This window comes from Pseudomonas sp. NPDC089395 (assembly GCF_044749525.1).
GTDB lineage: Bacteria > Pseudomonadota > Gammaproteobacteria > Pseudomonadales > Pseudomonadaceae > Aquipseudomonas.
The window spans coordinates 167,524-222,842 of record NZ_JBIVID010000005.1 but is presented as its reverse complement, the minus strand read 5'-3'; the positions used below and the strand labels follow the sequence as shown (position 1 = coordinate 222,842).

Genomic DNA, 55,319 nt, shown 5'->3' with positions numbered 1-55,319 from the left:
AGCGCCTTGGCCACACCAATGAAGTCCGGGGTATGGATATCCACCCCAACCGGCTCGATGGCACGGTTGACCATGTACTTCTTGATCTCCTCATACCCCTGGTTATTCCACAGCAGCACGATCAGCGGCACTTGTGCCTCCACCGCACTGGCCAGCTCCGGCAGCGTGAATTGCAAGCCGCCATCGCCGATCAGGCACACCGCTGGCGCACGCTCGGCGATGCGCTCGGCGCTGCCCAGCCAGGCGCCCATCGCTGCAGGCAGCGCATACCCCAAGGTGCCGTAGCCCGTCGAGGCGTTGAACCAGCGGCGCGGCTGGTCCATGTCCAGGGTCAGGTTGCCGGTGTAGACCGGCTGGGTCGAGTCCCCTACCAAGACGGCATTCGGCAAACGCTCCAGGATGCTGGTCAGCAGGCGGGTCTGGCTCAGGGTCGGCTGATCCCAGCTCGCCGCCAGCGACTGACGCAGACGCTGCGCACGCACCGCGCCCCAATTGCCGTCGCGCACCGGCGCTGGCAGATCCTGCAACGCGTCGAACAAGGCCTGCGCAGCCAGTTCGGCATCGGCCACCAGGGCCAGCTCCGGCAGGTAGTTGCGCACGGTCTGGTCCGGATCGATATCCACCCGCAGCAGGCTGCCAGGAATCTCGAAGCCACCCTTGAAGGTCACGTCATAGTCGGTTTCGGCAAGCTCGGTGCCGATCGCCAGGACTACGTCGGCTTCGGCCACCAGTGCCCGGGTGGCGACCAGCGATTGGGTCGAGCCGATTTGCAGCGGGTGACCGGCCGGCAGCAAGCCTTTGGCATTGATCGTCAATGCCACCGGGGCCTGCAAATGCTCGGCCAGGCGCGCCAAGGGCGAACCCGCGTTCAATGCGCCACCACCGGCCAGGATCAGCGGCTTGCGTGCCTTGGCCAGGCGTTCTGCCATGCGCGCCACGGCGTGCGGTGCGGCGCCTGCGCGGCTGCTGCGCACCGGACGGCCCGGCAGCAGGTGGTCGGCCGGCTCCACCAGCACATCCAGCGGGATCTCGATATGCACCGGGCGCGGCCGCGCGCCATCGAACACGGCAAAGGCGCGAGCCAGCACCTGCGGCAAGTCGTCGGCGCTCATCAGCGTCTGCGAGAAGGCCGCCACACCCGCCACCAACGCGCCCTGGTTGGGCAGCTCGTGCAACTTGCCACGGCCACCGCCCAGCTGGTCACGCGACTGCACGCTGGAAATCACCAGCATCGGGATCGAATCGGCATAGGCCTGGCCCATGGCGGTGGTGATGTTGGTCATGCCGGGGCCGGTGATGATGAAGCACACGCCCGGTTTACCGCGGGTTCGGGCGTATCCATCAGCCATGAATCCAGCACCCTGCTCGTGGCGCGGGGTGATGTGGCGAATGGACGAAGCCGCCAAGCCTCGGTACAGCTCCACAGTGTGCACGCCGGGAATGCCGAAGACATGGTCCACGCCATAGCCTTCAAGGAGTTTGACCAGTACTTCGCCGCAGGTTGCCATGGGTTTCACCTTGCATCTTGTTGAAAAACTGCGCTCATTGGACCCAAGGCACGGCTATCGCCACAATGCAAAAAAACACATACTAGCCATGTCCTGTAATCATGGCTCGTCACGATGAAACGCCTTCCCCCTCTCCCCGCCCTGCACACCTTCCTGGTCACTGCACAGCACTGCAATTTCACCCGTGCCGCGCAGCAGCTGCATATCACCCAGGGTGCGGTCAGCCGGCAGATCGCCGGGCTCGAGGAGCACCTGGGGTATGCCCTGTTCCAGCGTCAGGCCCGCGGCCTGAGCCTGACCCGCGAAGGTCAGGACTGGCTGCCGCGGGTGCAGCAGGTGTTCGCCTTGATCGAACAAGGCGTGCGCGAAGTGGGTGGGCGCAGCGCCACCTTGCAGCTCAAGGCGCCGACCTGCGTGATGCGCTGGCTGCTGCCACGGCTGATGGAATGGCAGGCACTGCGCCCGGACGTACCCGTGGAGCTCACCACCACGGTGCAGCATGGCGTGGATTTTCGTCGCGAAGGCTTCGATGCGGCGGTGGTCTATGGTGATGCGCCGAACCACGGGCTGCATGTGCGCAAGCTGTTCGATGAGCAACTCACCCCCGTGTGCGCGCCATCGCTGCTGATGGGGCCGGTGCCGTTGAAGGCGATCGACGACCTCAAGCGCCACATGTTGCTGCACCCCTCGCGTGACGAGCACGACTGGCGCCTGTGGTTGCAGGCCGCCGGGGCGATCCACGATGCGCTGGGGCCCCGGCAGCATTTCGAAACCCTGGACATGGCCATGGCGATGGCCTCGCAAGGGACCGGGGTGGCCATTGGCGACTGGGCATTGATTGGCGACGACCTGAAAAGCGGCAGGCTGTGCATGCCGTTCGGGCTCAAGGTGCTGACAGGCAAGGGCTATTACCTGGCCTGCCAGGCGAGGAATGTGCCGCCCGGGCTGGTCGAGTTGATGGATTGGTTGCAGAGCCGGGCGGAACAGTGAGGGCCTCTCAGGTGCACCTCATCTAAAAATTAACGCCCACCTTGTGGGAGCCGACTCCCACAAGGTCAGGGGCAAGGGCAAGGGCAAACTACCGGCGCTCAATACCCGACAGTAAACCGCTGCCGCGAGTGCGCCGGCTTTTCCAGCTCATCGATCATGGCGATGGCATAGTCGGCAAAGCTGATCCAGCTCTTGCCTTCAGCCCCGATCAGCAAATGATCCTTGCCCAGGGTGTAATGCCTGAATGCGGTATACACCTCGCGCAAGCACATGCCGGCGACCTTGCGCAGCATGCTGGACTTTCTAGCGCAGCGGTTCACCGAGGAGCCCGAGTGGGATCGCTAGCCTTCGAGCGCCGTCCATGGGCTGAACGGCGCCCCGCCCGTCACTCTTCGACGCTCATGTATTCCTTGGCCCAGCGGATGTAGTCTTCAGGCTGCGTGTAGGTGTGCGAGAGCTCGGTGGCACTGAGGTTTTCCGATTTGTTCTGCTGGCCACGCTGCAGGCGCAGGCAGTCGTAGGTGGCCTTGATCGCGGCAAAATACGCGGCGTGGCCATCGACCACGATACGCACGCCCAGACGTGCCAGGCGCTCGTCGTCGCGCAGGCTGGGGTTGGCGTAGGTCACCAGCATCAGCGGCACCGTCAGGTGTTCGGCGATCTGCTCCAGCTGCTCGAAGTCCTTCACCCCGACCATGCAGATGCCGTCGGCGCCGGCTTTCTGGTAGCTCTGGGTGCGCACGATGATTTCTTCGGTGGTGAGCACGCCGGCGTTGGTCCGGGCAATGATCGACAGCGAGGAATCCACCCGCGCCTCCAGGGCTGCGCGGATCTTGCCGACACCCTCTTCGACCGGGATCAGGTCGGTGGACTTGCGCCCGAACTGGGCTGGCAGCAGGGTGTCTTCGAGGGTCAGCGCAGCCACGCCGGCACGCTCAAGCTCGGTGACCGTACGCATTACATTGAGCGCATTGCCGTAGCCATGGTCGGCATCGGCCAGCACCGGCAGCTGGGCCACACGGCCAATGCGGGTGGCTTGCTCGACGAATTCGCTCAGGGTGATCAGGGCGAAGTCTGGCGCCGCCAGCACCTGCAAGGACGCGACCGAACCGCCAAGAATGCCGACTTCGAAACCCAGGTCGGCAGCAATGCGCGCCGACATCGGGTCGAACACGGACGCGGTGTGATAGCAGGAACCTGAAGCGAGCAGCTCGCGGAAGGCAATACGCAAATCTTGATGGGAAGCCCTGGGCATGATCACTCCGCAAATAGGTAAAAAATAGAACGGTTGCTACCGACCCCTGAATCGGGTCTACCTGACCTGTTCCAACCGTCGCCATCTGGGCGGTCATGCTCGACATGCAGGCAGAGGAATAAAAGGTGTGGGAGACAGCGACAGGAAAAACCGGCGGCTTTGTAGTGCACCACGCTGGTGCAAGCCCCGGATTTCAGCCTCTGCGGTAAAGCCACGATATCACGCGGCCATGCAGCACTGGATGAATGCGCCAATGCCGATCTTGCATAGGCGATGCAGATAGTACATAGGAAGCTACCTAAGTCAGGTTACAATCCTTGCCAATCGCGCCCGCCCAGCCAAGGTAAGCCTCGTGACCGCCGCCCTACCCCCCACCGTCCTGCGCAACGTCCTTACCGCCTTGATGCTGGCGATCTTCCTTGGCGCCCTCGATCAGACCATCGTCGCCGTGTCATTGCCCGCCATCTCGGCCCAGTTCAACGATGTCGGCCTGCTGGCGTGGGTGATTTCCGGCTACATGGTGGCGATGACCGTGGCCGTGCCGATCTACGGCAAGCTGGGTGACCTGTATGGTCGGCGACGCATGATCCTCACCGGCATCGGCCTGTTCACCCTGGCGTCGATCGCCTGCGCACTGGCCCAGGACATGCAGCAGCTGGTACTGGCGCGGGTGCTGCAAGGCATTGGCGCGGGTGGCATGGTGTCGGTGAGCCAGGCGATCATCGGCGAGTTCGTGCCGCCGCGCGAGCGTGGCCGCTACCAGGGCTATTTCAGCAGCATGTACGCCGTGGCCAGCGTGGCCGGGCCGGTGCTTGGCGGCTGGCTGACCGAGTACCTGTCCTGGCGCTGGGTATTCTGGATCAACCTGCCACTGGGGCTGGTCGCCTTGTGGGCCATTCGTCGGGCCCTGGCCGGGATGCCGGTGCAGCGCCGAAGCGCCAAGGTGGATTACGTGGGCGCCCTGTTGCTGATCATCGGCTTGGGCAGCCTGCTGCTGGGCATCACGCTGGTCGGCCAGGGCCAGGCGTGGAACGCGGCGCCGGTGCTGGCGCTGTTCAGCTGCGCCGGGATTGGCCTGGTGTTGTTCATCAGCCATGAACGTCGCTGCCAGGAGCCATTGCTGCCGCTCGAACTGTTCGGCAACCGGGTTGCCGTGTTGTGCTGGGGGGTGATTTTCTTCGCCAGCTTCCAGTCGATCTCATTGACCATGCTGATGCCCCTGCGCTTCCAGGGCATTACCGGCGCCGGTGCCGACAGCGCCGCGCTGCACCTGCTGCCGCTGGCCATCGGGTTGCCCATAGGCGCCTTCACCGGCGGGCGCATGACCAGTTTCACCGGACGCTACAAGCCGCAGATCGTTGCCGGCGCCGTGTTGATGCCGGTAGCCATCTTCGCCATGGCCATCACGCCACCGCAGTCCGAGCTGCTCAGCGGCGTGTTCATGCTGCTGACCGGTATCGCCTGTGGCTTGCAGTTCCCGACTTCATTGGTGGGCACGCAAAGCGCAGTGGACATCAAGGACATCGGGGTGGCCACCAGCACCACCAACCTGTTCCGCTCGCTCGGCGGGGCCATGGGTGTGGCCTGTATGTCCAGCCTGCTGCTGGCACTGCTGCATCAGGGTGGGCTTGAAGTGCTGGGTAACCCGTTGCTGGGGAGTTTGCAGGCGGGTCAGCCGGAGCCTGCGATGCAGGCCCGGCTGCTGGAAACGTTCCGTCATCTGCTGATGGGCAGCGCTGCGGTGGCCTTGGTGGGGTTGTTGGCAGCGTTGGCGTTGCCAGACCGGCAGTTGCGGGGGCGGTAAGATTCTTGGGGGCGCGTTGCGCCCCAATCGCCGGCAAGCCGGCTCCCACAGGAGCCGGCTTTAATGCCTACTTAATAAATAAGGTAAACACTTCCTCACAATCCTTAACAAAGTGTCATTTGCGCAGCGCGGGGCTCAAGCGCAGCATATCCAGCCCGGTGTCGACCCATTGTTCGGCATCGCCCTGCAGGTCGAAGCTGTCCGGTAGCAGCAACCAGCGCCCGATCAGACCATCTACATAGGCAAACAAGGTTACCGCCGCGCGCTCAACGTCAAGCTCGGCAGGCAACTGCTCACGGCGCACGGCATTGGCAAGCGCCAAGGTAATGCTTTCGTGGCAGTCCAGCACCGCCCCCTGGCGCTGCTGGCGAATTTCACACATGTCGTCGGTGAACTCGCACTTGTGATGCAGGATTTCGTTGATACGCCGGGTTCGGGCGTCGAGCACCAGCTCGTTGAACACCTGCAGCAGCAGTTTGCGCATGCAGCCAAGCGGGTCCAGTTCGTCCTCGCTTTCACTGGCGCGCGCCAGGTGGTCATGGGTTTCGTGCAGGCTGTCGAGCAAGGCCTGCACCAGCTCGGCCTTGTTGTTGAAGTGCCAGTAGATAGCCCCGCGAGTAACGCCCGCCAGTTCGGCGATTTCGGCCAGTGTGGTGCGCGCGACCCCACGGTTGTAGAAGGCCCTTTCGGCGGCCTCGATAATTTGGACGCGCGTCTCCTGGGCTTCTTCTTTGGTTCGACGGACCATGGCAGTACGACCTCATCTGGGCCCGCATGCAGCGCCTGCGGGAAATCCGCCGGTGGCACTTCTGCAGGGTGCCTGCCGGATGGGCTAATCGAAGGCTGAGGTAGTCGTTGGCTACCACCCAGCGCTATTTACAAACAACCGTGAATGTAAGTATATTCGTTAGTAAGCTACTTATCCACCGGATAGTTTCTTTCCGACAAGACTCATCCATTACTCTTGAGCGTTTCCCTGCTCTAGCGACCCGAGGATCCTCATGCAATTCAAGCCAGCCGTTACCGCTCTGGTTTCCGCCGTCGCCCTGGCAACCCTGCTAAGTGGCTGCAAGAAAGAAGAAGCCGCGCCCGCAGCGCAGGCTCCTCTGGTCGGCGTCGTCACCCTGCAACCACAATCCTTCACCCTGACCTCGGAACTGCCGGGGCGCACCAGTGCCTATCGCGTCGCCGAAGTGCGGCCACAGGTCAATGGCATCATTCTCAAGCGCCTGTTCAAGGAAGGCAGCGAGGTCAAGGAAGGCCAGCAGCTGTACCAGATCGACCCCGCGGTGTACGAGGCCAACCTGGCTAACGCCCAGGCCAACCTGCAAGCGACCCGTTCTCTGGCCGAACGCTACAAGCAGCTGATCGACGAGCAAGCTGTCTCCAAGCAGGAATACGACGACGCCAATGCCAAACGATTGCAGGCCGAGGCTTCGCTCAAGAGCGCGCAGATCGACCTGCGCTACACCAAGGTGCTGGCGCCGATCAGCGGTCGTATCGGCCGTTCCTCGTTCACCGAAGGTGCGCTGGTGAGCAACGGCCAAACCAACGCCATGGCCACCATTCAGCAGCTCGACCCGATCTACGTCGATGTCACCCAGTCCACCGCCGAGCTGCTCAAGCTGCGCCGTGACCTGGAAAGTGGTCAACTGCAGAAGGCCGGCAACAACGCAGCGTCCGTACAGCTGGTGCTGGAAGACGGCAGCCTGTTCAGGCAGGAAGGCCGCCTGGAGTTCTCGGAAGTCGCGGTCGACGAGACCACCGGTTCCGTGACCCTGCGCGCTATCTTCCCCAACCCCGAGCACACGCTTCTGCCGGGCATGTTCGTGCATGCGCGGCTCAAGGCCGGGGTCAACAGCAACGCCATCCTTGCCCCACAGCAGGGCGTGACCCGTGACCTCAAAGGTGCCCCTACCGCGATGGTGGTCAACCAGGAGAACAAGGTCGAACTGCGCCAGCTCAAGGCCAGCCGCACCCTTGGCAGCGACTGGCTGATCGAGGAAGGCCTCAACCCGGGCGACCGCCTGATCACCGAAGGCCTGCAGTACGTGCGCCCAGGTGTCGAGGTCAAGGTCAGCGATGCCACCAACGTCAAGAAGCCGGCCGGCGCTGATCAGGCCAACGCGGCCAAAGCAGACGCCAAAGCGGAGTAAACCATGTCGAAGTTCTTTATCGATCGCCCGATCTTCGCCTGGGTGATCGCCTTGGTGATCATGCTGGTCGGCGCCTTGTCGATCCTGAAGTTGCCGGTCAACCAGTATCCGAGCATCGCCCCACCGGCCATCGCCATCTCCGTGACCTACCCGGGCGCTTCGGCGCAAACCGTGCAGGACACTGTGGTGCAGGTCATCGAGCAGCAGCTCAACGGTATCGACAACCTGCGTTATGTGTCTTCGGAGAGCAACTCCGACGGCAGCATGACCATTACCGCCACCTTCGAGCAGGGCACCAACCCTGATACCGCGCAGGTCCAGGTGCAGAACAAGCTGAACCTGGCCACCCCGCTGCTGCCGCAGGAAGTGCAGCAGCAAGGTATCCGTGTCACCAAGGCAGTGAAGAACTTCCTGCTGGTGATCGGCCTGGTGTCCGAAGACGGCAGCATGACCAAGGACGACCTGGCCAACTACATCGTCTCCAACATGCAGGACCCGATCTCGCGTACTGCCGGTGTCGGTGACTTCCAGGTGTTCGGTGCGCAGTACGCCATGCGTATCTGGCTGGATCCGGCCAAGCTGAACAAGTTCCAGCTGACCCCAGTCGACGTCAAGACCGCGGTTGCCGCGCAGAACGTGCAGGTGTCCTCCGGCCAGCTCGGCGGCCTGCCTGCCTTGCCGGGTACCCAGCTCAACGCCACCATCATCGGCAAGACCCGCCTGCAGACCGCCGAGCAGTTCGAGAAGATCCTGCTCAAGGTCAACAAGGACGGCTCGCAAGTACGCCTGAGCGATGTTGCCCAGGTTGGCCTGGGTGGCGAGAACTACTCCGTCAGCGCCCAGTTCAACGGCAAGCCGGCCTCGGGCCTGGCGGTCAAGCTGGCCACCGGTGCCAACGCCCTCGACACGGCCAGAGCCCTGCGCAAGACCGTCAACGACCTGGAGCCGTTCTTCCCGCCGGGTGTGAAAGCGGTGTTCCCATATGACACCACGCCAGTGGTCACCGAATCGATCAGCGGGGTAATCCACACCCTGATCGAAGCCGTGGTTCTGGTGTTCCTGGTGATGTACCTGTTCCTGCAGAACTTCCGTGCCACCGTCATCACCACCATGACTGTTCCGGTGGTGTTGCTGGGTACGTTCGGTATCCTCGCTGCGGCCGGCTTCAGCATCAACACCCTGACCATGTTCGCCATGGTCCTGGCCATCGGCTTGCTGGTGGACGACGCCATCGTCGTGGTGGAGAACGTCGAGCGGGTGATGTCCGAGGAAGGCTTGCCGCCCAAGGAGGCGACCAAGCGTTCCATGGAGCAGATCCAGGGCGCCCTGGTGGGTATCGCCCTGGTACTGTCGGCGGTACTGCTGCCGATGGCCTTCTTCGGCGGTTCCACCGGTGTGATCTACCGGCAGTTCTCCATCACCATCGTCTCGGCCATGGGTCTGTCGGTGCTGGTGGCCCTGATCTTCACCCCAGCGCTGTGCGCGACCATGCTCAAGCCGGTGAAGAAGGGTGAGCACCATGTGGCCAAGCGCGGCTTCTTTGGCTGGTTCAACCGTAACTTCGACCGCAGCGTGGAAGGCTACGAGCGCAGCGTCGGTACCATCCTGCGCAACAAGGTGCCGTTCCTGCTCGCCTATGCCCTGATCGTGGTCGGCATGATCTGGCTGTTCGCCCGCATCCCCACGGCGTTCCTGCCCGAGGAAGACCAGGGCGTACTGTTCGCCCAGGTACAGACCCCGGCCGGCTCCAGTGCCGAGCGTACCCAGGTGGTCGTCGACCAGATGCGCGAATACCTGCTCACGGACGAAGCCGATACCGTTGCCTCGGTGTTCACCGTCAACGGCTTCAACTTCGCCGGTCGCGGCCAGAGCTCGGGCATGGCGTTCATCATGCTCAAGCCATGGGATGAGCGCTCCAAGGAGAACAGCGTGTTCGCCCTGGCCCAGCGTGCCCAGCAGCACTTCTTCACCTTCCGCGATGCGATGGTGTTCGCCTTCGCCCCGCCTGCGGTACTCGAACTGGGTAACGCCACCGGCTTCGACGTGTTCCTCCAGGACCGCGGCGGTGTCGGCCATGAAAAACTCATGGAAGCGCGCAACCAGTTCCTGGCCAAGGCCGCCCAGAGCAAGGTGCTCAGCGCCGTGCGCCCGAACGGCCTGAACGATGAGCCGCAGTACCAGTTGACCATCGATGACGAACGTGCCAGCGCCCTGGGCGTGACCATCGCCGACATCAACAACACCCTGTCGATCGCTCTCGGTGCCAGCTACGTCAACGACTTCATCGACCGCGGTCGGGTCAAGAAGGTCTACATCCAGGGCGAACCGAACGCTCGCATGAGCCCGGAAGACCTGCAGAAGTGGTACGTGCGCAACGGTGCGGGCGAAATGGTGCCGTTCTCCTCCTTCGCCAAGGGTGAGTGGAGCTACGGCTCGCCGAAGCTGTCCCGCTACAACGGCGTCGAGGCCATGGAAATCCTCGGTGCGCCAGCGCCGGGCTACAGTACCGGTGAGGCCATGGCCGAAGTGGAACGCATCGCAGGCGAGCTGCCTGACGGCATCGGCTTCTCCTGGACCGGCATGTCCTACGAGGAAAAACTCTCCGGCTCGCAGATGCCGGCACTGTTCGCCCTCTCGGTACTGTTCGTGTTCCTCTGTCTGGCAGCCCTGTACGAAAGCTGGTCGATCCCGATCGCGGTCGTGCTGGTGGTGCCCCTGGGTATCATCGGTGCACTGGCCGCCACCAGCCTGCGCGGATTGTCCAACGACGTGTACTTCCTGGTCGGCCTGTTGACCACCATCGGCCTGGCGGCGAAGAACGCGATCCTGATCGTCGAATTCGCCAAGGAACTGCACGAACAGGGCCGCAGCCTGTATGACGCGGCGATCGAGGCGTGCCGCATGCGTCTGCGCCCGATCATCATGACCTCGCTGGCGTTCATTCTCGGCGTGGTACCGTTGACCATTGCCAGCGGCGCGGGCGCCGGCAGCCAGCACGCCATCGGCACCGGTGTGATCGGCGGCATGATCAGCGCCACCGTGTTGGCGATCTTCTGGGTACCGCTATTCTTCGTCGCTGTGTCGTCGCTGTTCGGCAGCAAAGAGCCGGATGCGGACGCCACCCCTGAAACTCCACGTTATGAGGCTGGGCAATGACCAAGTCTTTGTTGTCCCTGGCGGTAACCGCTTTCATTCTGGGCGGCTGCTCGCTGATACCCGACTACCAGACCCCGGAAGCGCCGATGGCTGCGCAGTGGCCGCAAGGCCCTGCGTACTCGCCGACCCAGTCGGCCGACATGGCCGCCGCCGAGCAGGGCTGGCGCCAGTTCTTCCACGACCCGGCGCTGCAGCAACTGATCCAGACCTCGCTGGTCAACAACCGCGACCTGCGCGTCGCGGCGCTGAACCTCGACGCCTACCGCGCCCAGTACCGCATCCAGCGTGCCGACCTGTTCCCGGCCGTTTCGGCCGATGGCAGCGGCAGCCGTCAACGGGTTCCGGGCAACATGTCGCAAACCGGCGAGTCCGGCATCACCAGCCAGTATTCGGCCACGCTGGGCGTCAGTGCCTATGAGCTGGACCTGTTCGGCCGAGTGCGCAGCCTGACCGAGCAAGCCCTGGAAACCTACCTGTCCAGCGAGCAGGCACGCCGCTCCACGCAGATCGCCCTGGTGTCGAGTGTGGCCAACGCCTACTACACCTGGCAGGCCGACCAGGCGCTGTTCCGCCTGACCGAGGAAACCCTCAAGACCTACGTGGAAAGCTACAACCTGACCCGCCGCAGCAACGAAGTCGGCGTGGCCTCGGCGCTCGACGTCAGCCAGGCACGCACTGCCGTGGAAGGCGCTCGGGTCAAGTACTCGCAGTACCAGCGCCTGGTCGCCCAGGACGTCAACAGCCTGACCGTGCTGATCGGCACCAGCCTCCCCGCCAACCTGGCCACGCCGCTGGAGCTCAATGCCGACCAACTGGCCGAAGTACCGGCCGGCCTGCCGTCGGACATTCTGCAGCGGCGCCCGGACATCCAGGAAGCCGAGCACCTGCTCAAGGCCGCCAATGCCAACATCGGCGCGGCTCGCGCTGCGTTCTTCCCGAGCATCAGCCTGACGGCCAACGCCGGTAGCCTGAGCCCGGACATGGGCCACCTGTTCTCGGGCGGGCAAGGTACCTGGTTGTTCCAGCCGCAGATCAGCCTGCCGATCTTCAATGCCGGCAGTCTGAAGGCCAGCCTGGACTACTCGAAGATCCAGAAGGACATCAACGTCGCCAAGTACGAAAAGACCATCCTGACTGCCTTCCAGGAAGTCTCCGATGGCCTGGCGGCGCGCAAGACCTTCGAAGAGCAGTTGCAGGCGCAACGCGACCTGGTGCAGGCGAACCAGGATTACTACCGCCTGGCTGAACGTCGCTACCGCATCGGCATCGACAGCAACCTGACCTTCCTCGACGCCCAGCGCAACCTGTTCAGTGCCCAGCAGGCGCTGATCAGCGATCGCCTGGCGCAGCTGACCAGCGAGGTCAACCTGTACAAGGCGCTCGGCGGTGGTTGGTACGAGCAGACCGGGCAGGCTAATCAGCAGGCTTCGGTGGATACGCCGAAGAGCTGATGCTTCTGCTGCAGCATCAAGCCCACCCTCGCGGTGGGCTTTTTGTTTGTTGGGGCTGTGCTGGCCTCATCGCGGATGAATCCGCTCCTACAGGCACCGCGCGGCCTTTGTAGGAGCGGATTCATCCGCGATGAGGCCAGCACGACCAACAATTAACCAACTGGAACATTCCGTTCGATTATCGCCCCGTTCCGCTTGCGACGAATTGCCTCATCCCCGCCCCTCCCCGCACCATCCCTCACGCAACGTTGCACTGGTTCATCAAACAGCCCCGCCCCTGCAGGCCCGCACCCTGCAGCGTACCGGCTCGCCAATAAAAACAAGAGATCCACCACCGATGAGCACTCTGCAACCCGCACGCCAGCTGCTGCCCGGCCTGTTGGCCATGTCCTGCGCCCTCCCCGTGTTCGCCGCCGAAGGCGGTTTCATGGAGGACGCCAAGGCCAGCCTCAACCTGCGCAACTTCTACATCAACCGCAACTTCGTCGACCCGGCCCACCCCCAGGCCAAGGGCGAGGAATGGACCCAGAGCTTCATCCTCGATGCGCGCTCGGGCTTCACCCAGGGCACCGTCGGCTTCGGTGTCGACATGCTGGGCCTGTACTCGGTCAAGCTCGACGGTGGCAAAGGCACCACCAACACCCACCTGCTGCCGGTACACGACGACGGCCGCCCGGCCGACGACTTCGGCCGCCTTGGCGTGGCCTTGAAGGGCAAGCTGTCGGAGACCGAACTGAAGGTTGGCGAGTGGATGCCGGTGCTGCCCATCCTGCGCTCGGACGATGGCCGCTCGCTGCCACAGACCTTCCGTGGCGGCCAGCTCACCTCGAAGGAGATCGATGGCCTGACCCTGTACGCCGGCCAGTTCCGCGGCAACAGCCCGCGCAACGACGCCAGCATGGAAGACATGTCGCTCAACGGCCGCGCAGCCTTCACCTCCGACCGCTTCAACTTCGGTGGTGGTGAATACACGTTCAACGACAAGCGCACGCTGATCGGCCTGTGGGACGCCCAGCTCAAGGACATCTATCGCCAGCAGTACCTCAACCTGGTGCACAGCCAGCCACTGGGTGAATGGACCCTGGGCGCCAACCTGGGTTACTTCATCGGCAAGGAAGACGGCGCCGAGCGCGCCGGGCAACTGGACAACCGCACGGCTTCGGCGATGCTCTCTGCACGCTACAAAGGCAACACCTTCTATGTCGGCCTGCAGAAAGTCAGCGGCGACGACGCCTGGTTGCGGGTCAACGGCACCAGCGGCGGTACCCTGGCCAACGACAGTTACAACTCCAGCTTCGACAATGCCAAGGAACGCTCCTGGCAGGTGCGCCATGACTTCAACTTCGTCAGTGTCGGCATCCCTGGGCTGACCCTGATGAACCGCTACATCAAGGGCGACAATGTGACGGCCGGTGGCGTCGATGATGGCAAGGAGTGGGCGCGCGAGACCGAGCTTGCGTATGTGGTGCAGTCGGGGTCATTCAAGGACTTGTCGGTGAAATGGCGCAACTCGACCATGCGGCGGGACTTCAGCACCAATTCGTTCGATGAGAACCGGTTGATTGTGAGTTATCCGTTGAATCTGCTTTGAACTCGCGGGCCTCATCGCGGATGAATCCGCTCCTACAACAACCGCGCTGGCCTTTGTAGGAGCGGATTCATCCGCGATGAGGCCCGCAAGGACAAATAACCAAAACGAATAAACACAAAATTAAACCTTCATTGACGACATATTAGGTAACCGTTTAAATCGATCCCTGATCCCCGCCGCAGAGCTTCGACATGGACCTTCGCCAACTGCGCTATTTCATCGCTCTCAACGACTACCGCAGTTTCGTCCGCGCCGCCGAAGCCATGGGCATCACCCAGCCGGCCTTCAGCCGGGCCATTCAGGGCCTCGAACACACCTTCGGCTGCCCCTTGGTCGACCGCGCCAGCAAAGCCCTGCCCCCGACCCCCGAAGGCCTGGTGGTGCTGCAGCACGCTCGCCGCCTGGTGCAAGGCGCCGCGCAGCTAAGCAACGACGTGCTGCAAATGACCAAGCTCGACGCCGGCGAGCTGCATTTCGGCAGCGGCCCGGCACTGGCGGCGCGCCTGGTGCCAGAAGCACTGCAGCTTTTCATCGCCCGCTATCCCGGAGTCCGCACCGCACTGCTGGTCGACAATGGCGAACGCCTCGGCCAGGCATTGCGCCGTGAGCAGATCGAATTCTTCGTCGACGATATCCGCCCTTTCGAAGCCGACCCCAACTTCCACACCGAGCCCCTCACCCCACGTCCGGGCCTGTTCTTCTGCCGCCCAGGCCACCCCCTGCTGAACAAGGACAGCCTTTCGACCAACGACCTGTTCGCCTATCCCCTGGCCAGCGCACTGCTCACCCCTGGCGTGCGCAAGCGCCTGGCAAACCTGAGCGGACGCAGCGACTTCACCCCGCACCTGCAGACCGAACACCTGGCAGTGCTGCGCAGTGTGGTGCTGGCCAGTGATGCCATCGGCACCGCCAGCGAGGAGGCGGTGGCCGACGACCTGGCCGCCGGGCGTCTGGTGCGCCTGCACTGGCGCAACCTGCCGCCGGCACTGGAGGTACTGAGTGTGCGCTGCGGGGTGGTCAGCCGCAGTGGCTACCGCCTGTCACCGGCGGCGCGGGCGATGATCGAGACCCTGGTGGGGCTGGATGCGCCCATGCGCGCTGCTGCCATTCGCTGAACTGATGATGGTTCGGCTGCAGGCTATTCTCAGCAATAGTGGGTCAGTGGCTGCCCAAGGAGGAACAACAATGAAAACCCTCGTCGAACACCTGAGCCAGTACGCCGCCTACCACCGCGACCCGCGTAACATCGCCACCCACTTCGTCGGCATTCCGCTGATCGTGCTGGCAGTGACCGTGCTGCTGTCGCGCCCCGGCTGGGACGTAGCAGGCATGTGGCTCTCGCCCGCGTTGCTTGCCGCAACGGCTTCGGTGTGGTTCTACCTGCGCCTGGACCGGCGCTTCGGGCTGGTCATGGGCCTGTTGCTGGGGCTGTGCCTGTGGGTTGGCCAGGTACTGGCGATGCAGAGTACTGCGCTGTGGCTCAGTGCAGGGCTGGGGGCGTTCTTGGTGGGCTGGATCATCCAGTTCGTCGGGCACTATTACGAAGGGCGCAAGCCGGCATTCGTCGACGATGTCAGCGGGTTGATCATCGGGCCGTTGTTCGTGGTGGCCGAGGCGGGGTTCATGCTGGGGCTGTGCCCGGATTTGAAGCGTGCCGTGGAGGCCAATGCCGGGCCCGTGGCACTGCGCTCTTTGTAGGCGCGGCCTTGTGTCGCGAAAGGGCTGCGCAGCAGCCCCAGTTCTTCAGCTTCGCCGCAAAGATTGTTGGGGCTGCTGCGCAGCCCTTTCGCGACACAAGGCCGCTCCTACAGGGTTGCGTGAAACTCAGGGCTGCTGGCGCGACTCCACCCCCAACTCATCCCACACCGACTCCGCCAGGTGGAAGGTGGCATTGGCCGCCGGAATCCCGCAATAGATCGCGCTCTGCATCAGCACTTCCTTGATCTCGTCACGGGTCACACCGTTGTTGGCTGCCGCGCGCAAATGCAGCTTGAGCTCATCATTGCGGTTCATGCCGATCAGCATCGCGATGGTGATCAGGCTGCGGGTGTGCCTTGGCAAGCCGGGGCGGGTCCAGATATCACCCCAGGCATGGCGGGTGATCATCTCCTGGAACTCGCCATTGAAGTCGTTGAGCTTTTCCAGGCTGCGGTCCACATGGGCATCACCGAGCACCGCGCGGCGTACCTGCATGCCGGCGTCGTAACGTTGTTTCTCGTCCATGGCAGACTCCTCAGCGGGCCAGCAGGAAGTCGAGCACGCGATGGCTGAACGCCTCGCCGATTTCGACGTTGGACAGGTGCGCTGCCGGGAACTCGGCATAGGTGGCACCGACGATGTTGGCTTGCATGAAGCGGCCATGCTCCGGCGTGGTCACCACGTCTTCGGTACCGGCGACGATCAGTGTGGGCACCTGGATACGGCTCAGCTGCTCACGGTAGTCGGCATCGCGCACCGCCGCACAATTGGCGGCGTAGCCCTGCGGGGAAGTCTGCGCGAGCATTTGGCAGATGCGCTGCGCCTGCTCCGGTTGGGCCTGGGCAAAACCGGGGGTGAACCAGCGGGCGATGGAGGCGTCGCGCAAATCGGCCATGGCCTGCTGGCCGCCCTTGAGCACGGTGTCGATGCGGGTATTCCAGACCTCGTCGTTGGCGATCTTCGCCGCCGTGTTGCACAGGGTCAGGCTGTGCAGGCGATCACCGGCATGAATGCCCAGCCACTGACCGATCAGGCCACCCATCGACAGGCCGACGAAGTGCGCGTGGCGGATATCCAGCGCGTCGAGCAGGGCCAGCACATCGCGGCCCAGTTGCTCGATGCTGTAGGGCCCATCGGTCACCAGCGAAGCGCCATGGCCACGAGTGTCGTAGCGCAGCACACGCAAGTGCTCGCTCCACAGCGGGATCTGGCTGTCCCACATCCCCAGGTCAGTACCGAGCGAGTTGGACAGCACCAGCACCGGGGCATCATCCGGGCCGTCGATTCGATAGTTCAGTACGCCATCGGCCAGTTGCAATTGCGCCACAGCGGTCTCCTTCAGGCAGTGAAACGTTGATGTTCGGCCACCGCCTGCGCCACCCAGACGCGGGCCTGGCCGAGGTAATGGGCAGGGTCGAGCAGGCGGTCGAGTTCTTGTGCCGACAGTTCGGCGCTGACGTGCGGCTCGTCACCCAGCACGGCACGCAGGTGGCGCTGCTCGGCGACGGCGCGCTGGCAGCATTGCTCCAGCAGATGGTGGGCGCGGTCACGGCCCAGACGTTGAGCCAGGACGATGCTCACCGCCTCGGCCAGGACCAGGCCCTGGGTCAGGTCGAGGTTGCGGCGCATGCGTTCAGCGTCCACTTCCATGCCCTCGGCGATCACCTGGGCCTGGCGCAAGGCACCGGACACCAGACAGCAGATGTCTGGCAGCGTCTCCCACTCGGCGTGCCACAACCCCAGGCTGCGCTCGTGTTCCTGGGGCATGGCGGCGAACAGCGTCGAGAGCAGGCCCGGCACGCGGGTGGCGGCGCCGATCAGTACCGCCGCCCCTACCGGGTTGCGCTTGTGCGGCATGGTCGACGATCCCCCCTTGCCCGGCGCCGACGGTTCGAACACCTCGCCCGCCTCGGTCTGCATCAGCAGGCTGATGTCGCGGCCGAACTTGCCCAGGCTGCCGGCGATCAGGCCCAGCACCGAGGCGAACTCCACCAGGCGGTCACGCTGGGTGTGCCACGGCTGCTCGGGCAGGCTCAACTTGAGCTGTTCGGCCAAGGTTTCGGCAACTGGCATGGCTTTGCTGCCCAAGGCGGCCAGGCTGCCGGAAGCGCCGCCGAACTGCAGCACCAGCAAACGCGGGCGCAGTTCCTGCAGCCGTTGGCGGTGGCGCGTGAGGGCGCCAAGCGCACCCGCCAGCTTCATGCCCAGGGTCACCGGCGTGGCGTGCTGCAGCCAGGTACGGCCCACCAGGGGCGTGTCGGCATGCAGCAGGGCCTGCTGCGCCAGGGTATCGCTCAGCTTGGCGAGGTCGGCTTCGATCAGCTCCAGTGCCGCACGCAACTGCAGGACCAGGCCAGTGTCCATGGCATCCTGGCTGGTGGCGCCGAGGTGCACGTAGCGCTCGGCTTCGGGCACGCCACTGGCGATCACCTTGCCCAGCGCCTTGACCAGCGGGATCGCCGAGTTGCCCGCCGTGGCGATGGCATCGGCCAGTGCGCGCACGTCATAGCGCTCGGCCTGGCAGGCAGCCTCGATGGCCACCACCGCAGTGTGTGGCACCAGCCCGGCGCCAGCCTCGGCGCGGGCCAGCGCCGCTTCGAAGTCGAGCATGCCCTGCAAGCGACCGCGGTCGGAGAACACCTCGCGCATGGCCGGGGCAGTGAAGTAGGCGTCGAACAGTTGGTTGCTCATGCAGCATCCTTAGTCGTCATGGTGCAAGTACGCCGCTTGTTTCGGCAGCCGCAGGCTGAACAGGAAGGCGATCGCCATCATGGCCGTCACGTACCAGTAGAAGGTGTTCTCCATGCCCAGGGTTTTCAAGCCCAGGGCCACATACTCGGCCGAGCCGCCGAACATCGCGTTGGCCACTGCATAGGCCAGCCCAACGCCCAGCGCGCGCACCTGCGGCGGGAACATCTCGGCCTTCACCAGGCCGCTGATCGAGGTGTAGAAACTGACGATGCACAGTGCCAGGCTCACCAGCACGAAGGCCATGAACGGGCTGCTCACGGTCTTCAACGCCATCAGCAAGGGCACGGTGAACAGGGTGCCCAAGGCGCCGAACAGGAGCATCGAGTTGCGCCGGCCGATGCGGTCCGACAGCATGCCGAAGAACGGCTGCAGCACCATGAACAGAAACAGCGCGCCGGTCATCACGTAGCTGGCGTTCTTCGCGGTCATGCCGGCAGTATTGACCAGGTACTTCTGCATGTAGGTGGTGAAGGTATAGAAGATCAGCGAACCGCCGGCGGTGTAGCCGAGCACGGTGATGAAGGCGGCGGTGTGATGGCGGAACAGGCCCTTGACCGAGCCGGCGTCCTTGTCCTTGCGGGTTTCGGCGCTGCTGGTCTCGTGCAGCGAACGGCGCAGCATCAGCGAGATCAGTGCGGCGATGGCACCGACCACGAACGGAATGCGCCAGCCCCAGGCACGCAGCTCGTCTTCACTGAGCAGCTGCTGCAGGATCACCACCACCAGCACCGCCAGCAACTGGCCGCCGATCAGGGTGACGTACTGGAACGAGGCGAAGAAACCGCGCTGGCCGCGCAGTGCCACTTCACTCATGTAGGTGGCGGTGGTGCCGTATTCGCCCCCGACCGACAGGCCCTGGATCAAGCGCGCCAGCAATAGCAGCGCCGGCGCCCAGGTGCCGATGCTCGCGTAGGTCGGCAGGCAGGCGATCATCAAGGAGCCTGCACACATCATCAGCACCGAGATCATCAGGGAATTCTTGCGCCCGTGGCGGTCGGCCAGGCGGCCGAAGATCCAGCCACCGATGGGGCGCATCAGGAAGCCTGCGGCGAATACCCCGGCAGTGTTGAGCAACTGCACGGTGGGGTCGTCGGAGGGGAAGAAGGCCGGGGCGAAGTAGATCGCGCAGAAGGCGTAGACGTAGAAGTCGAACCATTCCACCAGGTTGCCTGAAGAGGCACCGACGATGGCGAAGATGCGCTTACTGCGTTCTTCGCCGGTGTAATAGGCTGAGGTCATGACGGTTTTACTCCTGGAGGGTCCTGGGTAAGTCTAGACATACCTAGTAACACACTCGTTCCGCTGGCAGGCTGGCAATTGGCCTTGTGTCGTAGCTACCGGCCCTATCGCCGGCAAGCCGGCTCCCACAGGGATAGGCGTGGTTCTCCCTGTGGGAGCCGGCTTGCCGGCGATAGGGCCGGTACAGGTCACACCCGCTCGATGGCCAGCGCCAACCCTTGGCCAACCCCGACACACATGGTCGCCAGGCCTTTGCGCCCGCCGCTCTTCTCCAGCTGGTGCAGCGCCGTCAGCACCAGGCGCGCACCGCTCATGCCCAGCGGATGACCCAGGGCAATCGCGCCGCCATTGGGGTTCACCTGCGGCGCATCATCGGCCACACCCAGCTCGCGCAGCACTGCCAAGCCTTGGCTGGCAAACGCTTCGTTGAGCTCGATCACATCGAAATCACTCACCGCCACACCCAGGCGCTCGGTCAGCTTGCGCACCGCCGGTACCGGCCCGATACCCATGACCCGTGGTGCCACACCCGCGCTGGCCATGCCCAGGACCCGGGCACGCGGGGTCAGGCCGTGCTTCTTCACAGCCTCCGCCGAGGCCAGGATCAGCGCCGCGGCACCGTCGTTGACGCCCGACGCGTTGCCGGCGGTGACGGTCTTGTCCGGGCCGTTGACCGGCTTGAGCTTGTTCAGCGCTTCGAGGGTGGTCTCCGGGCGCAGATGCTCATCGCGCTCGACCACGGTCTCGCCCTTCTTGTGGGCAATGCGCACAGGCACGATCTCTTCGGCAAAGAAACCGGCAGCCTGGGCCGCTGCGGCCTTCTGCTGGCTGCGCAGGGCGAAAGCGTCCTGGTCGGCGCGGGAAACCTGGTAATCGTCGGCGACGTTGTCGGCGGTCTCGGGCATCGCGTCCACGCCGTACTGGCTTTTCATCAGCGGGTTGATGAAGCGCCAGCCGATGGTCGTGTCCTCGAGCTTCATGTTGCGCGAATAGCCACTCTCGGCCTTGCCCATGACGAACGGTGCGCGCGACATGGACTCGACGCCACCGGCAATGGCCAGTTCCATTTCGCCACTGGCAATGGCGCGGAAGGCGGTACCGATGGCATCCATGCCCGAAGCGCACAGACGGTTGAGGGTGACCCCCGGGATGCTTTCCGGCAGGCCCGCCAGCAGCAGCGCCATACGCGCCACGTTGCGGTTGTCTTCGCCGGCCTGGTTGGCGCAGCCGAAGAACACTTCGTCGAGCTGCTCCCACTGCACGGTCGGGTTGCGCTCGATCAGCGCCTTCAGCGGGACCGCCGCCAGGTCGTCGGCACGTACCCCTGCCAGGGCGCCGCCGAAACGGCCGATCGGGGTACGGATGGCGTCACAGATGAATACGTCGCGCATCAGGCTTCTCCTGCCACCTGGCCATGGGCCACGGCGGTACGGGCTTCGAGGTCGCGCAGGGCGCCGAGCTCGACTTCGGTCGGTGCGCTGGTGCTCTGCACGTCATCGGCAAAGCGGATCGCCCAACCGGTGGCGGCGACGATCTGCTCGCGGGTCACGCCCGGGTGGATCGAGGTCACGACGAATTCGTGGGTGCCGGCTTCCGGCTCCATGATGCACAGGTCGGTGATGATGCCGACCGGCCCTTCGCCTGGCAGGCCGAGGCGCTTGCGCGAATCGCCGCCTTCACCGTGGCCGACCGAGGTGATGAAGTCGAGCTTGTCGACGAAGGCTCGCGGCGACTGCTTGAGGATGATCAGCACCTGCTTGGCGGAACCGGCGATCTCCGGCGCGCCGCCAGCACCCGGCAGGCGGGTCCTCGGCGCGTGGTAGTCACCGACCACGGTGGTGTTGATGTTGCCGAAGCGGTCGACCTGGGCAGCGCCGAGGAAACCGACATCGATGCGGCCACCTTGCAGCCAGTAGCGGAAAATCTCGCCGGTCGGCACCACGGTGTCGGCGGTTTCGGCCAGCTCGCCATCACCGATCGACAGCGGCAGCACGCTCGGCTTGGCACCGATCGGGCCGGACTCGTAGATCAGCACCACATCAGGCGACGAAGTCAGGCGCGCCAGGTTGGCGGCCTTGGACGGCAGGCCGATGCCGACGAAGCAGACAGCGCCGTTGCGCAGGCGGCGGGCAGCGGCAACGGTCATCATTTCAGAGGTGGAGTAGCTCATTGTGCAGCCTCCGCGGTGCTGGCCAGCTTGGCCTTGAATGCGTTGAAGTCGGCGGTGCCACGGATGTAGGTGTCGATCCAGGCGGAGAACGATTCGCGGTTGCGCGCGATCGGGTCCCAATCCTGGTAGAAGCGATTGTCACGCTCGTAGTAGCCGTGGGCATAGGACGGGTGGGCGCCACCGGGCACCAGGCACACGGCGCTGAGGGCCCAGGTCGGCAGGACGCAGGCGTTCATCGGCGCCTGCAGGTCATCGACGATTTCCTCGACGGTGACGATGCAGCGCTTGGCCGCCAGGGCCGCTTCCTTCTGCACGCCGAGGATGCCCCAGAGCAGCACGTTGCCTTTGCGGTCGGCCTTCTGTGCGTGGATCACGGTGACGTCCGGGCGTACCGACGGCACGGCAGCGAGCACTTCGCCGGTGAACGGGCAAGTGACACTCTTGATCAGCGGGTTGACCTTCGGCAGGTCGGAGCCGGCGTAGGCACGCAGCACCGCGAACGGCAGGCCGGAGGCACCGGCGACGTAGGCGTTGGCGAGGTCCGCGTGGCTGTGTTCTTCAATCTCGATCGCGTGTGGCCATTGCTTTTCGACCGCATCGCGCAGGCGGTGCAGCGAACCGACACCGGGGTTGCCGCCCCACGAGAAGATCAGCTTGCGGGCACAGCCGGCACCGATCAGTTGGTCGTAGATCAGGTCCGGGGTCATGCGCACCAGGGTCAGGTCGCGCTTGCCCTGACGGATGATCTCGTGCCCGGCGGCGGTCGGGATCAGGTGGGTGAAGCCTTCGAGGGCGACGGTATCGCCGTCCTGGATGAACTGCTTCACGGCTTCGTGAAGCGGGAGAATTGCAGCCATTTGGAGACTCCTGGTCAGGGTGCTACGTTGCGTTCAGATTAAGGAGAGCGGTGGGGGCTTACAATCCGATAATCGACTATTCGTGCGATTATCGAACCGATTAATGCCTTCCTACCTATGTCTGATCGGGCCTCATCGCCTACGTAGCGTCGGCGTGGCTCACCATCCCCTTCACGATCACACCCACCGTCGCCAATGCCGCAGGCACCAGCAAAGCCGTCAGCACCTGTTCGAAGTTCCAGCCCAAACCGAGCAATGTCGCGCCACTCCACGCCCCCAGAATCGCGCCGAAGCGGCCGATGCCCAACATCCAGGACACCCCTGTGGCACGCCCTTGCGTGGGGTAGAAACGCGCCGCCAGCGAAGGCATGGCCGATTGCGCGCCGTTCACGCACATGCCGGCGATCAGCACCAGGGTGGCAAGCACGGTGATGTTGCCCAGGCTCTGCCCGACCGCATAGGCGAACACGCCCGCCAGCAGGTAGAACACACCAATGACTTTGTGCGGGTTGAAGCGGTCCATGGCCCAGCCCACCGCCACCGCGCTGAGCACGCCACCGAACTGGAACAGCGCACCGATGAACGCGGCCTGCTCCATGCTCGCACCACTGTCGCGCATCAGGGTCGGCAGCCAGCTGGTCAGCAGGTAGACGATCACCAGGCCCATGAAGTAGGTCAACCACAGCAGCAGCGTGCCCAGGCCGTAAGTGCCGGAGAAGATCACCGCGAAGACGTTACGCGCCGCCACGACCTTCTGTTCCGGCACGCTGAAGCCGGACGCCTGGGCCACCACTGCCGGGGCGATCGGCCCCAGGGTCTTGCGGATCTTGTCAGTGCCGCGGTTGCGCACCACCAGAAAGCGCGCCGATTCCGGCAGCCAGACCAGCAGCACCACCGCCAGCAGCAGCGGCAGCACACCGCCGACGACCAGCAAGCTGTGCCAGCCGTAAGCCGGAATCATCTTGGCTGAAATGAAGCCACCACCGGCCATCCCCAGGTTGAAGCCGCAGAACATGCTGGTGACCAGCAGCGACTTGAGGCGTTCAGGGGTGTACTCGGAAAGCAGCGTGGTGGCATTGGGCATACCGGCCCCCAAGCCCAGGCCGGTCAGGAAGCGCAATACCAGCAGCTGGTCGACGTTGCTGGCATAGGCCGAGGCCAGGCTGAAGCCACCGAACACCAGCACGGCCACCACCAGCACGCCCTTGCGGCCAAAACGGTCAGCCAGCGGACCCGAGCCCAAGGCACCGAACACCATGCCGATCAGCGCGGCGCTCATTACCGGGCCGAGGCTCGCGCGGTCGATGCCCCATTCCTGCGACAACGCCGGGGCGATGAAGCCCATTGCAGCGGTGTCGAGGCCGTCGAGAAAGACGATCAGAAAACACAGGATCACCACGCGCCATTGATAGCGCGACAGCGGTTGTTCATTGATGAAGGACTGTACGTCGAGGCATTGCCCGACAGCGTGGGGTTTGTTCATTGTTGTTATCCAGAAGTTAGGCACGGTCGGGCCGCTGCGGGCGTGCAGGGTCAAGTACGAGTAAGTGCGAGCCGATATCAGCCTGGAAACAACAGCACTGCGAGCGGGTGCGGCCGCGGCAGCGAAGGGACAGTGATCATTAATGTGCGCCTCTTATGTTGTTCTTGTTCGGTCGGCTAGGCCGACCGTTGCGAGAGACATTAATCAGCGAATGAGGGGGGTGCAATTGACCCAGCACGACACTGTGCGTTTATCGAACAGGAAACGGGGTATAGGGGGCGCAAACAGCCTGTCAGCCAAACAACTGATGGCAAAGATCGCGGCTCGCTGCCAGCAGAATCGGCAGGAACCGCTGCTCAAGCTCACTGCGGCTCACCCGCCCGACATGGGTGCTGACATTCAGCGCCGCCAGCACCTGGCCCGAGGCGTCATAGATCGGCACTGCGATGGACCTCAAGCCCTGCTCCAGCTCCTGGTCGACCACGCACCACCCCTGCGCCCGCACCTGCTGAATGCAGGCGAACAGCGACTCGGCGTCATGCAGGGTGCGGCTGGTGCGCGCCTTCAGATCGGCGCGGTCGAGGTACTCGCGCAGGCTGGTGTCGTCCATCGCCGCCAACAGAATGCGCCCCATCGACGTGCAATAGGCCGGCAACCGCCCCCCCACCGACAGGTCGACCGAGATCAGCCGCTCCACCGTGGCCGAACGGGCTATATAAAGGATGTCGTCGCCTTCAAGGGTCGCCATGTTGGCGGCCTCGTGCAGTTGGTCGCTGATGCGATCCAGGTACGGCTGGGCCGACACGGCCAGCGGCGTCGATGACAAGTAGGCATGGCCAAGGGTCAGCACCTTGGGCAGCAGCGAATAGGTGCGGCCATCGGTGGTGGCGTAGCCGAGCTTGATCAGCGTATGCAGGCAACGGCGCACCGCAGCCCTGGGAATCTCGGTACGGTGACTGATCTGGGCGATCGTCAGGTGGCGTTTGCGCTCCTGGAATGCCTGGATCACGGCCAGCCCCCGCGCCAGGGAGGTCATGAAGTCCGGATCACCGGTAAACGCCTGGATACGCTTGGCCGGTGAGGCCACGATCGGCGGGGCCAATGCCGGCGAACTCGGGCGGGGCGCCTCCGGGTTGGCCGATTCATTGGACGGGGTTTGGTCGCTCATCGCTCACCTCAAAAAAATCGCTAGCTTGTGCGATTATCGAACGAACGGCCGATAATCGCAATTGACCGCTGACAAATTTACTTATACCTTTCTCCAGCCACTTTGTGGCTTCTTTGGAGAGACTGGTCAGGTACCCACCGTAGAAGTCCCAGGCAGCGGCCTCGCCCAGTGCGAGGCCGTTTTTCATTGCCTCCCCTGCACGCCCCAAACAGTAGTGAACTTTGCGGGCCTCTGTTCGCTCAAAGTTTGCACAGCCGATAACTTGCAACAGTCGATGTCACCGTCGGTAAATAACCCTGTTTGTCGATTTATCGATTGCTATAATCGATTCTGCTGGCGCGGATCGATACACCGGCACTGCAAGCACCGCCATCGGCCATCCAGCACACTCAGTGCATGGAGCAACTAGCACCTGCATACAACATCGGCACTTTCAAGCATTCAGGTATTACTGTGACGAAAGATGAACTGCGCGCGGAACTCGAGCGCCAGGCTGAACGTTACAAGGAAGTTTACGGTGGTGAAGTCACCACCTACGCAGCTCAACCCGACCCGGAACGCAAACCCTGGCGCAAGCGCGCCACCGTTCAGGATCAGGCGTTCAGCCAGGAATTGGAGAAGATGGAAAAGGAACTGCGCAGCGAAGAACCTTGAACCGCTGCCAGCCTCATTGCGTCGTGGGCCAAGCGCCCTCGACGCGGCCTATCTTTACCGATTGGCGTCGGATGAAATGGAATTACACAAATTTCATACGACCGTTTGAACCATTGAAGGTCATGGTCATTTTCGGGAATTTAGCGAAATTTCCTACATTTTGCGATTTTTAGCGGAACTTATCACGCTTAAGCCGGTCTTCTCAGGCCGTGAGAGGCCGCTCACAACGCTGCCACTGGTCTGCAGTGGGTGCATCGATTGCCAAGGTTTTCTGGCATAATCCCGCCCCCCATATGACCGCCAGACAACCTTCATGATCGATTTATTCAGCGGACTGGATGCCTGGGTATTGGTGAGCCTGCTACTCGCCCTGACCTTCGTGCTCGCATTCGAGTTCATCAATGGCTTTCATGACACCGCCAACGCGGTAGCCACCGTCATCTATACCAAAGCCATGCCGCCACACTTGGCCGTGTTCTTCTCCGGGGTGTTCAACTTCCTTGGCGTTCTGCTCGGCGGTGTCGGGGTGGCCTATGCCATCGTTCACCTGCTGCCGGTCGAACTGCTGATCAACGTGAACACCGGTCACGGCCTGGCCATGGTCTTCTCATTGCTCGCCGCAGCCATTGCCTGGAACCTCGGAACCTGGTACTTCGGCATTCCGGCTTCCAGTTCGCACACCCTGATCGGTTCGATCCTCGGTGTGGGCCTGGCCAATGCCCTGATCAACGACATTCCGCTGGGTGACGGCGTCAACTGGCAGAAAGCGATCGACATCGCCATGTCGCTGGTGGTTTCGCCCATGGCGGGTTTCGCTGTCGCCGCCCTGCTGCTGCTCGGCCTGAAATGGTGGCGCCCGCTGTCGAAGATGCACAAGACACCGGAGCAGCGCCGCAAGCTCGACGACAAGAAGCACCCACCGTTCTGGAACCGCCTGGTACTGGTCATTTCGGCCATGGGTGTGAGCTTCGTTCACGGCTCCAACGATGGCCAGAAAGGCATCGGCCTGATCATGCTGGTGCTGATCGGTATCGTTCCGGCCAAGTTCGTACTCGACCTGAACAGCACCACCTACCAGATCGAGCGCACCCGCGACGCCACCACGCACCTGAGCCAGTTCTACCAGCGCAACGCCGCCACCCTGGGCGAATTCCTGGCGCTGGGCAAGGCCCAGGCCAGCGACTTGCCGGAGCAGTTCAGCTGCAACCCGCAGCAGACCGAGCCGACCATCGCCGCACTGCAGTCCTCGCTGCAAGGCGTGACCGACTACCGCGCCCTGAGCGCTGAGAAGCGCGTGGAAGTTCGCCGCTACCTGCTGTGCCTGGATGACACCGCGAAGAAGGTCGGCAAGCTGCCAAGCCTCAACGCCCGTGAAAAGGCTGACCTGGACAAGCTGCGCAAGGACATCACCGCTACCACCGAGTACGCTCCGTTCTGGGTCATCGTGGCGGTTGCCCTGGCCCTGGGCCTGGGCACCATGGTGGGCTGGAAGCGTGTGGTACTGACCGTTGGCGAGAAGATAGGCAAGCAGGGCATGACCTATGCCCAGGGCATGTCGGCGCAGATTACCGCAGCGTGCGCCATTGGCATGGCCAACGTGTTCGCCCTGCCGGTGTCGACCACCCACGTACTGTCGTCCGGCGTTGCCGGCACCATGGTCGCCAACAAGAGCGGCCTGCAAGGCGGCACGGTGAAAACCATCCTGCTGGCCTGGGTGCTGACGTTGCCAGCCACCATCGGCCTGGCGGCTGGCCTGTTCTGGCTGGCGTCCAAGGCGATTAGCTGAGCGATACTGCTGAAATGAAAAAGGCGCCTTCGAGGCGCCTTTTTCATGGGTCTGTACTGGCCCTATCGCCGGCAAGCCGGCTCCCACAGGTAAGGCGCCGCACTTGAGGTCAGCGCCGTACCTGTGGGAGCCGGCTTGCCGGCGATGAGGCCGGTACAGGCAACTACCGCTTCTTGCCCCCCAACAACGACCCCATCAACCCGCGCACCAACTGCCGCCCCAGCTGGTTGGCAGCCTGACGCACCGCCGACTTGATGGCCTGCCCCGCCGCACTCTGCAGGAACTCTCCGGCCTTGTCGGCCAGGCTCTCTTCATCGGCCTTCTGCACCGGCGCCGGCTCCACCGGCTCGCCCCTGCGCTGGGTCAGCATTTCATAGGCCGACTCACGGTCAACCGGCTTGTCATAGCGCCCCAACAAGGGCGACCCGGCAATCAACGCGGCCCGCTCGGCCCCGCTCAATGGCCCGATGCGCGATTGCGGCGGGGCGATCAGCACGCGTTGCACCACCGCAGGCGTGCCCTTCTCTTCCAGCGTACCGACCAACGCTTCGCCGATACCCAGCTCAGTCAGCACCGCCAGGCTGTCGAACGCCGGATTGGGACGAAAACCGTCCGCCACCGCCCGCAGCGACTTCTGCTCCTTGGCCGTGAATGCCCGCAAGCCATGCTGGATGCGCAAGCCCAGCTGGGCCAGCACAGTGTCCGGCAGATCGCCCGGAGACTGGGTCACGAAATACACCCCAACGCCCTTGGAACGGATCAGCCGCACCACCTGCTCCAGCCGGTCCTGCAAGGCCTTGGGCGTGTCGTTGAACAGCAAGTGCGCCTCGTCGAAGAACAGCGCCAGCACAGGCTTATCGGCATCTCCGCGCTCAGGCAGCTGCTCGAACAGCTCGGCCAGCAACCACAGCAGGAAGGTTGCATAGACCTTGGGCGCGTCATGCACCAGCCGGCTGGCATCGAGCAGATGGATACGCCCTCGCCCATCGCCGTCGAGTCTTAGCAGGTCTTCCAATTGCAGCGCCGGCTCGCCGAACAGCGCCTCGGCGCCCTGCTGCTCCAGGGTTGCCAGGCGACGCAGGAGCGCCTGGGTCGAGGCGCTGGTCATCAGGGCGCTGTCTTCGCCCAGCAACTGCGGGTTTTCCTTCAAGTGTGCAAGCAGCGCCTTGAGGTCCTTGAGGTCGAGCAACAACAGCCCTTCCCGGTCAGCCACCTTGAACGCCGCGTACAACGCCGCCTGCTGACTGTCAGTCAACGCCAGCAAGTTGCCGAGCAACAACGGCCCCATTTCACTGAGGGTGGTACGCAACGGATGACCGGATTGCCCGGCGACATCCCACAAGGTGACCGGGTAAGCACGCGGCTGATGGCCCAGCCAGGGCATTGCGGCGATCCGCTCGGCCACCTTGCCCTGGGGCGCGCCCGGTGCGCCGAGGCCGCAGAGGTCGCCTTTGACATCGGCCGCGAAGACCGCCACGCCGGCGTCGCTGAACACTTCCGCCAGGTGCTGCAAGGTCACGGTCTTGCCGGTACCGGTAGCACCCGCCACCAACCCGTGACGGTTGGCCAGTCGCATGGCTTGCTTGACCGGTTGGCCATCCGTGCCAGCCCCTATAACCATGGTCAAAGAATCCGACATCTTTTTGATCCTCTTCTCAAGCTTTACCGCCTATTGGCCGATAACGCGGGGTGATATTCGCCATTCAAGACAGGAACAACCCAAAGGACTACCCGGGATGTTGCACTGTTTTACTGCTGTATTCGTGCGAACGCCCGATAAAAACCTTAGCGGAACCGATTACGCCATGAACAAAAGCCTGCGTTTCAGCCACAAGATTCTTTTAGCGGCATCACTGATCGTGATCCTCGCCTTCAGCCTGTTCACCCTCTACAACGATTACCTCCAGCGTAATGCGATCCGCGAGAATCTGGAGAATTATCTGGCTGAAATGGGCGAGTCCACTTCGACCAACATTCACAACCTGTTCGAAGGCCGCATCAAGCTGGTTGAAAACCTGGCCCAGAACATTGCCCAAGAGCCCGAACAGGCTGAGACGCTGATGGGCCAGAACGCCCTGATCTCAAGCTTTTTGACCGTCTACCTGGGCAAGGTCGACGGCGGTTTCAGTGTACGCCCTGACTCGAAGATGCCCGAAGGCTACGACCCGCGCACCCGCCCTTGGTACAAGGACGGCATGAACGCCCAGGGCGTGATCCTCACCGAGCCCTATATGGACATGACCACCAACAAGATGGTCATCGGCATCCTCGGCAAGGTGTCCACCCAGGTGGGCGTGGTGGGCGGTGACCTGGCCCTCGACGGCCTGGTGCGCATCATCAACTCGCTGAACTTCGGCGGCATGGGCTACGCCTTCCTGGTCAACGACCAAGGCAAGGTCCTGGTTCACCCGGACCAGAAGATGGTCATGAAGTCGCTGTCTGACCTGTTCCCGCAGCACACGCCGAAACTGACCGGTGACCTGACCGAAGTCCAGGCCAACGGCCAGACTCGCCTGTTGACCTTCACCCCGATCAAGGGCCTGCCATCGGCCAACTGGTACATCGGTTTGTCGGTGGACAAAGACAAAGCCTTCGCCATGCTCAGCACCTTCCGCACCTCGGCGGTGATCGCCACCGTGGTGGCTGTGGTCATCATCATCGGCCTGCTCGGTCTGCTGATCAGCGTGCTGATGCAACCGCTGCTGACCATGACCCGCGCCATGGAAGACATCGCCGAAGGCGAAGGCGATTTGACCAAACGCCTGCGCATTCACAACCACGACGAATTCGGCATCCTCGGCACTGCCTTCAACCGCTTCGTGGAGCGTATCCACGGTTCGATCCGCGAGGTGTCCTCGGCCACCGAGCAGGTCAACGAGGTGGCCCTGCGCGTCATCAGCGCCTCCAACTCGTCGATGGCCAACTCGGACGAGCAGTCCAACCGCACCAACAGTGTCGCCGCCGCCATCAATGAGCTGGGTGCTGCCGCCCAGGAAATCGCCGGCAACGCCGCCCAGGCCTCGCAGCACGCAAGCTCTGCTCGCCTGCTGGCCGAAGAAGGGCAACAGGTGGTGGACCGCAACATCGCGGCGATGAATCGCCTGTCCGACCTGATCGTGACCTCCAGCGCGCACATCGAGACCCTGAACAGCAAGACCGTGAACATCGGGCAGATTCTCGAGGTGATCACCAGCATCTCCCAGCAAACCAACCTGCTGGCACTGAACGCCGCGATCGAAGCGGCCCGGGCCGGTGAAGCCGGACGCGGCTTCGCCGTGGTCGCCGATGAAGTACGCAACCTGGCGCACCGCACCCAGGAATCTGCGCAGCAGGTGCAGAGCATGATCGAGGAACTGCAGGTCGGCGCCCGCGAGTCGGTCGAGACCATGGGCCAAAGCCAGCGCCACAGCCAGGACAGCGTGCAGATCGCCAACCAGGCCGGTGAACGCCTGGACAGCGTCACCGTGCGCATTGGCGAGATCGACGGCATGAACCAGTCGGTGGCCACCGCCACCGAAGAGCAGACCGCAGTGGTCGACTCGATCAACATGGACATCAACGAAATCAACATGCTCAACCAGGAAGGCGTGGAGAACCTGCAGGCCACCCTGCGGGCGTGCTCGGACCTGGAGCAGCAAGCCACTCGCCTGAAGCACCTGGTCGGCAGCTTCCGTATCTGACCTGAAGCACCGCGTCGCCCTTATCGCCGGCAAGCCGGCTCCCACAGGGATCTGCACAGGCTTCAAGCCTTGTGCAGTAGCTGGGAGCCGGCTTGCCGGCGATGGACTCGAGACCACATCCCCCGCCCAACCCGATCGAACAAACTATCCTTCAGTAAGGTCAACCTTTAGGCGCGTCATCACCGGCCCGTTACCGCCGAATGACAGACCCGAAGACGATCCCGGAGGGATGCTGATCGTGCACATCGCTGACATCACCATGTTCTATGCCCCGGCCAGCGGCGGCGTACGGACTTATCTTGATGCCAAACATCATCGCCTCGACGCCCTCCAGGGCGTTCGCCACAGCCTTTTGATCCCCGGCCCCAGCGCCCGTCATACCAATGGCGTATACGAAGTACCTGCCCCCCCTCTGCCCTTCGGCAACGGCTACCGATTCCCCGTGCGGCTGGGCCCTTGGTGCACGGTGCTGCGCGGGCTCAAGCCGGACCTGATCGAAGTCGGCGACCCCTACCTCACCGCCTGGGCAGCACTGGAAGCACGACGCCAGCTCGACGTACCGGTGATCGGTTTCTACCACTCCGACTTGCCGCTGCTGGTCAGCAACCGCATGGGCAACTGGTTCACGCCCAATGTCGAAGCCTATGTCAGCAAGCTGTACGGCAATTTCGACCGGGTACTGGCGCCTAGCCAGGTAATGGCCGACAAGTTGCGCCGCCTGGGTGTGCGCGATGTGCATGTACAACGCCTCGGCGTTGACCTTGCCACCTTCAATCCGGTACACCGCGACCCGCAACTGCGGGCTCAGCTGGGTATACCCGACACCAGCCGGCTACTGGTGTTCGCCGGCCGAGGCTCGCGGGAGAAGAACCTGCCGGTGCTGCTCGAATGCATGCAGCACCTGGGTCGCCCCTATCACCTGCTGCTGGTGGGTTCGAACATGCCAGCCAACGTGCCGGACAATGTCAGCGTGATCGACCACTTCTGCCCACTCGACGAAGTCGCCCGGCTGGTGGCCAGTGCCGACCTGCTGCTACACGCCGGCGACCAGGAAACCTTCGGCCTGGTCGTCCTCGAAGCAATGGCCAGCGCCACGCCCGTGGTGGCGGTACGGGCCGGAGCCTTCAGCGAGATCATCAACGAACAATGCGGCCGCCTGTGCCGCGCCAACGATGGCCAGGCCATGGCCACGACGGTACGCGAAGTGTTCGAGGCCGGCGTCCGCAAGCTCGGTGCCCAGGCTCGCCTTCACGTGGAGCAACATTACTCGTGGGACAACGTGGTAAATGGCCTGCTCCAGCATTACCAGGCGGTGCTCGGCCATCAGCCACAGGTACGCGCCCATGGCTGAGAGCGATGGCACGTCGCGCAGCCTCATGCTGGTGCTGCACGATATGGCGCCGGAAACCTGGCCGGACTACCAGCCGTTCGTGGAGGCGATCGATGAAAGGGGCGGCGTGCCGATGACCTGGCTGGTAGTCCCCGACTTCCACCACCGCAACCCCCTGGCCCGCTCCCCAACGTTCTGCCACCTGCTCGAACGGCGCCTGGCGCAGGGCGACGAACTGGCGCTGCACGGTTTCTTCCATGCCGATGACGGACCCTCGCCACGCAGCCTCGGTGAGTACTGCATGCGCCGTCTCTACACCCACGAAGGCGAGTTCTATGCGCTCGACCAGGCCCAAGCGCTGCAGCGCCTGGAGGATGGCCTGGCACTGTTCGACCGGCAAGGCTGGCCGGTAGCCGGCTTTGTCGCGCCGGCCTGGCTGATGAGCCAGGGCACGCGCCAGGCCTTGTGCCAATTGCCGCTGCGCTACACCAGCACCCCGCAGCACTTGTACCGGTTGCCCGATTTCCGCGCATTCAGCGCCCCCGGCCTGGTCTGGAGTGCCGGCAGCGCCTGGCGTCGGGGTGTTTCACGGATGGTATGCGACTGGCAGCGACGGCGCTGGCGCGAGGCCCAGACCTTGCGCCTCGGGCTGCACCCAGTGGACATGCGCCACCGCTCGTCACGCAACTACTGGCTGGCCACGCTCGACCATTTACTGCTTCAGGGCCGTGAACCCCTGACCAAATCGGCCTGGCTGGAACGCCAGGTGCTCGCATGAATCGCTTCGCCTGGCTGGGCCTTGCGCTGTTGTGCGCAGTCCTGGTGCCAGCATTGCTCGGTGGCGACGAGCTGCTACCCAGGCTCAAGGCCTTCGACCCCGGCCTGATGTTGACCCTGCTGGGCATGATTCTGTTGTGCTGGATCATCAATGCCATGCGCCTGCGCCTGCTGCTCGGCCAGCACGGCGCAAAGCTTGGGCACGTGCGTAGCCTTGGCGTGGTAATGGCCACGGAGTTCGCCATCTGCACCACGCCCGGTGGTAGCGGCGGGCCGTTGACGCTGATGGCCTTGCTCGCCCGCGACCGCATCGGCCCGGCCCGCAGTGGCGCGGTGTTCGCCATGGACCAGTTGAACGACTTGCTGTTCTTCTTCTGCGCAATGCTGGCGATCGCCGGCTACGCCCTGTTCCACAGCCTGGGCCGCAGCCAGGAAAGCCTGCTGCTGGGCAGCGCCTTGCTGCTGTGCACAGCACTGGCCGCGATACTGGCGTTGCTGCACTACCGGCGCGCGATCATGCGCTTCAACGGCCGACTGCTGCATCGCGCCGGCATGAACCCACGCCGCAGACGGCGCTGGGCGCGCAAGGTGTTGCACTTCATCGCGGCGCTGGCCCAGACCTGGCGGCTGCCCAAGCGCACCCTGGCGCTGGTGTTCACCCTGACCTGCGCTCACTGGAGCCTGCGCTACAGCGTGCTGTTTCTGGTGTTGCGGGGCTTGGGCGTGGAACTGTCGTGGGTGCCGAGTTTTCTGGTGCAGATGCTGTCGCTCAGTGCCGGGCAGTTCAGCCTGATGCCGGGCGGCGCCGGGGCCGCCGAACTGACGTCGGCGAGTTTGCTGGCACCGATGGTGGGCAGCTCGACCGCGGCGGCGGCGATCCTGATCTGGCGCGCGGTTACTTACTACTTTTATCTGCTGGCAGGTGGGCCGGTGTTCGTCTGCCTGCTGGCGCGTCCGCTGCTGGAACGCTGGCGGGGTCAGGCGGGTTGAGCTGACGCCAGAGATCGGCGGCGCCGGGAAACTCGGTGCCGTCTTCTTCGTCTAGCGCTGCGGGGTCGTAGCGGGCCAGGCAGCCTTCGCCGAGGGTGGGAGGGGGTGTGGCAGTGGGCTTGTTGCGGGAGCTTGCCATTGGATACACCTCAAGTACGGCTGAGAACCCCTGTGGGAGCGGGCTTGCCCCGCGAAAGGGCCGGCCCGGACAACAAAGGTGTATGGCCAGGGCTTCGCCCTGGTTCGCGGGACAAGCCCGCTCCCACAAGCCCAGTGCCCACGATCAGTCGAACACCACCGTCTTGTTGCCGTGCACCAGCACGCGGTCTTCCAGGTGATAACGCAGGCCACGGGCCAACACCATCTTCTCGACATCACGGCCGAAGCGAACCATGTCCTCGATGCTGTCGGCGTGGCTCACGCGCACCACGTCCTGCTCGATGATCGGGCCGGCGTCCAGCTCTTCGGTCACGTAGTGGCACGTTGCACCGATCAGTTTCACACCGCGCAGGGCTGCCTGGTGATACGGCTTGGCACCGACGAACGAAGGCAGGAAGCTGTGGTGGATGTTGATGACCTTCTCGGCGTAATCCTGGCAGAGCTGCGGCGGCAGGATTTGCATGTAACGCGCCAGCACCACCACGTCGGCCGCATGCTCCTGGACCAGACGCGACACCTCGGCAAACGCCGGCGCCTTGTCTTTCGGGTCGACCGGCACGTGGAAGAACGGAATGCCGTGCCACTCGACCATGCTGCGCAGGTCGTTGTGGTTGGAAACCACGCAGGGGATCTCGCAATCCAGCTCGTCGGTGTGCCAACGGTGCAGCAGGTCTGCCAGGCAGTGCGATTCGCGGCTGGCCATCAGCACGACGCGCTTCTTCTGCGCCGAGTCGGTGACACGCCAGGTCATGGAGAACTCTTCGGCAATCGGTGCAAAGGCTTCGCGGAAGGCCTCGATACCGAAAGGCAACGATTCGGCACGGATTTCATGGCGCATGAAGAACCAACCACTCTGCTCATCGGAGTGATGGCTGGCTTCGTTGATCCAGCCATTGTACAAGGCCAGGAAATTACTGACTTTCGCCACGATGCCAACACGGTCGGGGCAGGCGATCACCAGACGATAGGTGCGCATGAATAAGACTCCAGAACTTCGCAAAGGCGCCCATTCTAGCGGCCCGGCCCAAAAAACGCAGTAAGCATTGCACCCGCCGGCTGCAGCCTCAGGTCATGCCTTACCGCTGCGACATGGCGTAACTGGGCAAAGGACATTCATGCCCAATTGAAGGGGGCCTATGTAAATTTTTCTTAATCTTGAGATATTTTGTCACAGGCTAATTAACAGTTCGCTGCCCTATTAATATGTTTACTTGAGTGTATCGCCTGTCTATTATTGCCCCACACATTTCTGAACACGCACTAAGGAACACTCCATGTCCCTGATCAACGAGTACCGCGCCACCGAAGAAGCCATCAAGGAACTTCAGGCCCGCCTGGCCAACCTGTCGCAGGATGACAAGCTGAAAAAAGAACTGGAGTTCGAAGGCAAACTGCGCACGCTGATGGGCGAATACTCCAAGTCGCTGCGTGACGTCATCGCCCTGCTCGACCCAGAGTCGAAACTGAGCAAAGCCCCGCGCGGCGCAGTCAAGACCACTGGCACCAAGCGTGCTCGCAAGGTCAAGCAATACAAGAACCCGCACAATGGTGAAGTAATCGAAACCAAAGGCGGCAACCACAAGACCCTGAAAGAATGGAAAGCCAAATGGGGTGGCGATGTGGTTGAAAGCTGGGCAACCCTGCTGGACTGATTGTCCGCGCAGAGGCTGCTTGTATAAACAAAAACGCCGGCTCGATGCCGGCGTTTTTGTTTGTCCACTCATTGGCTGATAGCAAATTGCTCTGACAACTGCCGGGCATGCACTTGCCAAGCCTCCAGCACCCGGCGCCCGGCTTCGTCAGCGTTGGCCCAGGCGCTCTGCCGAGCCTGCTCGAAGTCGCCCAGGGTATTCGGCGCGCCCCACAGGGGGTTGCTCAGGCGCTGCTGACAGAAGGCATACCAGCGCTGGCGCTCATCGCTGTTCAAGGTCTCTGGAAAGTTGCGCGCCCGATAACGGAACAACAATTCAGGCATGCGTGGGTCATCGAACATCCAATGGCCGTTGCCCAATGCTGCGGGGTCCAGCGTGCGAACTTGCTCGCACATGCGACGATCGCGATCCCCCAGGAAACCGTCATACAACTGCTGTTCAGGGTCCTCATTAGGCGCAAACTCATCCGTGCCGTAGATAAGCTCCAGCTTGTCTTGCCACTGCGCTTGCTGATTGGCCAGCGCTTCGCCACGTGATTGCAAAAGTGCCAGATCGATACCGAGTCGTTGCTGATCCGCAGGGCGCAATACCGAAAGCGGCGCCAACACGGGACAGCGATTGATCTGTACCAACTTGAGCGGGACCGGTAATTGTCCTTCAGACAACTCCTCATGGCGCGTATACAAGCGCTCACGAAGTACTTCGGCACTTTCCCTCAATAACGGTAGGGTTTCCTGATGCAGATCGCACACAATCAGTGCATTGCGATTGCGCGGGTGCCAGGCCAACGGCAAGACCACGCCCAGATAATTACGTGCCGCCGAGAAGCGACCGGATATATGCACCAGCGGTTGCAATAAACGAATCTGCTCCAACACTTTGTGTTTGCTGCGCAGCTGGAACAGCCATTCGTACAACCTGGGCTGTTTTTGCCGAATCAGGCGCGCCAGGGCAATCGTCGCCCGCACGTCGGAAAGTGCTTCGTGCGCATGCCCATGGTCGATGCCGTTTGCCTGGCTCAGCAATTCAAGGCGCAGGCTGGTGCGTCCATCCTGTTGCGGCCAATTGATACCTTCAGGACGCAGGGCATAGGCGGTGCGCACCACATCGATCAAGTCCCAGCGGCTGTTGCCGCCCTGCCATTCGCGCGCATACGGATCGAAGAAGTTGCGGTAGAGGCTGTAACGGGTCACTTCATCATCGAAGCGCAGGGTGTTGTAACCCGCACCGCAAGTGCCTGGACGCGCCAGCTGCTCATGGACCCGAGTCATGAACTCAGCCTCGCACAAGCCTTGGGTGGCCAGCTGCTGCGGGGTAATGCCGGTCACAAGGCACGCCGCCGGGTGCGGCAGGATGTCGTCGGAGGGGCGGCAATAGAGACTGATGGGCGGTTCGATTTCGTTGAGTTCGAGATCGGTGCGCACACCCGCCACCTGCAACGGCCTGTCGCAGCGCGGGTTGATGCCGGTGGTTTCGTAGTCGTGCCAGAAGATGCTGGAAGTCACGGAGTCGTCCTGAATCGAGGTTGCCCCGATTCTAGCGGACCTCGTCTCAGACGGAAGCGTTGGCCGGACGGAAACTGAAATAGTCGCGCAGCGAGCGGACGAAATCGTCGTATTCGCGCGGTGCCTGCAGCAACATGAAGCCTGAATCGTAGTGACCCGGCGTCTGGTCTTCGCGGCACCACAGGCAACTGGCTGTCAGGTTGATGCACTGGAAGCCGCCGCTGGCAAGCGGCACGCGCAGCTGCAGCTCGAAATCCGGCCCGACCAGCACCGGCAGCTGGCTGATCAGCATCAAGCCGTCTTCAGAGGCATTACCCAGCTGACCGATAGGTTGATCGGTGAAGCGGTTGAACACCTTCAATGCACACGGCAATTGGTGGCGTTCGATATGGCGCTTGTTGAACATGATCACACGTGCAATCCGTACCAATGCCAGGAATGCAAGGTACTGGCGGTTGTTGTAACAACTGGATTACAGGTTAGCGCAGCACGCCATGCAAATCCCGTGAAATTATTGACACCTTGGTGTTAACGCCAAGGAGAGGTATTCACCGGGCTGGCCATTGCCGCCTGGCCGCTGCGGTAATGGCCAAGTTTCTCAAGCGTTTGCAGGCGCGCCTTGGCGCGGTAGGCGTACTCATTGTTTGGATACTGCTGGATCAGGTACTCATACGTTTGCGCGGCATCCACGAACAGCTGCTGGCGTTCCAGGCACTGGCCACGCAGCAATGACACTTCCGGGTGAATGAAGGGGCGCGCACGGCTGGTACGGTCGACCTGGGACAACTCCAGCATGACTTTCTGGCAGTCGCCACGGTCGTAGGCGCGGTAGGCGTTGTTCAAGTGATGGTCCATCGACCAGCGGGTGCAGCCGACGGTACTGGCCGTCGCCAGGGCTAAAACGATCAGGGCTCGCATGTGGGATCTCCTTGGATGCCTGTGTATCGGCCTTTGTCGACAAATCTTCACCGCCATTTGCCAGGATACCTCGCCCGGTCATTTGCCACCCTGCGCGGCTTGCAGGTAGTGCAACGGAACAATGACTACAGCGTGATTCAGGAGTAGCCTTTCGCTGCGCTTCACTATAGGAGTCTGTGCATGACCATCCGCCGTACCAAAATCGTCGCCACCCTTGGCCCCGCCAGCAACTCGCCGGAAGTGATCGAACAGCTGATCCTCGCCGGCCTGGACGTGGCACGCCTGAACTTTTCCCACGGCACCCCGGACGAGCACAAAGCGCGCGCCCGCCTGATCCGTGACATCGCCGCCAAAAACGGCCGCCATGTCGCACTGCTGGGTGACCTGCAGGGTCCGAAGATCCGCATCGCCAAATTCAGCAACAAGCGCATCGAACTGAAGATCGGTGACAAATTCACCTTCTCCACTGCCCACCCGCTGACCGAAGGCAACCAGGACATCGTCGGCATCGACTACCCGGACCTGGTCAAGGACTGCGGTGTCGGTGACGAGCTGCTGCTCGACGATGGCCGCGTGGTCATGCGCGTCGAGACCGCCACCGCCGATGCCCTGCATTGCGTGGTGATCGTCGGTGGTCCACTGTCGGACCACAAAGGCATCAACCGCAAAGGTGGCGGCCTGACCGCACCGGCCCTGACCGAAAAAGACAAGGCCGACATCAAGCTGGCCGCGGAAATGGACCTGGACTACCTGGCCGTGTCGTTCCCGCGTGACGCCAAGGACATGGAATACGCCCGCAAGCTGCGTGACGAGTCCGGCGGCAGCGCCTGGCTGGTCGCCAAGATCGAGCGCGCTGAAGCGGTCGCCGACGACGAGACCCTCGACGGCCTGATCGCCGCCTCCGACGCCGTCATGGTTGCCCGTGGCGACCTGGGCGTGGAAATCGGCGACGCCGAGCTGATCGGCATCCAGAAGAAGATCATCCAGCACGCCCGCCGCAACAACAAAGCGGTGATCGTGGCGACGCAGATGATGGAGTCGATGATCCAGAACCCGATGCCGACTCGCGCCGAAGTGTCCGACGTGGCCAACGCCGTGCTCGACAACACCGATGCGGTCATGCTGTCGGCCGAAAGTGCCGCCGGTGCCTACCCGATCGAAGCCGTTCAGGCCATGGCGCGGATCTGCCAGGGTGCCGAGAAGCACCCGACCAACCAGAAGTCCAGCCACCGTCTGCACACCACCTTCGAGCGTTGCGACGAAAGCATCGCCCTGGCGGCCATGTACACCGCCAACCACTTCCCCGGCGTCAAGGCGATCATCGCCCTCACCGAAAGTGGCTACACCCCGCTGATCATGTCGCGCCTGCGTTCGCACGTGCCGATCTACGCGCTGACCCCACACCGCGCCACCCAGGCCCGTACCTCGATGTTCCGCGGTGTCTACCCGATCGCCTTCGACCCGGCCTCGCTGCCGGCCGACAAGGTGAGCCAGGCAGCGGTCGACGAGCTGCTCAAGCGTGGTCTGGTGGAACAGGGTGACTGGGTGATCCTGACCAAAGGCGACAGCTACCACACCATCGGTGGCACCAACGGCATGAAGATCCTGCATGTCGGTGATCCGTTGGTTGGCTGATCGGCTCCAACTGGGGCCGCTTTGCGGCCCTTTCGCGACACAAGGCCGCTCCTACAGGGGATCGCGTTTCTCCTGTAGGAGCGGCCTTGTCTCGCGATGGAGGGCAAAGCCCTCCCCTGCGCACTCAGGCATGCTCGACAAACACATCGGCAAACACCTGCCCCCTCGGCACCCCCGCAATGAACAGCCGCCGCGCAAAACGCTCCACACTCTCCTGCGAGCCACACACCAGCGCAATGGTCTGCCGTGATGACGGCCGCAATGCCGCCAGCGCTTCGTCCAGCTGATCCAGCAAAACCTGCTCGACACACACACCTTCAATTTCCAGCAACGGCTCGGCCAGGTAATGCCCTGCGTGGTCACGCGCTACATGCATCACCTTGATCTCGCCGCGATGCCCCTGCCGCACCGCCTCGCGCAAAATGCCCCACAACGGCGCAAGCCCGGTGCCCGCCGCCAGCAGCCAAAGCGGCCGTTCCTGCCAATCCGGATCGTAATGCAGCGCCCCGCCCCTGAGCTCACCCAGGCGCATCACATCGCCCGCCTGCAGCCCACGCGCCTTGTCGCAAAACGCGCCTGGCCGCCAGCAATCGATATGGAATTCGAGGAAGTCATCCTCCCCCGGCAGGCTCGCCAAGGAATAGGGCCGCGCGACCGCACCGTTCCACAGCACCAGATGTTGGCCGGCCTGGTAACGCAGGGCTCTTTCAGGTCGCAGGCGCAGGCGCAAGACATCGCCGTACCAGTCCAGTCCACAGACCTGAGCGGAAATGCCGTCGTGCCGCGGGTCGAACACCGCCACGCGCAGATCGCCCACTACCCGGCACTGGCAAGCCAGGCGCCAGCCCTGGGCATGCTTTTCCAACGCCAGCGCTTCAGGCAAGGCATCCGCCGGCTGCCCGTCCAGGCAGTGCACCAGGCAGGCATGGCAGCTTCCGGCGCGGCAACTGTAGGGCACATTCAGCCCCGCCTCGTTCAGGGCATCGAGCAGGTTGCTGCCGGTGGGCACCGTCCAGCGGCGCTCGCCCACGCATAGTTCGGGCATGGTCGGTGTTTCTCCAGAGATCTCCGGCTCACTGTAAGCCAAGCGCTCGACGGCAGCAAAAAGGATGCCCGCCAGCTGCCGACCATGGTCCAGACCGGCCGCAGGTGTGCCCGGCACGGATGCGCGCTATACTGCCGCGCCTTTTTCCGTCGGCCTGACCTGCCGGCGCCTTGCAAGGCGCTTCGACACGCTGGTCGGCAATGTCGAGCGTCTTTTTGAATGTTCCCGTCTTTAAGAGGAGCGCGCTGCATGACCGTGATCAAGCAAGACGACCTGATTCAGAGCGTCGCCGACGCCCTGCAATTCATTTCGTACTACCACCCCGTCGATTTCATCCAGGCGATGCACGAGGCCTACCTGCGTGAAGAGTCGCCTGCTGCACGCGACTCGATCGCCCAGATCCTGATCAACTCGCGCATGTGCGCCACCGGCCACCGCCCGATCTGCCAGGACACCGGTATCGTCACCGTGTTCATCCGCGTGGGCATGGACGTGCGCTGGGACGGCGCCACCATGAGCGTCGACGACATGATCAACGAGGGTGTGCGTCGCGCCTACAACCTGCCTGAAAACGTCCTGCGCGCTTCGATCCTGGCCGACCCGGCCGGTGCTCGCAAGAACACCAAGGACAACACCCCGGCTGTCATCCACTACTCGATCGTCCCCGGTGACAAGGTCGAAGTCGATGTCGCGGCCAAGGGCGGCGGTTCCGAGAACAAGTCGAAGATGGCCATGCTCAACCCGTCCGACTCGATCGTCGACTGGGTGCTGAAGACCGTGCCGACCATGGGCGCTGGCTGGTGCCCGCCTGGCATGCTCGGCATCGGTATCGGCGGTACTGCCGAGAAGGCTGCGGTCATGGCCAAGGAAGTGTTGATGGAGTCCATCGACATTCACGAGCTCAAGGCACGTGGCCCGCAGAACCGCCTCGAAGAGATCCGCCTGGAGCTGTTCGACAAGGTCAACCAGTTGGGCATCGGCGCCCAGGGCCTGGGCGGCCTGACCACCGTGCTCGACGTCAAGATCATGGACTACCCGACCCACGCCGCCTCCCTGCCGGTGTGCATGATCCCGAACTGCGCCGCCACCCGCCACGCGCACTTCGTGCTCGATGGTTCCGGCCCTGCCGAACTGGAAGCGCCGTCGCTGGACGCCTACCCGGAAATCGTCTGGGAAGCTGGCCCGAGCGCCCGCCGCGTCAACCTCGACGAAATCACCCCGGAAGAAGTCGCCAGCTGGAAACCGGGCGAGACCATCCTGCTCAACGGCAAGATGCTCACTGGCCGCGACGCTGCGCACAAGCGCATGGTCGAGATGCTCAACCGTGGCGAAGCGCTGCCAGTCGACCTCAAAGGCCGCTTCATCTACTACGTTGGCCCGGTCGACCCGGTCGGTGACGAAGTGGTAGGCCCAGCCGGCCCGACCACCGCTACCCGCATGGACAAGTTCACCCGCCAGATCCTCGAACAGACCGGCCTGCTGGGCATGATCGGCAAGTCCGAGCGTGGCCCGACCGCCATCGAGGCGATCAAGGACAACAAGGCCGTGTACCTGATGGCCGTCGGCGGCGCTGCCTACCTGGTGGCCCAGGCGATTCGCAAGTCCCAGGTGCTGGCCTTCGCCGAACTGGGCATGGAAGCGATCTACGAGTTCGAAGTGAAGGACATGCCGGTCACCGTCGCGGTCGACAGCAACGGTGAGTCCGTGCACATCACCGGCCCTGCGCTGTGGCAGGGCAAGATTGCCGAAAGCCTGGCTGTAGAAGTGAAGTAATCCGGACTGGGGCCGCTCTGCGGCCCCAATTCACACAATCCGCTCGAACTGCTCGGGCCAATCTCTGCGGGTAAATACCTGCCCCTCCTGCCTCACCCGCCGAACCTCCGCCAAGTCGACTTCACACACCATCCAACGGCTCTTCAATGGGCTAAGTTCTTCACTCTCGGCAACCACCCCATCCCCCGGCATCCCATGATCCGGCGGCACGAACAGCCCTGCCCGCCCCACATTCTCATCCAGCGCCGGCGACCAGTCCGCCCGCCCGACCGTGGGACTCTGCAACACCGCAACCTGGTTCTCCAGCGCCCGTGCCTGGGCACCAATGCGCACCCGGTGATAACCCGCCACGGTGTCGGTACAGCTCGGCGCCAGAATCAGGTCGGCACCGCCCTCGGCCAAGCGCCGGGCAAGCATGGGAAACTCATTGTCATAGCAAATCAGAATCCCCAAACGCCCCAGGTCAGTGTCGAACACCTGCAGCCCTTGGCCCGCCGTGATGCCCCACTGCTCCCGCTCGAAACGGGTCATCATCAGCTTGTCCTGATAGCCGAGCCTGCCTCTGGGGCCGAACAGCCAGGCCCGGTTGCGGTAGTGGCCATCGCTGCCCTGAACCGGCAGGCTGCCCGGTTGCAGATAGACACCCCAGCGCCGGGCTATGCCCTCGCACAGCGCCAGCCAAGGCTCGATCAGCGGCTGGATGCTGGCGATCGAAGCCTTCAGATCACCACGCTGTTCGGCCGGCAACTGGCCGCTGAGCACCAGCCCGGCGTACTCCGGCAGCAGCAACAACTGGGCCCCCGCCTCCACTGCCTCGGCGCACAACCGCTGCAAGTGGTCGGCATAGGCATCCCAGGTTTCATGCAACTCAATGGCGTACTGGCAAGCTGCAAGGCGAATCAAATGGGCAGCTCCTTGACCCAGAACGACATGATCTTTTCCGTGCTCTCCTGCTCATCCAGGTCACGCCAGGCGTAGCGGGTGCGCAGGGAAGGATCATGCAGGAAGCCGCGGTTGCGCCAGAATCCGTGCAACGGCTTGTAGTCCGCAGGCCGTCTCGGATGCACGCCGGGGCGCTCGACGGCACAGAACGCGCAGGCGTCGAACTCGGCCAGTTTGTGCGCGTAGGACTCTCGCTCGATGAAAAAGCGCACGCCCAGGCCCTGCCCACGGTATGGCGGCAGTACCAGCGACTCACCAAAGTAGTAGACGCTGGCAGGGTCGCGCCCCTGGGCCAGGAACGGCTGCTGGAATTCGGCCGCTACGTCCACCAGCGGCAGGCCGGTCGAGGCACCGACCACCTGGCCCTGGTCCAGGGCCAACACCACCAGGCTGCGGCCGGATCGGGCATAGCTTGCCAGGTAGTCGGCTTCGTACTCCGGAGTGCCGTCGTAGAGGTAGGGAAACTCGCGAAACACGGTCAGGCGCAGGCGAGCGAGGTCATCGATGTAAGGCGCGATAGCGGCGCCGTGCAACAGGCGTATTTCCATGCTTGGCGGTCGTTTTGTCGATGTGGATGACGCGCTCGGCTAAGCCGGGCTTGAGGGGAAACCCTATCATCCGAGCCAACGCACCACCTTTCCCCAACACGACAGGTACTGTTCCATGACCGCTACCGAACTGGTAAATGCCTACTACACCGCCTTCAATGCCGGCGACATGCCGAGCTTTCTCGCCCTGCTCAGCGAAGACGTGATCCACGACATCAACCAGGGGGAGCGGCAGATGGGCAAGGCCAGATTCGGCGCATTCATGGACAAGATGAACCGCTGCTACCGCGAGCGCCTGGCCGACATCGTGGTGATGCAGAATGTCGACGGCAGCCGGGCGGCGGCGGAGTTCACCGTGCACGGGGAGTACCTGGCCGATGACGAGGGGTTGCCGGCGGCGAATGGGCAAACCTATGTGTTGCCGGCGGGGGCGTTCTTCTACATTCACTGCGGGAAGATTGCCCGGGTGACCAACTACTACAACCTCAATGACTGGGTCGAGCAGGTGGGGTGAAGCTTCTGGCCTCTTCGCGGGACAAGCCCGCTCCCACAGGTACCCCACTGTTCTCGGGCTCCGTGGGGTACCTGTGGGAGCGGGCTTGTCCCGCGAAGAGGCCCTGTCAGGAAATACGCGTCCCCAGCACCTTCAGAAACGCCGCCAACCACGCCGGATGCGCAGGCCACGCCGGCGCGGTCACTAGGTTGCCATCCACATGGGCCTGGTCAATGGCAATATCGATGAACTTCCCGCCCGCCAGGCGCACCTCCGGTGCACACGCCGGATACGCACTGCATTCGCGTCCTTCCAGCACGCCCGCCGCTGCCAGCAGTTGCGCCCCGTGGCACACCGCGGCAATCGGCTTGCCGGCCTGATCGAAGGCCTTGACCAGATCCAGCACCTTTTGATCCAGGCGCAGGTACTCCGGGGCACGTCCACCAGGAATCAACAACGCATCGTAGCCCTCGGCACGCACCCGGACGAAGTCATGGTTCAGGGCAAAGTTGTGGCCCGGCTTCTCGCTGTAGGTCTGCTCGCCTTCGAAATCATGGATCGCCGTGCGCACGGTCTGCCCCGCGACCTTCTCCGGGCACACCGCATGCACCGTATGGCCCACCATGGTCAACGCCTGGAACGGCACCATCGCCTCGTAGTCCTCGACGTAGTCGCCCACCAGCATGAGAATCTTCTTCGCCGTCATCGCAGTCTCCCTCGCAATCGCCTGTGAACAGTCACTGCACGATAGTCGCTGTCAGTCTCGTCGGTCGAGCAAATTGACCACCAGCCGGTCCAGCCATCCCCACACCCGCTGCTTGACCCGTCGCCACAGGGGCCGGGCGTTCCAGTGATCGAGGTCGACCTCCTCGCTCAAGGCGAAATCACGCGCGAAGCTGGCCTGAACGGCGGCGGTCAACGGCGGGTCGAGCGCCTCGATGTTGGCCTCCAGGTTGAAACGCAGGTTCCAGTGGTCGAAATTGCACGACCCGATGCTGACCCAGTCGTCGATCAACACCATCTTCAAGTGCAGGAAACACGGCTGGTACTCATAAATCTTTACCCCGGCGCGCAGCAAACGCGGGTAATAACGGTGCCCGGCATAACGCACCGAGGGGTGGTCGGTGCGTGGTCCGGTCAGCAACAGCCGTACATCGACCCCTTTGCTGGCGGCCCGGCGCAACGAACGGCGCACGCTCCAGGTCGGCAGGAAGTAAGGCGTGGCCAACCACACGCGCTGCTTGCCGCTGTTGAGCGCACGCACCAGCGAATGCAGGATGTCCTGGTGCTGGCGGGCGTCGGCATAGGCCACCCGGCCCATACCCTGTCCTTGCGCCGGTACCTTGGGCAGGCGCGGCAGGCCGAAGCCTTCGGCGGGGCGCCAGGCGGTGCGACGGTTGTTGGCGTGCCACTGGCGGTCGAACAGCAACTGCCAGTCGCTCACCACCGCGCCTTGCATTTGCACCATCACTTCATGCCACTCGCTGGTCGCCTCGTCGGGTGTCCAGAATTCGTCGGTGACACCCGTCCCCCCCACCACCGCCCAGCGTTCGTCCACCAGCAGCAGCTTGCGATGGTCGCGGTACAGGTTGCGAAAACCACGCTTCCAGCGCAGGCGGTTGTACCAGCGCAGGTACACGCCCGCCTCCAGCAGGCGCTGGCGCAGGGCCGTGGTGAAGGCCAGTGATCCATAGTCGTCGAACAGGCACCGCACCTGCACACCGCGTTGCGCCGCCTGCTCCAGCACCTCGACCACCGCCTCGGCGCAAGCACCGGCCTCGACCAGGTACAGCTCAAGGTCCACCTGGAATTCAGCTTGCGCGATCGCCTGGAGCATGCGCGGAAAGAACTCGGGGCCGTCGATCAGCAGTTCGAACTGGTTGCCATCCCGCCAGGGGAAGACCGGCCCCGGCATGTCAGCGGGCGTTGAAGATCAGCACCGCGTTGACCGGTACCGTGGGGTTGATGGACTTGAGCTTGGCGAACTTGCGCAGGCCTTCCAGCCCGGGCAGCAAACCGAAGTCGTTGGCATAGAGGATCAGCGGCTCGAGCGTCACCACCTGGAACCGGCGCTCATCAAGACGGGTGGCCAGCAGCAGCGCATTGTAGCTGTGGGACTGGCCGCGCAAGGTGACGGTGAGCGGCAAACGCAGCTCGATCTGCGCACCGTTGGCCAGGTCATTGATGGGGCGCAGGTCGATCTGTGCGTTCACCGTGGCTTCGGCGAAGCGATCGACTTCGAACAGGTCGTCGCGCATGCGCTCATCGCGCAGCGGGACGCCACTGCTGACGGAATCCACCTCGATACGCAGTGCCGCTGCACCCTTGCGATCCACCGTGCCATGCAAGACCAGGAAGCGATGAACCTCGGCGGTATCGCCGTTCTTGCCCGTGATGAACGACAAGCGGGAAGACTCGCCATCGAGGTGCCAGTTGGCATGGGCGGGAAGGCACAAAGCCAGCAGCAGGGCCGGCAGAAGACGGAGCAGCTTGAACATGACAGATCTCGTGAAACTTGACCGCCAACCTTAACCGCCCACCGTCATGGCAGCAAGCGGCAACCCTCGTGCGCGCCCTGCCAGGCCGCCCGGCTGCGCTGGCCCAGCCCGGTGGCGCTGACCACACGCTGCTGGCTGTCTTCCTCCAGCTGACTCAAGGGTAGCCACTGTTTCACGTAGCCGCGGCAATACCCTTGCTCAAAACCCATGACGAAGCGGCACGAGCAGTACTCCTTGGCCGAATAGGCCGACAGGATGCCGGGAAAATCCGCCAACGCCTGACGCTCCAGCCAGGCCCAGCCGAGCAGCGCGACGATCACCAGCAACGCCAGGCGCTTCATGTTCCCTCCCTGGCGAGCGTCGCCAGCACCCGCTTGAGCAATTCGTTATGGCTGTAGGCGCCATCGCGGTCATCGCCATAGCGGACGATCACCAGCTTCTGCGTGGGCAGCACGTAAAGGGCCTGGCCCCAGTGACCGAGGGCGGCGTAGGCATCTGCTGGAACATCGGGCCAAGGTCGTGCATGGCCCGGCAGCGGCTGGTTCAGCCACCAGTGGCCACCTGGGTTGGCTTCACCAGGGACAGCCTGGGCCTGGGTAAACAGCCCACGGTTGAATGCCACCCAGCCCACTGGCAACAACTGGCGCGCTTGCCAGCGCCCGTCGCGCTGCATCAGCAGGCCAATGCGTGCCAGGTCGCGGGCGCTGAGGTAGAGGTAGGAAGAACCGACCAAGGTGCCCGTGCCATCGCGCTCCCAGACCGCGCTGTCGATGCCCAGCGGGGTGAACAGCGCCCGCCAGGGGTAGTCGGCATAGGTGCCCGCGTCGAGCATGCCGCGCAAGGCGGCGGCCAGCAGGTTGCTGTCGCCGCTCGAATAAAAAAAGCGCTGGCCGGGGTTGTCGACGGCAGGGTGCGCAGCGGTGTAGGCCGCCATGTCATGGCGCCCACGCGTGTAAAGCATGGCCACCACCGAGGATTTCAACGGCGCGTATTCGTAGTCTTCCTGCCATTGCAGGCCACTGGCCCAGTGCAGCAGGTCGGCCATGCGCACTTCAGGATGGGCCTGCATGGGTGGGTAGAAGCGCGCTACCGGGTCCTGCAGGGTGAAGCGCCCTTCTGCCTGGGCCACGCCCAGCACTGTGGCCAGCACGCTCTTGCTCACCGACCAGGTGAGGTGGGCGGTTTGCGCGGTGGTGGGTGCGCTGTAGCGTTCATGGACGATGCGGCCATCGCGGATGATGAGCAGGGCGTCGGTACGGATGCCGCTGCGATCGCTGGCGTTGCGTTGTGGGAAGGCGTAGGTGTCGACTGATTGCCAGTCGTTCTTGCTCTCAATGATTGGCCAGTCGGGCTGGGGCCAGTCTTCGGCCCAGGCAGGCAGGATGGTCAGGCCGATGATGGCCAGCAGGGTCTTGAGCATGGGGTTTGCCTTTTTGGGGTCGCTTCGCGCCCCATCGTCGGCTTGCCGGCGATGGGCTGCGAAAGCAGCCCCAGGTTCAAAGATTGACACAGCCTCTCAATCTTTCATGACAACCCTTCGGCCGCCCAAGCCTTGGCCAGGCGCTTTTCCCGTGCGGCAGTGGCCAACGCCAGCACGCCCTGGTCTCGCTGCCACAGTTGCGACCACTGCGCCGGCCCCGCCAACAGGGCCTTGTCGATCACCCCGCGCAACGCCTGAAACTGCGCAAACAATCCGCCCAGCAACAAATGACAGCCCACGCTATCGGCGCACTGCCGGCTACCCTCGGCACAGCCCGCCAGCAACCCCAGCAGGCGCAAGCGCAAGTCCTGCGGCCAGCCACACTCCTGGCCGACGCCATACAACCAGGCGGTCATGGCCGCCAACACGTACAAATCTTCCAGCGAACGGAACGGTTTGACGTAGGCATCCCAACCGTCGCCCGCCAGCAACTCGCAACCCGCTTCCTGCAAGCGCAGCCGCCCATGCCCCACTTCAGGCATCAACGGCAAGGTAGGCAGTGCCTCCAATGTCACTCCCGGCTCACCGGGATAGACCACCGCCAGGTTCAACCTCGGCCCCTCACCCGGCCCTTCGCTGCGCGCCGCCACCAGCAACCATTCGGCATCCAGCCCGGCGGTGACGAAATCCTTGTTGCCGGTCAGGCGCAACCCTTCAAGGCGTGTCTGCATGTCCGCCGGGCGCACGCTGCGCCGCTCGGTGGCGCACAGCGCGCCAAGGCTGGCCGGGGCGCTGGGCCAGAGCACCCGCAGGGCTGCCTGGTAGCCGATCAGGAAAGCCAGGCCAGGGGTGGCCATGGCGCGCCCGCCCAGCACCGCCAGTTCGAACGGGCAGACCGCGCCAAGGCGTTCGAGCTGAGCGCTGTAAGTCTCGCCCAAGGTACCAGCCAGCGGCTGTCGCAGGGGGTCGTTGAGTCGTTGCAACCAAGCCATCGCATGCTCCTCGTGGGGCTCTGGGGGCTGTCACGCAAGCATCACCAAAGGTTCACCGGCGTGACACCGCGCCTACCTAGGCTGACTTTGCACAACAAAGCCGACCGGCCGCAACCCTTCATGGCTGGCTTATGGAGACTCGCAATGACTCGGATCGCTCACCCTGGCGACAACAGCACTGAACGCCGTCTGCAAGCCGAACGCCTGATTGGAGCAACCGCCCTGCACGAAGCGCAGGCGCTGCGCTACAAAGTGTTCAGCGCGGAATTCAAGGCCAAGCTCAAAGGCGCCGAACAGGGCCTGGACATGGACGATTACGACGTACATTGCCGCCACATTGGTGTGCGTGACCTGAGCACCGGCGAGCTGGTGGCCACCACCCGCCTGCTCGACCACCAGGCCGCCAGCAGCCTGGGGCGTTTCTACAGCGAAGAAGAGTTCAGCCTGCATGGCCTGTTGCAACTGCAAGGGCCAATCCTTGAACTGGGGCGCACCTGCGTCGACCCCGACTACCGCAACGGCGGCACCATCGCCGTGCTCTGGGGCGAGCTGGCCGAGGTGCTCAACGAAGGCCGCTACAGCTACCTGATGGGGTGCGCCAGCATCCCGATGCAGGATGGCGGCGTGCAAGCCCACGCGGTCATGCAACGCCTGCGCGAACGCTACCTGTGCACCGAGCACCTGCGCGCCGAGCCGAAGAACCCCTTGCCCAGCCTGGCGCTGCCGAGCAACGTCATTGCCGAAATGCCACCGCTGCTCAAGGCCTATATGCGCCTGGGCGCGAAGATTTGCGGCGAACCCTGCTGGGACGAGGACTTCCAGGTGGCCGATGTATTCATTCTGCTCAAGCGTGACGACCTCTGCCCACGCTACGCACGCCACTTCAAGGCGGCAGTCTGATGCCCAGGCTGCGGGTGCTCGCCCGCCTCTGCCGGCTGCTGCTGGTGCTGCTCTGGGGCACGCTCATGGCCAGCGCCATCGCCCTGGGCGAGCGTTTAGGGTTCAAGGCTCCCCTGGAACGCCGGCAGCGCTGGACCTGCCTGTTCATGAAGCAGCTGGTCGCCGCCCTGCCCTTCGACGTGCGCGTGATGGGCGTGGTGCCGCAACGGCCGATGCTGTGGGTCAGCAACCACGTCTCGTGGACCGACATTCCCCTGCTCGGCATGCTGATGCCGCTGTCGTTTCTGTCCAAGGCCGAAGTACGTCGCTGGCCGCTGGCCGGTTGGCTGGCGGAACAGGCCGGCACGCTGTTCATACGCCGTGGGGGTGGCGACAGCCAGCGCTTGCGTGAACAGATCAGCGAACAGCTGGGGCAGGACAGGCCGCTGCTGATCTTCCCTGAAGGCACCACCACCGATGGGCGCCAGCTGCGCACCTTCCACGGCCGCTTGCTGGCCGGTGCCATCGATCAGGGTGTGGCGCTGCAGCCAGTGGCCATTCAGTATCTGCGCAAGGGCGAGACGGACCCGATTGCGCCATTCATTGGCGATGACGATCTGGTTTCTCACCTGCTGCGACTGTTCGCCGAGCCTCGCGGTGAGGTGTGCATTCACTTGTTGCAGCCAATCAGCAGTGTGGACAAGGAACGTGCGGCGTTGGCATTTCAGGCGCAGCAGGCCATCCAGCTGGCGTTGTTTGGGGTTGAGGAGCTTGAGGTTGCGCCTCGCAGGCAGGCTCGGGCTGCTTGATGGGTATTGCCTGTACTGGCCTCATCGCCGGCAAGCCGGCGATGAGGCCCGCCCAGACGCCGCAAACGCCTGCAACTGCGGATAGAACTCACGAAAGTCCGCCAGCAAAGGCTCATACAACCGTTCCAGCTCGCCCATCACCCCGGTCATCCCTTCCGGCCGCGACAAGCGCCGGGCAATCCCCTTGTACACCTGCTCCAGAGTAGCGAAATCGCCATAAGCCCCCAGCCAGTCATCGGCCGCCATGAACGGCGCAATCCGCGCCAGCCGACCGGGCAACGCCGGCTCCGCCAGCAACACCCGATAGAAATCACTGGTGAATTGCGCCAGCGGCTGTTCGGCGTAGTCCCCCCAGTGCCGCGCCAGGCAATGATCGAAGAACACATCCAGGACGATCCCGGCAAACCGCCGCCGCTCGCGCGGAAACCGCGCCAGCGCCGCCAATACCAGCGGATGCTGATCAGTGTAACTGTCGATATGCCGGTGCAAGCGGATGGCCGCCTCAAGCGCAGGCGGAAACCGCCCCTCGAGCGATCCTTTGACGAAATCGCCATACAGGCTGCCAAGCAGTTGTTGCGGCGCAGGGCCGCCGAGGTGCAGATGTGCGAGGTAGTTCATGCCCGCAGTTTAGCACCGGGCCCAGGCATATCGTTATAACGCGATATAGCGATTCGTGCTCAGCTCAGAGCCTATTCATATTTCTATATCGCGAAAATCCGATTTATATTTCGTCTCATCGCGATATACCGGTACATCACACGTGACGACCATGCCCATTGATCTCGACGAAATCATCAAAGCCCTGGCCCATCCGGTCCGGCGCGAAATCCTCCACTGGCTGAAAGACCCGGCCGCGCAATTTCCTGACCAGCACCACAGCACCGAGCAGGGCGTCTGTGCCGGGCAGATCGATCAACGCTGCGGCCTGTCGCAGTCGACCGTCTCCGCCCACCTGGCCACGTTGCAGCGGGCCGGCCTTATCAGCAGCCAGAAGATCGGCCAATGGCACTTCTTCAAACGTAACGAAGCCACGGTCCAGGCTTTTCTCGAACAACTGCGCCAAGCGCTCTGACAAGGCAGGTAACCTTTATGACCACGCTTTTCGATCCGATCACGCTGGGCGACGTGCAGCTGCCCAACCGCATCATCATGGCGCCGCTGACCCGCTGCCGCGCCGATGAAGGCCGGGTGCCCAACGCCCTGATGGCCGAGTACTACGTGCAGCGCGCCAGCGCCGGGCTGATCCTCAGCGAAGCGACCTCGGTGACGCCGATGGGCGTCGGCTACCCGGATACCCCCGGCATCTGGAACGACCAGCAGGTACGTGGCTGGAACAATGTCACCAAGGCCGTGCATGCCGCTGGCGGGCGGATGTTCCTGCAGCTGTGGCACGTCGGCCGCATCTCCCACCCCAGCTACCTGAACGGTGAGCTGCCGGTGGCGCCCAGTGCGATCCAGCCCAAGGGCCATGTCAGCCTGGTACGCCCGATCACCGAGTACCCCACCCCACGCGCGCTGGAAACCGAGGAGATCGCCGACATCGTCGAGGCCTACCGCAGCGGCGCCGAGAACGCCAAGGCGGCAGGCTTCGATGGTGTGGAAATTCACGGTGCCAACGGCTACCTGCTTGATCAGTTCCTGCAGAGCAGCACCAACCAGCGCACCGACCGCTACGGTGGCTCGCTGGAAAACCGTGCGCGTCTGCTGCTGGAAGTGACCGATGCGGCCATCGAAGTGTGGGGTGCGGGACGGGTGGGCGTGCACCTGGCACCGCGTGCCGACTCGCATGACATGGGCGACGCCGACCGCGCCGAAACCTTCACCTATGTGGCGCGGGAGCTGGGCAAGCGCGGCATCGCCTTCATCTGCTCGCGAGAGAAGCAAGCCGACGACAGCATTGGCACGCTGATCAAGGCTGCGTTCGGTGGCCCGTATATCGTCAACGAACGGTTCGACAAGGCCAGTGCCAGTGAGGCGCTGGCCAGCGGCAAGGCGGATGCGGTCGCGTTTGGCGTGCCCTTCATTGCCAACCCGGACCTGCCGGCGCGGTTGGCGGCGGATGCGCCGCTGAATCAGGCGCATGCGCAGACCTTCTATGCCAAGGGGCCGGTGGGGTATATCGACTATCCGCGGATGTGATCGAGATAGCGGAGGGCCGCTTTGCGGCCCTTTCGCGACACAAGGCCGCTCCTACAGGCGACCGCGATCATCTGTAGGAGCGGCCTTGTGTCGCGAAAGGAGGGCAAAGCCCTCCCCTGCAACCTCAAGGTCGGGCATTGATCTGCTTCTGCAGGTTCTGAATCTGACTTTGCAGGGTATTGATGTTGCGCGTGGTCTGCCCACGGAACGCATCGAACTCCTGCACCGATGCGCCACCGGAAGCCGCTGCCGGTCGATTGTCGATCTGGCTCTTCAGCACCAGCACGTCCTGTTCCAGGTTATCGATAGCCGCTTTTGGGTTTCCCTGCTTCTTCAGCGCTGCCACGTCATCGCTCAAACTCTTGAGCTGCCCATCCAGCTTGCCGCCATCCACCTGTCCCGACTTCAGCGCCGCCAGTTCACCATTCACGGCTTTCAACTGCGCCTGCAGCTGGGTTTGCAACTCGTTCACAGCTTTCTGCTGCTCGCGGGTATCGGCCAGCACCTGCTCCAGACGCTTGCCCAGGTCACCCGCCTGCCCCGCCACGCCCTGCTGCTGCTTGCCCTGCTCGGCCAGGTTCGCCTGCAACTGGCGGATCTGCAGTTTCAACGCCTCGCTGCCGGTATTGACCGTCGATTCGCTGGCATCGACCTTGCCGCTGATGGCCTGCAAACGCCCGGCGGCTTCTTCGCTGATACGTGCGAAGCTTTCCTGGGTCGCCACCAGTTGCTGCTCCATCAGCGAGATCTGCTGGAAACTCCACCAGCCCAGCCCCGCCAGCGCGATGAACGACGCCCCCAGCAGCGCCCAGAGCGGGCCGGTACTGACCGGTTTGGCAGCTTTCTGACGGCTGCGCGAAACGTGCGCAGGCAGCAGTTCGTCATCATCAGGGGTACCGGCCCGCAAAGTGGGCACATCATCGAAATCGTCGTGGGCATCGTTACGCATGGGTAGTTTCAACCACAGTAATAGCAAAGAGACATGAGTATAAACCGCTCGCGCGGCGCATTGATGACCATCATCCGCGTGTCAGGTTCACTGGTTAAGTGGCTGATGCCTCCACCAGGCGCAAAATTCATCCAGTGCCGACCACAGGCTGACTTTGGGCTGGTAGTCGAGGTACTGGCGAGCGCGACTGATATCCAGGGTGAAATCACGGCTCATCACCTGCATCCCCAAACGCGACAGCGTCGGCTGCGGACGCCCAGGCCAGAGCATGCAGGCGCCCTCGTTCAGCGCTGCCAGGCTGTAGGCCAGGCCGTATGAACGGTAACGGGTCACCTGGGGCAGTTGCATCTGGCGCATCACGTAGTTCACCACGTCCCACAGCGGCAGCGGATGACCGTTGCTGATGTTGTAGGCCTGACCCAGGGCACGGTCTTCGGCGAACAGCGCACTGAGCAGCGCTTCGTTGAGG

The 55,319-nt window shown here is 63.5% G+C and carries 52 protein-coding genes and 3 pseudogenes (2 of these 55 only partly in view); 24 read left to right on the top strand and 31 right to left on the bottom strand.

Features of this window, described 5'->3' with window-relative positions:
* Positions 1-1,508, bottom strand: the 5' portion of a protein-coding gene (locus ACIPZG_RS13875; protein WP_400714514.1) for a 5-guanidino-2-oxopentanoate decarboxylase. It extends 130 nt beyond the left edge of the window; 1,508 of the gene's 1,638 nt are visible here — the first part of the coding sequence; it begins with the start codon at positions 1,506-1,508; its stop codon lies beyond the left edge, outside the window.
* Positions 1,509-1,622: 114 nt separating this feature from the next.
* On the opposite strand from ACIPZG_RS13875, the gene ACIPZG_RS13870 reads away from it, so the two are divergent.
* Complete coding sequence (locus ACIPZG_RS13870; RefSeq protein WP_400714511.1) at positions 1,623-2,498, top strand: LysR substrate-binding domain-containing protein; 876 nt, start codon at positions 1,623-1,625, stop codon at positions 2,496-2,498.
* Positions 2,499-2,596: 98 nt separating this feature from the next.
* On the opposite strand, the pseudogene ACIPZG_RS13865 reads toward ACIPZG_RS13870, so the two are convergent.
* A pseudogene (locus ACIPZG_RS13865) lies at positions 2,597-2,737 on the bottom strand (NAD(P)-dependent oxidoreductase); the annotation flags it as partial.
* 1 nt (position 2,738) lies between these two features.
* Here ACIPZG_RS13865 and ACIPZG_RS13860 point away from each other — a divergent pair.
* Positions 2,739-2,843, top strand: a pseudogene (locus ACIPZG_RS13860) (LysR family transcriptional regulator); the annotation flags it as partial.
* Between the two features lie 40 nt (positions 2,844-2,883).
* On the opposite strand, the gene ACIPZG_RS13855 reads toward ACIPZG_RS13860, so the two are convergent.
* Complete coding sequence (locus ACIPZG_RS13855; RefSeq protein ID WP_400714509.1) at positions 2,884-3,753, bottom strand: oxaloacetate decarboxylase; 870 nt, start codon at positions 3,751-3,753, stop codon at positions 2,884-2,886.
* Between the two features lie 352 nt (positions 3,754-4,105).
* Here ACIPZG_RS13855 and ACIPZG_RS13850 point away from each other — a divergent pair, with 352 nt between their 5' ends.
* Positions 4,106-5,557 (top strand): MDR family MFS transporter, encoded by a 1,452-nt coding sequence (locus ACIPZG_RS13850; protein ID WP_400714506.1) that lies wholly within the window; start codon positions 4,106-4,108, stop codon positions 5,555-5,557.
* Between the two features lie 115 nt (positions 5,558-5,672).
* Here ACIPZG_RS13850 and ACIPZG_RS13845 read toward each other — a convergent pair whose 3' ends face one another.
* Positions 5,673-6,305, bottom strand: a complete 633-nt coding sequence (locus ACIPZG_RS13845) for a TetR family transcriptional regulator (RefSeq protein WP_400714503.1) — start codon at positions 6,303-6,305, stop codon at positions 5,673-5,675.
* Positions 6,306-6,558: 253 nt separating this feature from the next.
* Here ACIPZG_RS13845 and ttgA point away from each other — a divergent pair, with 253 nt between their 5' ends.
* The 6 genes from ttgA to ACIPZG_RS13815 all read left to right on the top strand — a co-directional run bounded on the left by ttgA (position 6,559) and on the right by ACIPZG_RS13815 (position 15,609).
* On the top strand, positions 6,559-7,713 hold the full coding sequence (ttgA, locus tag ACIPZG_RS13840; protein ID WP_400640699.1) for a toluene efflux RND transporter periplasmic adaptor subunit TtgA: 1,155 nt from the start codon (positions 6,559-6,561) through the stop codon (positions 7,711-7,713).
* Between the two features lie 3 nt (positions 7,714-7,716).
* On the top strand, positions 7,717-10,869 hold the full coding sequence (gene ttgB / locus ACIPZG_RS13835; RefSeq protein WP_008097163.1) for a multidrug efflux RND transporter permease subunit TtgB: 3,153 nt from the start codon (positions 7,717-7,719) through the stop codon (positions 10,867-10,869).
* The gene (locus ACIPZG_RS13830; protein WP_400714500.1) at positions 10,866-12,320 is read left to right on the top strand and encodes an AdeC/AdeK/OprM family multidrug efflux complex outer membrane factor; all 1,455 of its coding nucleotides are present in this window, start codon (positions 10,866-10,868) and stop codon (positions 12,318-12,320) included. The genes ttgB and ACIPZG_RS13830 overlap by 4 nt, the downstream gene beginning before the upstream one ends.
* Positions 12,321-12,657: 337 nt before the next feature.
* Positions 12,658-13,911 carry an OprD family porin gene (locus tag ACIPZG_RS13825; protein ID WP_400714497.1) on the top strand — a complete coding sequence of 418 codons (1,254 nt, stop codon included), beginning with the start codon at positions 12,658-12,660 and terminating at the stop codon, positions 13,909-13,911.
* 191 nt (positions 13,912-14,102) lie between these two features.
* On the top strand, positions 14,103-15,026 hold the full coding sequence (locus tag ACIPZG_RS13820) for a LysR family transcriptional regulator (RefSeq protein WP_400714494.1): 924 nt from the start codon (positions 14,103-14,105) through the stop codon (positions 15,024-15,026).
* Between the two features lie 70 nt (positions 15,027-15,096).
* On the top strand, positions 15,097-15,609 hold the full coding sequence (locus ACIPZG_RS13815; RefSeq protein WP_400714492.1) for a DUF962 domain-containing protein: 513 nt from the start codon (positions 15,097-15,099) through the stop codon (positions 15,607-15,609).
* 126 nt (positions 15,610-15,735) lie between these two features.
* On the opposite strand, the gene pcaC is transcribed toward ACIPZG_RS13815, so the two are convergent.
* The 10 genes from pcaC to ACIPZG_RS13765 all read right to left on the bottom strand — a co-directional run bounded on the left by pcaC (position 15,736) and on the right by ACIPZG_RS13765 (position 25,464).
* Positions 15,736-16,134: a 4-carboxymuconolactone decarboxylase gene (gene pcaC, locus ACIPZG_RS13810; protein WP_241804785.1), complete on the bottom strand. Its 399-nt coding sequence runs from the start codon at positions 16,132-16,134 to the stop codon at positions 15,736-15,738.
* A gap of 10 nt (positions 16,135-16,144) precedes the next feature.
* Complete coding sequence (gene pcaD, locus ACIPZG_RS13805) at positions 16,145-16,936, bottom strand: 3-oxoadipate enol-lactonase (protein ID WP_400640688.1); 792 nt, start codon at positions 16,934-16,936, stop codon at positions 16,145-16,147.
* Between the two features lie 11 nt (positions 16,937-16,947).
* Complete coding sequence (locus tag ACIPZG_RS13800; RefSeq protein WP_400714489.1) at positions 16,948-18,300, bottom strand: 3-carboxy-cis,cis-muconate cycloisomerase; 1,353 nt, start codon at positions 18,298-18,300, stop codon at positions 16,948-16,950.
* A gap of 9 nt (positions 18,301-18,309) precedes the next feature.
* A complete protein-coding gene (locus ACIPZG_RS13795) occupies positions 18,310-19,599 on the bottom strand; it encodes an MFS family transporter (RefSeq protein WP_008097276.1) in 1,290 nt (429 codons plus the stop codon).
* A gap of 188 nt (positions 19,600-19,787) precedes the next feature.
* Positions 19,788-20,993: a 3-oxoadipyl-CoA thiolase gene (gene pcaF / locus ACIPZG_RS13790; protein ID WP_400640942.1), complete on the bottom strand. Its 1,206-nt coding sequence runs from the start codon at positions 20,991-20,993 to the stop codon at positions 19,788-19,790.
* Positions 20,990-21,769: a CoA-transferase subunit beta gene (locus ACIPZG_RS13785; RefSeq protein ID WP_400714486.1), complete on the bottom strand. Its 780-nt coding sequence runs from the start codon at positions 21,767-21,769 to the stop codon at positions 20,990-20,992. The genes pcaF and ACIPZG_RS13785 overlap by 4 nt, the downstream gene beginning before the upstream one ends.
* Positions 21,766-22,626, bottom strand: a complete 861-nt coding sequence (locus ACIPZG_RS13780) for a CoA transferase subunit A (RefSeq protein WP_400714483.1) — start codon at positions 22,624-22,626, stop codon at positions 21,766-21,768. The genes ACIPZG_RS13785 and ACIPZG_RS13780 overlap by 4 nt, the downstream gene beginning before the upstream one ends.
* A 139-nt stretch (positions 22,627-22,765) precedes the next feature.
* On the bottom strand, positions 22,766-24,109 hold the full coding sequence (locus ACIPZG_RS13775) for an MFS transporter (RefSeq protein WP_400714480.1): 1,344 nt from the start codon (positions 24,107-24,109) through the stop codon (positions 22,766-22,768).
* A 292-nt stretch (positions 24,110-24,401) separates the two neighbouring features.
* Positions 24,402-25,277 (bottom strand): pca regulon transcriptional regulator PcaR, encoded by an 876-nt coding sequence (gene pcaR / locus ACIPZG_RS13770; RefSeq protein ID WP_400714477.1) that lies wholly within the window; start codon positions 25,275-25,277, stop codon positions 24,402-24,404.
* The gene (locus ACIPZG_RS13765; protein ID WP_400640678.1) at positions 25,252-25,464 is read right to left on the bottom strand and encodes a hypothetical protein; all 213 of its coding nucleotides are present in this window, start codon (positions 25,462-25,464) and stop codon (positions 25,252-25,254) included. The genes pcaR and ACIPZG_RS13765 overlap by 26 nt, the downstream gene beginning before the upstream one ends.
* Before the next feature lie 266 nt (positions 25,465-25,730).
* Here ACIPZG_RS13765 and ACIPZG_RS13760 point away from each other — a divergent pair, with 266 nt between their 5' ends.
* The gene (locus ACIPZG_RS13760) at positions 25,731-25,931 is read left to right on the top strand and encodes a hypothetical protein (protein WP_400640676.1); all 201 of its coding nucleotides are present in this window, start codon (positions 25,731-25,733) and stop codon (positions 25,929-25,931) included.
* Between the two features lie 313 nt (positions 25,932-26,244).
* Entirely contained in the window at positions 26,245-27,717 is a 1,473-nt protein-coding gene (locus tag ACIPZG_RS13755) for an inorganic phosphate transporter (RefSeq protein ID WP_400714474.1), read from the top strand.
* 163 nt (positions 27,718-27,880) lie between these two features.
* Here the strand turns inward: ACIPZG_RS13755 and ACIPZG_RS13750 are convergent, their stop codons facing one another.
* Positions 27,881-29,356, bottom strand: coding sequence for a helicase HerA-like domain-containing protein (locus ACIPZG_RS13750; protein WP_400714471.1), 1,476 nt, complete (start codon positions 29,354-29,356; stop codon positions 27,881-27,883).
* Here ACIPZG_RS13750 and ACIPZG_RS13745 point away from each other — a divergent pair.
* From ACIPZG_RS13745 to ACIPZG_RS13725, 5 genes and pseudogenes are all read left to right on the top strand, one after another.
* Positions 29,292-30,539 (top strand): annotated as a pseudogene (locus ACIPZG_RS13745) (cache domain-containing protein); the annotation flags it as partial. The gene ACIPZG_RS13750 and the pseudogene ACIPZG_RS13745 sit on opposite strands and share 65 nt — an antisense overlap.
* A 93-nt stretch (positions 30,540-30,632) precedes the next feature.
* Positions 30,633-31,397, top strand: coding sequence for a methyl-accepting chemotaxis protein (locus tag ACIPZG_RS13740; RefSeq protein ID WP_400640940.1), 765 nt, complete (start codon positions 30,633-30,635; stop codon positions 31,395-31,397).
* Positions 31,398-31,626: 229 nt separating this feature from the next.
* Positions 31,627-32,748: a glycosyltransferase family 4 protein gene (locus ACIPZG_RS13735; protein ID WP_400714468.1), complete on the top strand. Its 1,122-nt coding sequence runs from the start codon at positions 31,627-31,629 to the stop codon at positions 32,746-32,748.
* Positions 32,741-33,505, top strand: coding sequence for a DUF2334 domain-containing protein (locus ACIPZG_RS13730; RefSeq protein WP_400714465.1), 765 nt, complete (start codon positions 32,741-32,743; stop codon positions 33,503-33,505). The genes ACIPZG_RS13735 and ACIPZG_RS13730 overlap by 8 nt, the downstream gene beginning before the upstream one ends.
* On the top strand, positions 33,502-34,494 hold the full coding sequence (locus ACIPZG_RS13725) for a lysylphosphatidylglycerol synthase transmembrane domain-containing protein (protein WP_400714462.1): 993 nt from the start codon (positions 33,502-33,504) through the stop codon (positions 34,492-34,494). Before ACIPZG_RS13730 ends, ACIPZG_RS13725 begins: the two co-directional genes overlap by 4 nt.
* 283 nt (positions 34,495-34,777) lie before the next feature.
* Here the strand turns inward: ACIPZG_RS13725 and purU are convergent, their stop codons facing one another.
* Positions 34,778-35,629 carry a formyltetrahydrofolate deformylase gene (purU, locus tag ACIPZG_RS13720; protein ID WP_400640666.1) on the bottom strand — a complete coding sequence of 284 codons (852 nt, stop codon included), beginning with the start codon at positions 35,627-35,629 and terminating at the stop codon, positions 34,778-34,780.
* Between the two features lie 298 nt (positions 35,630-35,927).
* On the opposite strand from purU, the gene mvaT reads away from it, so the two are divergent.
* Positions 35,928-36,305, top strand: a complete 378-nt coding sequence (gene mvaT / locus ACIPZG_RS13715; RefSeq protein WP_008097674.1) for a histone-like nucleoid-structuring protein MvaT — start codon at positions 35,928-35,930, stop codon at positions 36,303-36,305.
* A gap of 68 nt (positions 36,306-36,373) precedes the next feature.
* Here mvaT and sbcB read toward each other — a convergent pair whose 3' ends face one another.
* From sbcB to ACIPZG_RS13700, 3 genes are all read right to left on the bottom strand, one after another.
* Positions 36,374-37,810 (bottom strand): exodeoxyribonuclease I, encoded by a 1,437-nt coding sequence (sbcB, locus tag ACIPZG_RS13710; protein ID WP_400714459.1) that lies wholly within the window; start codon positions 37,808-37,810, stop codon positions 36,374-36,376.
* Positions 37,811-37,856: 46 nt separating this feature from the next.
* The gene (locus ACIPZG_RS13705) at positions 37,857-38,216 is read right to left on the bottom strand and encodes a PilZ domain-containing protein (RefSeq protein ID WP_400714826.1); all 360 of its coding nucleotides are present in this window, start codon (positions 38,214-38,216) and stop codon (positions 37,857-37,859) included.
* Positions 38,217-38,338: 122 nt separating this feature from the next.
* On the bottom strand, positions 38,339-38,728 hold the full coding sequence (locus tag ACIPZG_RS13700) for a tol-pal system YbgF family protein (RefSeq protein WP_400640661.1): 390 nt from the start codon (positions 38,726-38,728) through the stop codon (positions 38,339-38,341).
* Positions 38,729-38,908: 180 nt separating this feature from the next.
* Here ACIPZG_RS13700 and pyk point away from each other — a divergent pair, with 180 nt between their 5' ends.
* Positions 38,909-40,363, top strand: coding sequence for a pyruvate kinase (gene pyk, locus ACIPZG_RS13695; RefSeq protein WP_008097666.1), 1,455 nt, complete (start codon positions 38,909-38,911; stop codon positions 40,361-40,363).
* Positions 40,364-40,487: 124 nt separating this feature from the next.
* Here the strand turns inward: pyk and ACIPZG_RS13690 are convergent, their stop codons facing one another.
* Positions 40,488-41,408 (bottom strand): iron-sulfur-binding ferredoxin reductase, encoded by a 921-nt coding sequence (locus ACIPZG_RS13690; protein WP_400714456.1) that lies wholly within the window; start codon positions 41,406-41,408, stop codon positions 40,488-40,490.
* A gap of 249 nt (positions 41,409-41,657) precedes the next feature.
* Here ACIPZG_RS13690 and ACIPZG_RS13685 point away from each other — a divergent pair, with 249 nt between their 5' ends.
* Complete coding sequence (locus ACIPZG_RS13685) at positions 41,658-43,181, top strand: fumarate hydratase (RefSeq protein WP_400714453.1); 1,524 nt, start codon at positions 41,658-41,660, stop codon at positions 43,179-43,181.
* Positions 43,182-43,211: 30 nt separating this feature from the next.
* On the opposite strand, the gene ACIPZG_RS13680 is transcribed toward ACIPZG_RS13685, so the two are convergent.
* Both ACIPZG_RS13680 and ACIPZG_RS13675 read right to left on the bottom strand, forming a co-directional pair.
* Positions 43,212-44,084 carry a carbon-nitrogen hydrolase family protein gene (locus ACIPZG_RS13680; protein ID WP_400714450.1) on the bottom strand — a complete coding sequence of 291 codons (873 nt, stop codon included), beginning with the start codon at positions 44,082-44,084 and terminating at the stop codon, positions 43,212-43,214.
* A complete protein-coding gene (locus ACIPZG_RS13675; RefSeq protein ID WP_400714447.1) occupies positions 44,081-44,671 on the bottom strand; it encodes a GNAT family acetyltransferase in 591 nt (196 codons plus the stop codon). The genes ACIPZG_RS13680 and ACIPZG_RS13675 overlap by 4 nt, the downstream gene beginning before the upstream one ends.
* A 115-nt stretch (positions 44,672-44,786) precedes the next feature.
* On the opposite strand from ACIPZG_RS13675, the gene ACIPZG_RS13670 reads away from it, so the two are divergent.
* Positions 44,787-45,185 carry a nuclear transport factor 2 family protein gene (locus ACIPZG_RS13670; RefSeq protein ID WP_400714444.1) on the top strand — a complete coding sequence of 133 codons (399 nt, stop codon included), beginning with the start codon at positions 44,787-44,789 and terminating at the stop codon, positions 45,183-45,185.
* 106 nt (positions 45,186-45,291) lie between these two features.
* Here the strand turns inward: ACIPZG_RS13670 and ACIPZG_RS13665 are convergent, their stop codons facing one another.
* The 6 genes from ACIPZG_RS13665 to ACIPZG_RS13640 all read right to left on the bottom strand — a co-directional run bounded on the left by ACIPZG_RS13665 (position 45,292) and on the right by ACIPZG_RS13640 (position 50,074).
* Positions 45,292-45,870: a DJ-1/PfpI family protein gene (locus ACIPZG_RS13665; protein ID WP_400714441.1), complete on the bottom strand. Its 579-nt coding sequence runs from the start codon at positions 45,868-45,870 to the stop codon at positions 45,292-45,294.
* Between the two features lie 51 nt (positions 45,871-45,921).
* The gene (locus tag ACIPZG_RS13660) at positions 45,922-47,079 is read right to left on the bottom strand and encodes a phosphatidylserine/phosphatidylglycerophosphate/cardiolipin synthase family protein (protein WP_400714438.1); all 1,158 of its coding nucleotides are present in this window, start codon (positions 47,077-47,079) and stop codon (positions 45,922-45,924) included.
* A gap of 1 nt (position 47,080) precedes the next feature.
* On the bottom strand, positions 47,081-47,662 hold the full coding sequence (locus tag ACIPZG_RS13655) for a YceI family protein (RefSeq protein ID WP_400714435.1): 582 nt from the start codon (positions 47,660-47,662) through the stop codon (positions 47,081-47,083).
* 44 nt (positions 47,663-47,706) lie between these two features.
* Positions 47,707-48,003 (bottom strand): hypothetical protein, encoded by a 297-nt coding sequence (locus ACIPZG_RS13650; protein ID WP_008090264.1) that lies wholly within the window; start codon positions 48,001-48,003, stop codon positions 47,707-47,709.
* Positions 48,000-49,082: a serine hydrolase domain-containing protein gene (locus ACIPZG_RS13645; protein ID WP_400714432.1), complete on the bottom strand. Its 1,083-nt coding sequence runs from the start codon at positions 49,080-49,082 to the stop codon at positions 48,000-48,002. Before ACIPZG_RS13645 ends, ACIPZG_RS13650 begins: the two co-directional genes overlap by 4 nt.
* A gap of 104 nt (positions 49,083-49,186) precedes the next feature.
* Positions 49,187-50,074 carry an acyl-CoA dehydrogenase gene (locus tag ACIPZG_RS13640; RefSeq protein WP_400714429.1) on the bottom strand — a complete coding sequence of 296 codons (888 nt, stop codon included), beginning with the start codon at positions 50,072-50,074 and terminating at the stop codon, positions 49,187-49,189.
* Between the two features lie 144 nt (positions 50,075-50,218).
* Here ACIPZG_RS13640 and olsB point away from each other — a divergent pair, with 144 nt between their 5' ends.
* Positions 50,219-50,974, top strand: a complete 756-nt coding sequence (gene olsB, locus ACIPZG_RS13635) for an L-ornithine N(alpha)-acyltransferase (protein ID WP_400714426.1) — start codon at positions 50,219-50,221, stop codon at positions 50,972-50,974.
* Entirely contained in the window at positions 50,974-51,762 is a 789-nt protein-coding gene (locus tag ACIPZG_RS13630) for a lysophospholipid acyltransferase family protein (RefSeq protein WP_400714423.1), read from the top strand. Before olsB ends, ACIPZG_RS13630 begins: the two co-directional genes overlap by 1 nt.
* Positions 51,763-51,783: 21 nt before the next feature.
* Here the strand turns inward: ACIPZG_RS13630 and ACIPZG_RS13625 are convergent, their stop codons facing one another.
* Positions 51,784-52,380, bottom strand: a complete 597-nt coding sequence (locus ACIPZG_RS13625) for an ACP phosphodiesterase (RefSeq protein ID WP_400714420.1) — start codon at positions 52,378-52,380, stop codon at positions 51,784-51,786.
* Between the two features lie 151 nt (positions 52,381-52,531).
* Between ACIPZG_RS13625 and ACIPZG_RS13620 the strand changes: the two genes are divergently transcribed.
* Together ACIPZG_RS13620 and ACIPZG_RS13615 are read left to right on the top strand one after the other, a co-directional pair.
* Positions 52,532-52,834: an ArsR/SmtB family transcription factor gene (locus ACIPZG_RS13620; RefSeq protein ID WP_400714417.1), complete on the top strand. Its 303-nt coding sequence runs from the start codon at positions 52,532-52,534 to the stop codon at positions 52,832-52,834.
* Positions 52,835-52,851: 17 nt separating this feature from the next.
* Positions 52,852-53,901, top strand: coding sequence for an alkene reductase (locus ACIPZG_RS13615; protein ID WP_400714414.1), 1,050 nt, complete (start codon positions 52,852-52,854; stop codon positions 53,899-53,901).
* A gap of 124 nt (positions 53,902-54,025) precedes the next feature.
* On the opposite strand, the gene ACIPZG_RS13610 is transcribed toward ACIPZG_RS13615, so the two are convergent.
* Positions 54,026-54,850 carry an ATPase gene (locus ACIPZG_RS13610; protein ID WP_400714411.1) on the bottom strand — a complete coding sequence of 275 codons (825 nt, stop codon included), beginning with the start codon at positions 54,848-54,850 and terminating at the stop codon, positions 54,026-54,028.
* 87 nt (positions 54,851-54,937) lie between these two features.
* Positions 54,938-55,319: the end of an NAD-dependent epimerase/dehydratase family protein gene (locus ACIPZG_RS13605; protein ID WP_400714408.1), read on the bottom strand. Its footprint extends 614 nt past the window's final position; only the last 382 of its 996 coding nucleotides appear in the window; its start codon lies off the right edge, out of view; it ends in the stop codon at positions 54,938-54,940.

Excerpts from the sequence above, each read along its gene's own strand:
- ACIPZG_RS13870 (WP_400714511.1), top strand. The coding sequence starts at position 1,623 with ATGAAACGCCTTCCCCCTCTCCCCGCCCTGCACACCTTCCTGGTCACT.
- ACIPZG_RS13855 (WP_400714509.1), bottom strand. The coding sequence starts at position 3,753 with ATGCCCAGGGCTTCCCATCAAGATTTGCGTATTGCCTTCCGCGAGCTG.
- ACIPZG_RS13845 (WP_400714503.1), bottom strand. The coding sequence starts at position 6,305 with ATGGTCCGTCGAACCAAAGAAGAAGCCCAGGAGACGCGCGTCCAAATT.
- ttgA (WP_400640699.1), top strand. The coding sequence starts at position 6,559 with ATGCAATTCAAGCCAGCCGTTACCGCTCTGGTTTCCGCCGTCGCCCTG.
- ttgB (WP_008097163.1), top strand. The coding sequence starts at position 7,717 with ATGTCGAAGTTCTTTATCGATCGCCCGATCTTCGCCTGGGTGATCGCC.
- ACIPZG_RS13830 (WP_400714500.1), top strand. The coding sequence starts at position 10,866 with ATGACCAAGTCTTTGTTGTCCCTGGCGGTAACCGCTTTCATTCTGGGC.
- ACIPZG_RS13825 (WP_400714497.1), top strand. The coding sequence starts at position 12,658 with ATGAGCACTCTGCAACCCGCACGCCAGCTGCTGCCCGGCCTGTTGGCC.
- ACIPZG_RS13820 (WP_400714494.1), top strand. The coding sequence starts at position 14,103 with ATGGACCTTCGCCAACTGCGCTATTTCATCGCTCTCAACGACTACCGC.
- ACIPZG_RS13815 (WP_400714492.1), top strand. The coding sequence starts at position 15,097 with ATGAAAACCCTCGTCGAACACCTGAGCCAGTACGCCGCCTACCACCGC.
- pcaC (WP_241804785.1), bottom strand. The coding sequence starts at position 16,134 with ATGGACGAGAAACAACGTTACGACGCCGGCATGCAGGTACGCCGCGCG.
- ACIPZG_RS13800 (WP_400714489.1), bottom strand. The coding sequence starts at position 18,300 with ATGAGCAACCAACTGTTCGACGCCTACTTCACTGCCCCGGCCATGCGC.
- ACIPZG_RS13795 (WP_008097276.1), bottom strand. The coding sequence starts at position 19,599 with ATGACCTCAGCCTATTACACCGGCGAAGAACGCAGTAAGCGCATCTTC.
- ACIPZG_RS13785 (WP_400714486.1), bottom strand. The coding sequence starts at position 21,769 with ATGAGCTACTCCACCTCTGAAATGATGACCGTTGCCGCTGCCCGCCGC.
- ACIPZG_RS13780 (WP_400714483.1), bottom strand. The coding sequence starts at position 22,626 with ATGGCTGCAATTCTCCCGCTTCACGAAGCCGTGAAGCAGTTCATCCAG.
- ACIPZG_RS13775 (WP_400714480.1), bottom strand. The coding sequence starts at position 24,109 with ATGAACAAACCCCACGCTGTCGGGCAATGCCTCGACGTACAGTCCTTC.
- pcaR (WP_400714477.1), bottom strand. The coding sequence starts at position 25,277 with ATGAGCGACCAAACCCCGTCCAATGAATCGGCCAACCCGGAGGCGCCC.
- ACIPZG_RS13765 (WP_400640678.1), bottom strand. The coding sequence starts at position 25,464 with ATGAAAAACGGCCTCGCACTGGGCGAGGCCGCTGCCTGGGACTTCTAC.
- ACIPZG_RS13755 (WP_400714474.1), top strand. The coding sequence starts at position 26,245 with ATGATCGATTTATTCAGCGGACTGGATGCCTGGGTATTGGTGAGCCTG.
- ACIPZG_RS13750 (WP_400714471.1), bottom strand. The coding sequence starts at position 29,356 with ATGTCGGATTCTTTGACCATGGTTATAGGGGCTGGCACGGATGGCCAA.
- ACIPZG_RS13740 (WP_400640940.1), top strand. The coding sequence starts at position 30,633 with ATGGCCAACTCGGACGAGCAGTCCAACCGCACCAACAGTGTCGCCGCC.
- ACIPZG_RS13735 (WP_400714468.1), top strand. The coding sequence starts at position 31,627 with ATGCTGATCGTGCACATCGCTGACATCACCATGTTCTATGCCCCGGCC.
- ACIPZG_RS13730 (WP_400714465.1), top strand. The coding sequence starts at position 32,741 with ATGGCTGAGAGCGATGGCACGTCGCGCAGCCTCATGCTGGTGCTGCAC.
- ACIPZG_RS13725 (WP_400714462.1), top strand. The coding sequence starts at position 33,502 with ATGAATCGCTTCGCCTGGCTGGGCCTTGCGCTGTTGTGCGCAGTCCTG.
- purU (WP_400640666.1), bottom strand. The coding sequence starts at position 35,629 with ATGCGCACCTATCGTCTGGTGATCGCCTGCCCCGACCGTGTTGGCATC.
- mvaT (WP_008097674.1), top strand. The coding sequence starts at position 35,928 with ATGTCCCTGATCAACGAGTACCGCGCCACCGAAGAAGCCATCAAGGAA.
- ACIPZG_RS13705 (WP_400714826.1), bottom strand. The coding sequence starts at position 38,216 with ATGTTCAACAAGCGCCATATCGAACGCCACCAATTGCCGTGTGCATTG.
- ACIPZG_RS13700 (WP_400640661.1), bottom strand. The coding sequence starts at position 38,728 with ATGCGAGCCCTGATCGTTTTAGCCCTGGCGACGGCCAGTACCGTCGGC.
- pyk (WP_008097666.1), top strand. The coding sequence starts at position 38,909 with ATGACCATCCGCCGTACCAAAATCGTCGCCACCCTTGGCCCCGCCAGC.
- ACIPZG_RS13690 (WP_400714456.1), bottom strand. The coding sequence starts at position 41,408 with ATGCCCGAACTATGCGTGGGCGAGCGCCGCTGGACGGTGCCCACCGGC.
- ACIPZG_RS13685 (WP_400714453.1), top strand. The coding sequence starts at position 41,658 with ATGACCGTGATCAAGCAAGACGACCTGATTCAGAGCGTCGCCGACGCC.
- ACIPZG_RS13675 (WP_400714447.1), bottom strand. The coding sequence starts at position 44,671 with ATGGAAATACGCCTGTTGCACGGCGCCGCTATCGCGCCTTACATCGAT.
- ACIPZG_RS13670 (WP_400714444.1), top strand. The coding sequence starts at position 44,787 with ATGACCGCTACCGAACTGGTAAATGCCTACTACACCGCCTTCAATGCC.
- ACIPZG_RS13665 (WP_400714441.1), bottom strand. The coding sequence starts at position 45,870 with ATGACGGCGAAGAAGATTCTCATGCTGGTGGGCGACTACGTCGAGGAC.
- ACIPZG_RS13660 (WP_400714438.1), bottom strand. The coding sequence starts at position 47,079 with ATGCCGGGGCCGGTCTTCCCCTGGCGGGATGGCAACCAGTTCGAACTG.
- ACIPZG_RS13655 (WP_400714435.1), bottom strand. The coding sequence starts at position 47,662 with ATGTTCAAGCTGCTCCGTCTTCTGCCGGCCCTGCTGCTGGCTTTGTGC.
- ACIPZG_RS13650 (WP_008090264.1), bottom strand. The coding sequence starts at position 48,003 with ATGAAGCGCCTGGCGTTGCTGGTGATCGTCGCGCTGCTCGGCTGGGCC.
- ACIPZG_RS13645 (WP_400714432.1), bottom strand. The coding sequence starts at position 49,082 with ATGCTCAAGACCCTGCTGGCCATCATCGGCCTGACCATCCTGCCTGCC.
- ACIPZG_RS13640 (WP_400714429.1), bottom strand. The coding sequence starts at position 50,074 with ATGGCTTGGTTGCAACGACTCAACGACCCCCTGCGACAGCCGCTGGCT.
- olsB (WP_400714426.1), top strand. The coding sequence starts at position 50,219 with ATGACTCGGATCGCTCACCCTGGCGACAACAGCACTGAACGCCGTCTG.
- ACIPZG_RS13630 (WP_400714423.1), top strand. The coding sequence starts at position 50,974 with ATGCCCAGGCTGCGGGTGCTCGCCCGCCTCTGCCGGCTGCTGCTGGTG.
- ACIPZG_RS13625 (WP_400714420.1), bottom strand. The coding sequence starts at position 52,380 with ATGAACTACCTCGCACATCTGCACCTCGGCGGCCCTGCGCCGCAACAA.
- ACIPZG_RS13620 (WP_400714417.1), top strand. The coding sequence starts at position 52,532 with ATGCCCATTGATCTCGACGAAATCATCAAAGCCCTGGCCCATCCGGTC.
- ACIPZG_RS13615 (WP_400714414.1), top strand. The coding sequence starts at position 52,852 with ATGACCACGCTTTTCGATCCGATCACGCTGGGCGACGTGCAGCTGCCC.
- ACIPZG_RS13610 (WP_400714411.1), bottom strand. The coding sequence starts at position 54,850 with ATGCGTAACGATGCCCACGACGATTTCGATGATGTGCCCACTTTGCGG.